General features: G+C 63.2%; 36 protein-coding genes and 1 pseudogene. 16 read left to right on the top strand and 21 right to left on the bottom strand.

Going from position 1 to position 45,870, the window contains the following annotated elements; all coding sequences use genetic code 11:
• Positions 1 to 1,264: FAD-dependent monooxygenase (locus tag E2583_RS17660; RefSeq protein WP_291597518.1), on the bottom strand; the 1,264-nt coding region annotated here is incomplete at its 3' end.
• Positions 1,265 to 1,399: 135 nt separating this feature from the next.
• Here E2583_RS17660 and E2583_RS17665 point away from each other — a divergent pair.
• Positions 1,400 to 1,918 (top strand): MarR family winged helix-turn-helix transcriptional regulator, encoded by a 519-nt coding sequence (locus E2583_RS17665; protein WP_291597519.1) that lies wholly within the window; start codon positions 1,400 to 1,402, stop codon positions 1,916 to 1,918.
• 95 nt (positions 1,919 to 2,013) lie between these two features.
• On the opposite strand, the gene phnX is transcribed toward E2583_RS17665, so the two are convergent.
• From phnX to phnD, 5 genes are all read right to left on the bottom strand, one after another.
• The gene (gene phnX / locus E2583_RS17670; RefSeq protein WP_291597520.1) at positions 2,014 to 2,877 is read right to left on the bottom strand and encodes a phosphonoacetaldehyde hydrolase; all 864 of its coding nucleotides are present in this window, start codon (positions 2,875 to 2,877) and stop codon (positions 2,014 to 2,016) included.
• A gap of 61 nt (positions 2,878 to 2,938) precedes the next feature.
• On the bottom strand, positions 2,939 to 4,027 hold the full coding sequence (gene psrA / locus E2583_RS17675) for an iron-containing alcohol dehydrogenase PsrA (RefSeq protein WP_291597521.1): 1,089 nt from the start codon (positions 4,025 to 4,027) through the stop codon (positions 2,939 to 2,941).
• A 120-nt stretch (positions 4,028 to 4,147) separates the two neighbouring features.
• Complete coding sequence (gene phnE / locus E2583_RS17680; protein ID WP_291597522.1) at positions 4,148 to 4,984, bottom strand: phosphonate ABC transporter, permease protein PhnE; 837 nt, start codon at positions 4,982 to 4,984, stop codon at positions 4,148 to 4,150.
• Positions 4,981 to 5,826 carry a phosphonate ABC transporter ATP-binding protein gene (phnC, locus tag E2583_RS17685; protein ID WP_291597523.1) on the bottom strand — a complete coding sequence of 282 codons (846 nt, stop codon included), beginning with the start codon at positions 5,824 to 5,826 and terminating at the stop codon, positions 4,981 to 4,983. The genes phnE and phnC overlap by 4 nt, the downstream gene beginning before the upstream one ends.
• Complete coding sequence (gene phnD / locus E2583_RS17690; RefSeq protein WP_291597550.1) at positions 5,823 to 6,692, bottom strand: phosphonate ABC transporter substrate-binding protein; 870 nt, start codon at positions 6,690 to 6,692, stop codon at positions 5,823 to 5,825. Before phnD ends, phnC begins: the two co-directional genes overlap by 4 nt.
• A 175-nt stretch (positions 6,693 to 6,867) precedes the next feature.
• Here phnD and E2583_RS17695 point away from each other — a divergent pair, with 175 nt between their 5' ends.
• The 3 genes from E2583_RS17695 to E2583_RS17705 all read left to right on the top strand — a co-directional run bounded on the left by E2583_RS17695 (position 6,868) and on the right by E2583_RS17705 (position 10,048).
• A complete protein-coding gene (locus tag E2583_RS17695; protein ID WP_291597524.1) occupies positions 6,868 to 7,719 on the top strand; it encodes a LysR substrate-binding domain-containing protein in 852 nt (283 codons plus the stop codon).
• 183 nt (positions 7,720 to 7,902) lie between these two features.
• Positions 7,903 to 8,883 carry a tripartite tricarboxylate transporter substrate binding protein gene (locus E2583_RS17700; protein WP_291597525.1) on the top strand — a complete coding sequence of 327 codons (981 nt, stop codon included), beginning with the start codon at positions 7,903 to 7,905 and terminating at the stop codon, positions 8,881 to 8,883.
• A 13-nt stretch (positions 8,884 to 8,896) separates the two neighbouring features.
• Positions 8,897 to 10,048, top strand: coding sequence for an alpha-hydroxy-acid oxidizing protein (locus E2583_RS17705; RefSeq protein ID WP_291597526.1), 1,152 nt, complete (start codon positions 8,897 to 8,899; stop codon positions 10,046 to 10,048).
• Between the two features lie 799 nt (positions 10,049 to 10,847).
• Here the strand turns inward: E2583_RS17705 and E2583_RS17710 are convergent.
• The 4 genes from E2583_RS17710 to E2583_RS17725 all read right to left on the bottom strand — a co-directional run bounded on the left by E2583_RS17710 (position 10,848) and on the right by E2583_RS17725 (position 16,436).
• Positions 10,848 to 12,029, bottom strand: a complete 1,182-nt coding sequence (locus E2583_RS17710) for a hypothetical protein (RefSeq protein ID WP_291597527.1) — start codon at positions 12,027 to 12,029, stop codon at positions 10,848 to 10,850.
• A 49-nt stretch (positions 12,030 to 12,078) separates the two neighbouring features.
• Positions 12,079 to 14,910, bottom strand: coding sequence for a fimbria/pilus outer membrane usher protein (locus E2583_RS17715; RefSeq protein WP_291597528.1), 2,832 nt, complete (start codon positions 14,908 to 14,910; stop codon positions 12,079 to 12,081).
• A 123-nt stretch (positions 14,911 to 15,033) separates the two neighbouring features.
• Positions 15,034 to 15,747: a molecular chaperone gene (locus E2583_RS17720; protein ID WP_291597529.1), complete on the bottom strand. Its 714-nt coding sequence runs from the start codon at positions 15,745 to 15,747 to the stop codon at positions 15,034 to 15,036.
• A gap of 116 nt (positions 15,748 to 15,863) precedes the next feature.
• On the bottom strand, positions 15,864 to 16,436 hold the full coding sequence (locus E2583_RS17725; RefSeq protein ID WP_291597530.1) for a type 1 fimbrial protein: 573 nt from the start codon (positions 16,434 to 16,436) through the stop codon (positions 15,864 to 15,866).
• Positions 16,437 to 17,116: 680 nt separating this feature from the next.
• Between E2583_RS17725 and E2583_RS17730 the strand changes: the two genes are divergently transcribed.
• From E2583_RS17730 to rnk, 5 genes are all read left to right on the top strand, one after another.
• A complete protein-coding gene (locus E2583_RS17730; protein ID WP_291597531.1) occupies positions 17,117 to 19,915 on the top strand; it encodes an ATP-binding protein in 2,799 nt (932 codons plus the stop codon).
• Positions 19,916 to 19,920: 5 nt separating this feature from the next.
• Positions 19,921 to 21,144, top strand: a complete 1,224-nt coding sequence (locus E2583_RS17735; protein WP_291597532.1) for an EAL domain-containing response regulator — start codon at positions 19,921 to 19,923, stop codon at positions 21,142 to 21,144.
• Positions 21,145 to 21,146: 2 nt separating this feature from the next.
• Positions 21,147 to 24,392, top strand: coding sequence for a hybrid sensor histidine kinase/response regulator (locus E2583_RS17740; RefSeq protein WP_291597533.1), 3,246 nt, complete (start codon positions 21,147 to 21,149; stop codon positions 24,390 to 24,392).
• Positions 24,393 to 24,438: 46 nt separating this feature from the next.
• Positions 24,439 to 25,089, top strand: a complete 651-nt coding sequence (locus E2583_RS17745) for a response regulator transcription factor (protein WP_291597551.1) — start codon at positions 24,439 to 24,441, stop codon at positions 25,087 to 25,089.
• 417 nt (positions 25,090 to 25,506) lie between these two features.
• Complete coding sequence (gene rnk / locus E2583_RS17750) at positions 25,507 to 25,914, top strand: nucleoside diphosphate kinase regulator (protein ID WP_291597534.1); 408 nt, start codon at positions 25,507 to 25,509, stop codon at positions 25,912 to 25,914.
• A 60-nt stretch (positions 25,915 to 25,974) separates the two neighbouring features.
• Here rnk and E2583_RS17755 read toward each other — a convergent pair whose 3' ends face one another.
• On the bottom strand, positions 25,975 to 27,147 hold the full coding sequence (locus E2583_RS17755) for an acyltransferase (protein WP_291597535.1): 1,173 nt from the start codon (positions 27,145 to 27,147) through the stop codon (positions 25,975 to 25,977).
• A 249-nt stretch (positions 27,148 to 27,396) separates the two neighbouring features.
• On the opposite strand from E2583_RS17755, the gene E2583_RS17760 reads away from it, so the two are divergent.
• Positions 27,397 to 27,981 carry a GbsR/MarR family transcriptional regulator gene (locus tag E2583_RS17760; protein WP_003053080.1) on the top strand — a complete coding sequence of 195 codons (585 nt, stop codon included), beginning with the start codon at positions 27,397 to 27,399 and terminating at the stop codon, positions 27,979 to 27,981.
• 10 nt (positions 27,982 to 27,991) lie between these two features.
• On the opposite strand, the gene E2583_RS17765 is transcribed toward E2583_RS17760, so the two are convergent.
• Complete coding sequence (locus tag E2583_RS17765) at positions 27,992 to 29,065, bottom strand: LacI family DNA-binding transcriptional regulator (RefSeq protein WP_291597536.1); 1,074 nt, start codon at positions 29,063 to 29,065, stop codon at positions 27,992 to 27,994.
• 182 nt (positions 29,066 to 29,247) lie between these two features.
• Here E2583_RS17765 and E2583_RS17770 point away from each other — a divergent pair, with 182 nt between their 5' ends.
• The 6 genes from E2583_RS17770 to eda all read left to right on the top strand — a co-directional run bounded on the left by E2583_RS17770 (position 29,248) and on the right by eda (position 35,306).
• A complete protein-coding gene (locus tag E2583_RS17770; protein WP_291597537.1) occupies positions 29,248 to 29,784 on the top strand; it encodes a gluconokinase in 537 nt (178 codons plus the stop codon).
• A 19-nt stretch (positions 29,785 to 29,803) separates the two neighbouring features.
• Positions 29,804 to 30,310 (top strand): TRAP transporter small permease, encoded by a 507-nt coding sequence (locus E2583_RS17775; protein WP_003053072.1) that lies wholly within the window; start codon positions 29,804 to 29,806, stop codon positions 30,308 to 30,310.
• Positions 30,311 to 30,316: 6 nt separating this feature from the next.
• Positions 30,317 to 31,597 (top strand): TRAP transporter large permease subunit, encoded by a 1,281-nt coding sequence (locus E2583_RS17780; protein WP_291597538.1) that lies wholly within the window; start codon positions 30,317 to 30,319, stop codon positions 31,595 to 31,597.
• A 124-nt stretch (positions 31,598 to 31,721) separates the two neighbouring features.
• The gene (locus tag E2583_RS17785) at positions 31,722 to 32,729 is read left to right on the top strand and encodes a TRAP transporter substrate-binding protein (RefSeq protein ID WP_291597539.1); all 1,008 of its coding nucleotides are present in this window, start codon (positions 31,722 to 31,724) and stop codon (positions 32,727 to 32,729) included.
• Between the two features lie 97 nt (positions 32,730 to 32,826).
• Positions 32,827 to 34,674 (top strand): phosphogluconate dehydratase, encoded by a 1,848-nt coding sequence (gene edd / locus E2583_RS17790; RefSeq protein WP_291597540.1) that lies wholly within the window; start codon positions 32,827 to 32,829, stop codon positions 34,672 to 34,674.
• On the top strand, positions 34,659 to 35,306 hold the full coding sequence (gene eda / locus E2583_RS17795; protein WP_291597541.1) for a bifunctional 4-hydroxy-2-oxoglutarate aldolase/2-dehydro-3-deoxy-phosphogluconate aldolase: 648 nt from the start codon (positions 34,659 to 34,661) through the stop codon (positions 35,304 to 35,306). Before edd ends, eda begins: the two co-directional genes overlap by 16 nt.
• Before the next feature lie 72 nt (positions 35,307 to 35,378).
• Here eda and cydX read toward each other — a convergent pair whose 3' ends face one another.
• From cydX to E2583_RS17840, 9 genes and pseudogenes are all read right to left on the bottom strand, one after another.
• Positions 35,379 to 35,519 (bottom strand): cytochrome bd-I oxidase subunit CydX, encoded by a 141-nt coding sequence (gene cydX / locus E2583_RS17800; protein WP_291597542.1) that lies wholly within the window; start codon positions 35,517 to 35,519, stop codon positions 35,379 to 35,381.
• 88 nt (positions 35,520 to 35,607) lie between these two features.
• Positions 35,608 to 36,762 (bottom strand): cytochrome d ubiquinol oxidase subunit II, encoded by a 1,155-nt coding sequence (cydB, locus tag E2583_RS17805; protein ID WP_291597543.1) that lies wholly within the window; start codon positions 36,760 to 36,762, stop codon positions 35,608 to 35,610.
• A gap of 13 nt (positions 36,763 to 36,775) precedes the next feature.
• On the bottom strand, positions 36,776 to 38,365 hold the full coding sequence (locus tag E2583_RS17810) for a cytochrome ubiquinol oxidase subunit I (RefSeq protein WP_291597544.1): 1,590 nt from the start codon (positions 38,363 to 38,365) through the stop codon (positions 36,776 to 36,778).
• Positions 38,366 to 38,396: 31 nt separating this feature from the next.
• On the bottom strand, positions 38,397 to 40,121 hold the full coding sequence (locus tag E2583_RS17815; protein WP_291597545.1) for an amino acid ABC transporter ATP-binding/permease protein: 1,725 nt from the start codon (positions 40,119 to 40,121) through the stop codon (positions 38,397 to 38,399).
• On the bottom strand, positions 40,118 to 41,848 hold the full coding sequence (gene cydD / locus E2583_RS17820) for a thiol reductant ABC exporter subunit CydD (protein WP_291597546.1): 1,731 nt from the start codon (positions 41,846 to 41,848) through the stop codon (positions 40,118 to 40,120). Before cydD ends, E2583_RS17815 begins: the two co-directional genes overlap by 4 nt.
• 239 nt (positions 41,849 to 42,087) lie before the next feature.
• A complete protein-coding gene (locus E2583_RS17825) occupies positions 42,088 to 43,044 on the bottom strand; it encodes a nitronate monooxygenase family protein (RefSeq protein WP_291597547.1) in 957 nt (318 codons plus the stop codon).
• Positions 43,045 to 43,324: 280 nt separating this feature from the next.
• Positions 43,325 to 44,455 carry an ABC transporter substrate-binding protein gene (locus E2583_RS17830; RefSeq protein WP_291597548.1) on the bottom strand — a complete coding sequence of 377 codons (1,131 nt, stop codon included), beginning with the start codon at positions 44,453 to 44,455 and terminating at the stop codon, positions 43,325 to 43,327.
• Between the two features lie 139 nt (positions 44,456 to 44,594).
• Positions 44,595 to 45,539, bottom strand: coding sequence for an FAD-binding protein (locus E2583_RS17835; protein WP_291597549.1), 945 nt, complete (start codon positions 45,537 to 45,539; stop codon positions 44,595 to 44,597).
• A gap of 161 nt (positions 45,540 to 45,700) precedes the next feature.
• Positions 45,701 to 45,870 (bottom strand): annotated as a pseudogene (locus E2583_RS17840) (electron transfer flavoprotein subunit beta/FixA family protein); the annotation flags it as partial.

Raw genomic sequence — 45,870 nt, forward strand, 5'->3', positions numbered from 1 at the left:
CGCCTTCCTTGGCCGGGTCGCTGAACATCTTGGCCCATTCGCGGTCGAAGTCGATCAGTTGCTGGGCCACGACCTGGCGCTCGGACGAATAGGTGTGAAGCAGCTCGGGCGCACATTGCTTGCGCAGCACGGCGGCCAGCTTCCAGCCCAGGTTGAAGCTGTCCTGCATGGAGAAATTCATGCCCTGCCCGGCCTTGGGGCTGTGGGTGTGGCAGGCATCGCCAGCGATGAAGACGCGCGGCAGGGGCGAGTCCGGCGTGGCCACGGCATCGGCCACATCGTCGTACTTGGCACAGATGCGCTGGCCGATCTCGTACACCGACCACCAGGGCACACTCTTGACGTCGAGCGTGTAGGGATGAAGCACGCGCTGGGCGGTTGCTATCAGTTGATCCACCGTGATGTTGCGGCTGGCCACGCGCTCGTCGGCATCGAGCTTGTCCATCTCCACATAAAAGCGCACCAGGTGACCGCCTTCGCGCGGAATGATGAGCACATTGCCCTGTTCGGACTGGATGGCCACCTTGTAGCGCACATCGGGAAAGTCCGTCACGGCCAGCACATCCATCACGCCCCAGGCCTGATTGGCCGAATCGCCGACCAGCTGGCGGCCGATGGCCCGGCGTACATTGCTGCGCGCGCCGTCGCAGCCCACCACATAGCGGGCCTGCACGGTTTCGATCTGGCCGGCATGGGCGGCATCGCAGCGCTCCAGCGTCACGGTGACCGGGTAGTCCGCTGCGCCCTGGTCGATCTTCACATCCAGCACGCGGCGGGCGTAGTGCGGCTCCAGACGGCTGGGCGAGTTGCGCATGCGCTCCAGATAATGGTCGTGCACGCGCGCCTGGTTCAGGATCACGTGCGGAAACTCGGACAGGCCGTCTTCCGTATCCTGCACGCGGCCATGGCGCGCGATCCGTCCGGGCTGGCCGGGATCTGGCTTCCAGAAGGTGACGTCGTTGATCCAGCAGGCCTCCTGGAGGATGGAATCGGCGAACTCGAAGGCTTCGAACATCTCCATGGTGCGGCAGGCAATGCCGTCCGCCTGACCCAGCTCCATGGGGCCCTCCTTCTGCTCCACGATGCAGGTATGGAGATCCGGGAAGGCCGCCAGCTGGGCGGCCAGCGTCAGGCCGGCAGGGCCGCAGCCCACGATCAGGACGTCGACCTGCGACGGCACGGCCTCGGTATGGGCAAGGGCCAGCGGCGAAGCCGGAGCGATCAAGGGGTTGCCAGGACGAAAACCGTTCAGATGAAACTGCATGGAGGCCTCAAGTTCTTCAAGTACGCAGACACACGGCCTGCTCAATCAATCCGCACACATATCGTATGTATGCATACCAAATGCATGCATCGTATTATTCGAACCTTGAAATGCCAACCCCACCTAGGGAAAACCATGACTCACCCCGTTCTGTCCAGCGCTGCCTCAGACAGCGCCAGCAGCCCCTCCCGCTTTCCGCGCCTGGAGGTGGAAACCTTTCCGGGCCATGGCATACGCCGCCTGCAACAGGTGGCCGTCGCCGTGTTCACCCAGGCCACCGAAGCCTGGGGCGTGACGCCGCTGCAATTTGCCGTGCTGCAAAAGCTGGTGCACCTGCCGGGCATCGACCAGCGCACGCTGAGCACGGAAGTGGGATTTGACAAATCCACCATCGGCGGCGTGATCGACCGCCTGGAAGCGCGCGGTCTGTTGTTGCGCCAGCACACGGCCAAGGACCGCCGCGTGCGTCTGCTGTCCCTGACGCCCGAGGGCCTGGCCCTTCTGGCCGATGCAGGCCCGTCCGTGCTGCAAGCCCAGCAGCAGATGCTGGACCCGTTGAACGACACCGAACGCGAGCAGTTCACACAGCTGATGCGCAAGGTCATCGAGCATCACGAGCAGCTCGATCCCGAGGCGCAGACACCCGCAGGCTGAGCCCAACTGAAGAAAAAAGCCCCGGGCCGTCAGGCCTGGGGCTTGGCTTTTCAGGGCCGGGCTTGCGACCGGGTCTGCAAGCCCAGAACCGAGTCCTAGAACGGCATTTTTCCGGCACGCATCTCGGCCGCGATCTGCGCCAGCACGTCCGGCAGATCGGCCACGCTGCGCACCACGTAATGGGCTCCGGCCTTTCTGAGCTTGGCTTCGGCCACGGCGACACGGGCCTCGACCTCTTGCTCGGGCGCCCTGGCGAACTCCTCCACGCTATAGCCGACCTCGTTGCCCGACAGGCTCAGGCCCACGGTCCACATGCCTGCGCGCAGACCTTCCTCGATGCCGGGCACGGTGTCGTCCACCTTCACGCAGGCACGCACATCGCCAATGCCCAGCGCCAGCACATTGGCCAGTGCCATGAAGGGCCCGGGGCGGCCACCGGCCTCCAGCTCGTCGCCTGCCACCACATAGTCGGGCTTGAGGCCTGCGCCCTCGGCCTGCGGCAGCAACTGGTTGAGCACCTCGCGCGGGTAGCCCGAGCAGGAGCCGACCTTCAGCCCTTGGGCGCGCAGCCATTGCAGCGTCTGCACCGCGCCTGCAATGGGGGCCGAGAACTCGCCCACCTTGGCAATCTGCAAAGGCATGAAGCGCGCGTAGATGGCGTCCACATCCTCGTTGGTCGGAGCCCGGCCCAAAGCGGTCTGCCACTGCGCGGCAATGCTTTCATCCTGCAGCAACTGGTGGATATGGTCCCATTTGGACAGGCCCATGGGGCCGCGTGCCTGCGCCAGGGTGATGGTGATGCCGAAGCTGGCAAAAGCCTCGACAAAAATCTGCGTGGGCGCGAGCGAACCAAAGTCCACCAGCGTACCGGCCCAGTCGAAGATGACGGCTTGCAGCGGCGACAGATCGGCACAGGGCTGGGACAGCTCCAGAGTTTCAGCTTGAGCGATGGCGTTCATGATTTTTTTCAGTGGTGACTTAAAGAGGATGGAAAGCGGAAACCTGTTCAGGTTCCGGGACTCAGTTCAGAGAGCGAATGAAGTTGCGCCCGCGCGGGCCGCTGGCGGCTTTCTGCACCATGGCGCTCCAGGCCTCGGGCGGCACGCCATAGTGGGCCGGATCGGTGGCAACGCCCAGCCCTTGCAGAACGCTGCGCAGACGCTCGACGGCCGCGGCAGGCGTGCCGGCATCGAAGATGGAGAGCAAGGCGGCATCGGCCACCGCGTCTGCGCCCAGCGCCATCTCCAGCACCTGGGGCAGGCTGAACGAGCAGGCCAGGCCATGCGGCACACCATGCTGCAGCGTGATGTCGTAGGACAGCGAATGCGCGAGTGCGGTCTTGGTGTTGGAAAAAGCCAGGCCGGCCATCAGCGCCGCCTCGGCCATCTCGCTGCGCAGTTGCGCGTTATCCAGATCCTGCATCAGCGCGGGGAGCGTGGCCAGGGTGCGGCGCGCCGACTGCACGGCCAGCGCCATGGAGACCGGGTTGCGGTTCACGTTCCAGATGGATTCCAGCGCATGCGACAGCGCATCCAGCCCCGAGGCCAGCGTGGCACCGGCCGGCAGGCTGATCATCAGCTCGGCATCGATCACCGCGGCCTCGGGCCAGGTGCAGGACTGGTGCAACGAATACTTCTGGCCGGCGGCCTGATCCCAGATCGTGGCCCAGGGCGTGACTTCGCTGCCCGTGCCGGCCGTGGTGGGGATGGCGATCAAGGCCTTGTGCCCTCCCGTCCCCAACTGGCCGCCCTGCTTGAGCAACGCCAGCAGGTCGGCAAACCGGCCTGAAGGCGTATGGCAGATCAAGGCCTTGGCCGAGTCGATGGCGCTGCCCCCCCCCAGGGCCGCGATCACGGGTACCTCGGCATGGTCACGCTGCACCTGCTCGTACAGCGGCGCCAGCCACTGCACATCGGGATTGGGAGCAATGCTGTCGATCACGCCGCGCAGTTGCGCTCCCAGCAGCTGGCGCATGCGCTGCACCAGGCCCAGGCTTTCAGCCTCGGGGAAAGTGACCAGCAGGCAGCTGCGCCTGGCCAGCAAGGCCGGTAGCTGATCGAGACTGTTGCGACCCACGCTGATGTGCACGGGGTTGTGATAGGTCCACACGAGAAAGCCTTTTGACGTTTTTTGAGCGAAATCAGCCCTTGGCGCTTATGTAACAAGCGCTGATAGCTCATATTTTTGATTTATACAAGGACTGCGGCGCACACCGGCACCGCAGCGGAATCAGTGGCGAGCGCCCTGCTGTATGCGGCTGCGCAGCCAGTTCGATGCCATGTCGGCAGCAATCACCATCACCGTGATGACGATGATGCAGGTCGCGGTTTCCTGATAGCGGAACAGCTTGAGGCTGCTGACCAGCTCGAAGCCCAGACCGCCCGCCCCCACCATGCCGAGCACGGTGGCCGAACGCAGATTGACTTCGAAGCGATAGAGCACCACGGCGATCCAGGCGGTGATGACCTGGGGCACCACGCCAAAGGCGATGATCTGCAGCTGGCTGGCACCGGCGCTGCGCAAGGCCTGCAGCGGGCCGTCGTCGATCTCCTCGATCGCTTCGGCAAAAAACTTGGCCAGCATGCCCATGCCGTGCAGGGCCAGGGCCAGCACGCCGGGGAATGGGCCCAGGCCCACGGCCGAGACAAATACCAGCGCCAGAATCAGCTCGTTGATGCTGCGGATCACATTGAGAAACTGGCGCGTGATGCGGCGCAGCCAATGCCAGCCGTGCAGATTGCCGGCCGCCACAAAGGACAGCGGCAGCGCCAGGATCACGCTGAGCAAAGTGCCCCAGATGGCGATCTGTATCGTCTCCAGCGCCGGCGCCCACAGGCGCGGCAGCATGCTCCAGTCGGGCGGCACCGAGCGCGAGAGAAAGTCGCCGATCTGCGGCATGCCGTCCGCCAGCTCGCTCCAGCTCATCTGCGCGCCTGCAGCGCTCCAGTGCAGCACCCAGCCGACGACCAGGGCCAGCGCGGCATAACCGAGCCAGCTGCCCCTGCCTTGCGGGCGTGCGGCCGTCCATTGCCAGCGGTCTGGCTGCTTCAGGATCTCGCTGGTCATGGCAGACCTCCTGCGGCTGCGGCTGGCGACATCGCCCCGGGCAGCCAGTGGCCGGCTGGGGTGCTGCTGACATGCAGCACACCGCCCTGCCCTGGGGCATGTCCGGCGGGCTGCGGCTCGCCGCTGTAGATGGCGTTGAGCGCGGCCTCGTCCAGCATCGCCGGCACGCCGTCGAACACCATGCGCCCTTGCGACAGGCCGACGATGCGATCACCAAACTCCCGGGCGTAATCGACCTGGTGCAGATTGCAGACCACGGCAATGCCCAGCTCGCGCGTGGCATCGCGCAGATACTGCAGCACGCTGCGCGCGGTCTTGGGGTCCAGGCTGGCCACGGGCTCATCGGCCAGAATCACCTGCGGCTGCTGCGCCAGTGCACGGGCAATGCCCACGCGCTGCATCTGCCCGCCCGAGAGTGCCTCGGTGCGCTCATCGGCCTTGTGGGCCAGACCCACGCGCTGCAGGCATGCGTCGGCCAGTGCGATATCGCTTTGCTTGAACAGCTGCAGCACCGAAGCCAACGTGCCGACCTGGCCCAGCCGCCCCGTGAGCACATTCTTGCGTACCGACAAGCGCTGCACCAGGTTGTGGTGCTGGAAGACCATGGCCACATGGCGGGCCAGCTCACGGCGCGAGTGCCTGCGCATCAGGTCGATGCCGCCCACCTGCAGCTGGCCGCTGTCGGGCTGGTTCAGCCCGTTCATGCAGCGCAGCAAGGTGGACTTTCCCGCACCCGACAGGCCCAGCATGACCACGAACTCGCCGGCCTTCACATCCATGTCTATGCCGTGCAGCACATGGTTGCTGCCATAGCTTTTGCGCAGATTGCGGATGCTGATCATTTCATCTTCCCGAGGTCCAGATTCAGCGCCTTGGCGGTCTGGCGCACCACGTCATAGGCCTGATCGTTGGTGGGCGCAAACCCGTTGAGCTCGCCACGGTCGCCCCAGGGCAGGCCCTTGATCTCGGCCAGTGCCGCAGCCACCTTCTTCTTGGTGGCTTCGTCCAGATTCTTGCGCCAGGCCATGGGCGACTCGGGAATGTCCTTGGAGCGCCAGATGACCTGGAAGTCCTCGGCCTTCACATGGCCCTTGGCGACAGCCGTCTGGAAGATGGGGTCGGCCACGGCCGCCGCATCCACCTTGCCGTTGGCCACGGCCATGATGCTGGCGTCGTGCGAGCCCGAGAAGATCACGCGGGAGAAATACCTGTCGGTATCGATGCCCTCGCCCTTGAGGCCGGCCTTGGGAAACAGATGGCCCGATGCCGAGCTGGGATCGACAAAGGCAAAGGTCTTGCCCTGCAGCTGGGGCACGGTGCCCAGGCCCTTGTCCTTTTTGCTGATGATGATGCTGTTGTACGAGCTCTTGCCGGAATTCCTGGCCACGGGAATGGCGAAGGCCTCGGCATTGGCCAGCTGGCTGGCCAGCACATAGGAGAAGGGGCCGAAATAGGCCACGTCGATCTTGCCCGAGCGCATGGCCTCGATCACGCCGTTGTAGTCATTGGCCACAAAGGGCTTGATCTTCAGGCCGGTCTTGGCGGCCAGCTGGTCCATCACCTGCTGGCTGGCGCGCATCATGGCCTGGGCATCCTCGGAAGGAATCAGGCCCACGCGCAACTCGGTGGGCTGCTGCGCCATGACGCCGGTGGTGGCGGCAAGCGTCAGGCTGGCGGCTGCGGCTTTCAGCCAGGTTTTGCGGGTCATCGTCATGGAGTTCATCCTTTGCAAGTGCGTCTGTAGAGTGCGGCTGCAGCGCCGCCGTCGCACCGTCATGGCAGTGCGTTGAAGCAAATGTTAGGGACGACATATGACTGTCATGTGAAGGTTTCAGAATCAGTTTTGACAGCTTCCATAGATCAAACCTTGAGATGAAAAATGCATGAGCACCGCACGCTACCGCGCTTTTATCGCCGTGGCCCAGCAAGGCAGCCTGAGCGCAGCCGCCCGCGCCCTGGGCGTGAGCCAGCCCACCGTCTCCAGCCAGATCGCCACGCTGGAGCGGCAAAGCCAGATCGAACTCTTCCATCGCCAGGGCTATCGCATGACGCTCACCGGCGCCGGCCACAAGCTCATGACGCTGGCGCAGAAACTGCTCGCGCTGGAGGCCGAAACCGAGTTCTTTCTGCGTGACTCGGGCCAGCTCAACCAGGGCGAACTCAAGATCGGCGCCGTGGGCCCCTTCCACGTGATCGCGATGGTGGCGGCCTACAGCGCCCGCCATCCCGGCATGAAGCTGTCGATCCGCATGGGCAACTCGCAGCAGGTGCTGCACGATCTGGAGAACTACACCACCGACGTGGCGGTGCTGGCCGGTCTGTATGACAGGCCCGGGCTGCTGGCACGCGAATATGCGCGCCACGCCATCATCCTGTTTGCCCATGTCGACCATCCGCTGGCCGGGCGCGAGCAGGTCGAGCTGGGCGAGCTGCACGGCCTGCCGCTCTTGCTGCGCGAGCAAGGCTCGACCACGCGTACCGCCATCGAAAAAGCGCTGCAGGCAGCCGGCGTCAAGCCCCGCACCCAGCTGGAGATCGGCAGCCGCGAAGCCATACGCGAGGCCGTGGCGCGCGGCCTGGGCATCGGCGCCGTGTCCGAGGCCGAATTCATTGCCGACCCGCGCTTTCGGCCCGTGCGCATTGCCGGCGACCCGGCCAGCACCACCACCTACGTCTATTGCATGAAAGAGCGCAGCGACAGCCTGCTGGTGAAATCCTTCTGGGACGGGATTTGAATCGCCCGAGCGCACTCCGGCAGCGCCATCCCGGATACCCCATGAAAATCCACCAAGCAAATAATTCAACACCCAACCATCCGCAGAATGCATAACACTTATTAGCCTGCCCCTCTGCCTCGTGCCGGCACCTTTACCTACCATCGTCTGCGGTGGCAGCACACGATAACGAGGAGACCGGCAATGCATTCCCATCCAATGTCGCGGCGAACGTTTGCCGGCATTTCCCTGGCGGCACTGGCATGCGGTGCCAGTGCCCAATCCGGCTACCCCGGCAAACCCCTGCGCTGGGTCGTTGCAACAGCCGCAGGAGGAGGATCGGACGTCATGGCACGCATGATCGCGGCCCAGATGTCCAAACAGCTAGGCCAGCAAATCGTCATCGAAAACCGTCCCGGGGGCGCATCCCTGATCGCTTCCGAATATGTCGCCCGCTCCACCCCGGATGGCTACACCCTCTACAGCGCAGACAACGGAACACTGGTCAACAACACGGCTCTCTTCAAAAAGCTGCCCTACCGTCCCGACACCGACTTTGCGCCACTGGGCCTGACGGCGCGCTTCCCGCTGATTCTGGCCACACATCCCCAATCGGGCCTGCGCACCATGGACCAACTGGTGCAGCAAGCAAAGGCTCACCCGGCCAGCCTGAGTGTGGGGACATCCGGCATCGGCTCCCCTCACCACCTGGCGCTTGAAATGTTCAAGCACACCGCCAGGCTCGATCTTGTCCATGTCCCCTACAAAGGCGGCGCACTGTCGATGCAGGACGCCGTGAGCGGCCAGATCCCGCTCGTGGTGATTGATCGCGCCACGGCCAACCCCATGCTCAGAACAGGCAAGCTGATGCCGCTGGCTTCGTTCTCGGGGCAGCGCAGCGCCGACCTTCCCCAGACTCCGACACTGCTGGAGCTGGGCCTGGCGGCCAAGGAGGTGTTTGCCTGGCAGGGCGTGGTCGTTGCCAGCGGGACGCCGGGCGTGATCACAGACCTGCTGTCCAGGCAATTGCAGACGGCACTCGAAGATCCGTCGGTGCGTCAGAAGATGCAGGAGCTGGGCGTCGTTGCCACCCCCTCCGATGCAGCCGGAATGCGCAAGTACTGGAATGACGAAGCGGGCTACTGGGTGCGCTTCATCAAGGAACAAGGCATCAGCCTCGATTGAAGTGCACAGATCCATGACACTGGAGCATTGCATCAATATCGAAGACCTGCGTGTGGCGGCACGCCGCCGCCTGCCGCGCATGGTGTTCGACTTTGTCGAGGGCGGAGCCGAGGACGAGACCGGCCTTGCACGCAACCGCAACACCTTTGACGATTGGCAGTTCGTGCCGCGCAGGATGGTGAATGTTTCGCACAGAGACCTGCGCACCGGCAGGGACGGCACCATGCGTGCATTGCCTTTTGGCATAGGCCCGACAGGGCTCAACGGCTTGCTCTGGCCACAGGGCGATCTGCACCTGGCCAGAGCCGCGCAGCGCAAGGGCATCGGGTTTGCGCTGTCAACGGCGGCCAACCTCTCGATCGACGAGCTGGCCCAAAAGGTTCCCGGTGGCGACCACTGGTTCCAGCTGTACATCGTGCATCGCGGCCTGGCCGGACAGCTGGTGCAAAAAGCCCTGAACGCAGGCTATCGCACCCTCGTCATGACGGTCGATGTTCCGCTCAATGGCAAGCGCGAGCGCGATGTGCGCAGTGGCTTCGGCCTGCCCTTCCGCTACACGCCGCGGGTCATCCAGGACATTGCCAGACACCCCCGCTGGGCATGGTCGATGCTGCGCCATGGCGCACCCCGGATGGCCAACTTTGCGGGCCTGGATGCACACAACGTGGAGCTGCAAGCCGCGCTGCTGGCGCGGCAGATGGACTCGAGCTTTGACTGGCCGGCCCTGCAATGGATCCGAGACCTGTGGCCGCACCGCCTGCTGGTCAAAGGCATATTGCATGCCGACGATGCCGCAGCCTGCGCGCGCCTGGGCGTCGATGGCCTCATCCTCTCCAACCACGGCGGCCGGCAGATCGACCATTCCATCAGCGCACTCGATGCACTGCCGCACATCAGAGCCGCGCTTCCAGCACTCCCCGTCTGGGTCGATGGCGGCGTCCGCCGAGGTTCAGATGTGGTCAAGGCCATGGCACTGGGTGCCAGTGGCGTGCTGCTGGCACGGGCGACGCTGTACGGCCTGGCCTGTGCGGGACAAGCCGGAGCAGAGCAGGCCATCGAGATTCTTCGGGGCGAAATCGACAATACGCTCGCCAATCTTGGCTGCCCATCCATAGACCAATTGCAGCCAGAGCACTTGCACCGAAGCAGAGCCCGAGAATTTTGAAGCCTGGGCACTTCGTCAGACGCAAGACCACCATCTCGCGGGAAGCCGGGGGGCCCTGCAACCGCCTTCACCGGCGAGCCTCCGGCCCTCTTCGCCATGCACACAGCCAGACGGATGCAAGTCCCGGCTCGCCACTCCCGCAACATTTTCACGCGCCCACGATTGCCGTGCCCGCCGCAGAGCGGGGCCCGGATGGCTGGAAACGGCCGCGCTGCTTCGGAGCCGTATCCGGGCCCGAATTCATGGCCGGGCCTTGCTCAAGGCCCTTGCACGTCGCCGGCAGCCCGGCCCGCACCACCGCCGATATCAGCCGCATGAACGAGCCCGGCGCAAACCTGCTGCTTGCGCTCCCGGCCACTGTCCGTCGGGGGCCATACCGCCTCGGAACTGTCCGTGCTGCAGACCGATCCAGACCCTTGATTGCTGCACCAGCCAAGAAGCCCGCGTAACTCGTCCAACCGGGAGAGCGGGTTCGGCACATCAGGTCGCGCCCCGACATTCCCGTCGATGGTCGGGCCAGGGCCGAGAAAACGCGCTTCGGCATTTCAGGCACCCGCAGGTTGAGGCCGGACTCAGGGACATGGACATCGAATCAGACACGATGCCCACTCGCAAGTGCGGATGAGCGAGCTGCGAAACCCCTCGCTGCCGTGGGTGCGTCAGGCCCGGCGGCGAGCCCGTATCGACAGATACCCCCTCACTTCCCGTAACGGTCAGGAGCGGACGAGCAGGACATGCCGTCAGTCGCGAACCGGCAGAAATGCAGTCTGGGCCTCTGCCTCCCAAGGGCTGCAGACCGTCAGGGATACACCACGGTGAGGACCGCGCTTGCCGACAACGATCCGGGCGAAACCGCACTCGCATCCACGCCAGGTGCCCGTACATACTGCACATAGAAGTCATGCACGTAGCTGGAGTTGGCCGGTGTCCCGCTATTCGTCACACCAGGGGGATTGCCCGGCAGGCTGCTGCCCACGGGTGCTGGACCAAAGCTGACGGGCGTGTTGCTGGCAGCGCTGAACAGCCTGAGATTCACCTTGTTTGCAAGCGCCCCCTGGCTGCTGAGGTAATTCTTGCTCGCCCCGACCGCTCTCGCGTCGGTAAAGTAAATCGCGTAGGCGGTATCGGCCTCACAGTTGAGCGCCCGGATCTGGAACCTCGTTTCGTTCGAAGTCGATGCGCGCGGATCACCATTAGCAGGTACCGAGCTCACGGAAGCAGGGTCGAGCGTAATGGCCTGGTTCAGCGAGTCAAAGGGAAACTGGCAGGTCGGCAGCGAGGGGTTGGGCAGCTCAATGGGCGCGGCCAGAGCCTCTGCAACAGCGGAAATGGGTGGGATACACGCCTGTCTCCTGACCGGGGCAATATTATCGGTGATGATGGGCATGACGTTCATTGCCTGCACCGAAGTATCTAGAGAAAGGTCACCGTGCCCCCCCACAAAGCGCGTTATGTCAGTCACAACAAGCTCAACTTTCCATTTCAGCTTGAACTTCTTGTTGGGTTCATCAGTAGTGAATGCTGATCTCGTCCAGTCAACTAAGGCGCCAGTGATTGCCGTTCCCTCCGGACGAAGCGAGCTGGTATTTACCGCTGCATTCTCAAGGTTCTCGTATCCTGCCCATTTCCAGCGCACGCCCAGACCTGGGAATGAGTTCAGCCGGATGGTCCCGTACGCGCCACCGGCATTCGGCGACTGGATCACGACAGACATGACGTAATTGCGTCGCGTATTGCTGGCTGTGATCGTGTGGCTCAACGTGATCTCTGCAACCGTGGCACCGTTCGTAATGTCGGCCGTATTGCTCTTGACGTTCCAGTTGGTCTCACGCTGCATGGTGGTGTTCATGCATTGCTGTGTGCCTCCGGCAGCGGCATCTGGAACTTTCAGAACACCAGCAAGGACGACACAGGCTGCCAAAACCCTGGCGAGCCAGGCCCGGCGCGAGGTGGCTGAAGAGGAATGAAAAAAAGTCTTCATGGATCGAATTCCTTGAGAGGTGCGATGCGTCAGGCGTTCAGCAGCAGGATCAGGACCCCTGCCGGGACAACTGCGGTTCGGGATCGGTGACCTGGGCCATGCCGGAGCCTTTTTTGGGGGGCAAGGACGGCAAGGGCCTGACCTCGGTGCATGCCAGCGCAATGCGCTGGTAGTTTTCGCCCTGGGCCTTGTCCGGCAGGTCGTAAGAGATACGGCACTCCTGCTCATCCCAGGTGATGCGCAGTTGGCCCTGGGCCTGATCCTGCGACAGCATGGTCAGCACGCGCCCCCGAGGATCGGTAATCCCCAGCCGCGCGCCATCGGGGCCTTCCACGACCGCGCCAAACGGCATGGGCGAGCCGTCAGGCTGTCTGAGCTCGAACTGAACGCGGCGCCCCTGCTCGCTTTTGAAGGTGGCCAGTGCGGCCGCGCCACGGCGCGGCACGACCTGCTCCATGCCGCCCTCGATCTCGACGTCGGCACCCAAGTCCTTGCCATCGATCGCAATCCAGTTGGCGCGATACGGGATGGCGTTTGGCACGATGGCATAGCCATTGCGCCCCGTTTCCACGCCGCTGTAGCTGGACACGCGAACTCCCGGTATCGGCGGATCGACCTGAGCGAGCGCAAAGGTTTCGCCCACGAACTGGCCAAAGTTGACACCGCCCTCATGCGCGACGATGGAGCCATTGGCCTGCAGCGATACGGTGTTCCTGCGGTCGCCATAGGAATAGCCGGCGCTGAGCTGCGCCACCGATGTGGCAGCCCCCACATAGGCGGAGACGGAGCTGGTGCGGTTGGCTTCGCGCTGTGCGATGACTGAGTAGCTGCTATTGCGCTCGCCCGGCAGGCTGCCGGTGATGCCTGTTTGCGCGGTGGTGCCCGATTTACTATGCCCGACACTGGAATACGTGCTGGGAGCATTGCTTCCGCCCCTGCCCAGCGGGAGCGTGACGGACAGGAAGATCCCGTTGTCGCTGTAACGACCGCCCGACAGCTGCGAGCTGGCGACATTGCGCGAATGCGTCAGGCTGAGGCTGAAGGAAGCAGGCCCCCAGGTGCTACCGTAGCCCGCCGAGACGCTGCTGGACCTGGAGCCATCCCAGTTGCGGCCGGCGGACGCGCTCAGGTAGAGACTGCCGTAACGGTTGCCGACACCCAGGTTCTGGCTCAGGTACATGCTCAACTGAGAGCGGGGCGTCGTCGCGCGAAAGCTCTGACGGGCCTCATCACCGCTCCAGGCCTTGGCCTGGACATGGTTGCTCAGATTGCGAAAACCCTCGTTCAGGCTTTCCTGTGCCGAGAAGGCAATATGGGTCGCAGTGCTCTCGATGAATTTGCGGTAGATGAAGCGCATTCGGCTGCCGGAACGCATGTCTGCCTGGATACGGCTGCGGGAATGCGCCAAATCGAGCGAGAATGCGCCGGCCGTGGTGTTCAGACCCGCACCTGCCGAGAAGATCTGGTAGCCCGGGGACGCCTGCGCCCCCCCCGCCACCGTGATGTTGCTGGTCAGGCCATACAGGAAAGAGGCGCTGCCGAGTGCTGGCGAAGCGCCGCCGTTGTAGTTGTCGCGATACTGGCCGACCGTGGCGTCGTACTTCAGGCGGCCTTCACGCACCATCAGCGGCGGACTCGAGAACGCCTGAACGGACACACGCCGTCTTCCGTCGGCCTCGATGACCGTGATTTCCAGGTTCCCGCTCGCGCCTGAAGGTGCCAGGTCGGAGATCTCGAACGGACCCGGTGCCACGTTGGTGCTGTAGATCATGAACCCGTTCTGGCGCACTTCGATGGTCGCGTTGGACTCGGCGTTTCCGCGGATGACGGGCGCATAGCCTTGCATGCTGTCCGGCAGCATGGCGTCGTCGGACGCCACCTGAATGCCGCGAAAGCGCACGCTGTCGAACAGTTGCGACGTGGAGTAGGTCTCGCCCATCCAGAGCTGGCTGCGCCAATCGGTCAGGTCGTGCTGCACATAGGTGTTCTGGCTGCGGAACTGCGTCGATTGCCCAGAGCCGCTGGTGAGGTAGGCGTTGCTGCGGAAATGCCAGCCTCCCAGATTGACACCCAGATTCAGGCCGAGGTTGGCGGAGCTCTGGTCGCCGGAGTTTCCGGAGCCTGTGGCATGGCGTGCGCTGAAGCTGTAATTGGTGAACGCCACGGGAACGCCTTCGCTCCACAGCGAGGGCTCCACATAGCCGCGGCGTGCCCGGCTTATGTAGAGCTGGGGAATGTTCAGGTTCAGGCGCAGGCGGGCCGCATCGAATTGCGCGGTGGCCTGCGCGATCAGTTCGGGCAGGCGCAGGCAGGACGGATCCTGGCTGGAAGACTGCTCCCACTCGATCTTGCTCAGATCCACGCCGAACTGGGCGAGCATGTCCTTGGTAAAGCAGGGCTCCACTTCGCCGGTCCTCGCATTCATCGAGAAGAGCACATCGATACGGCTGGACTGCAGCGTGTTGACATAGACGTCCACACGATAGTTGCCGGCAATGACTTCGCTGCTGGACAGCAGGGTCTTGACGTCCACACTGGAGCCCAGCCCCTGCAGGAATGCCGTGCTGAACCCCTTCATCACGCCCTGGCTCAGGGCAGCATGGTCCAGCGCGGCCACTTGAACGCCTGTGCCAGCCGCACTGGCAGAGGCCGCGCGGCCTTCTGGCCGGCCTGCTTCGGTCGCAAACGCGGGCGCCGCGGCCACGTGGGCGACCGTCGGCGCCGACACCGCAGCCGGGGCAGGTATGACCTGTGCGTCGGCCCAGAAGGGCAGAAACACGCCCAGCGAGCCAAACAGGATCTGGCACAAAGGATTCAGCGGGAAAGAATTGTGACTGCCGCGGGACGGCGCCAAATAAACCTTGGACTGGAGCTTGTTCATGGTCGAGCGCTTTGGGGATAGAGGAATTCGCACACGAGCCTCCCCTCGCCCGGGATCGCCGAGGGCGATCCAGACTCACAAATCCTCGGTGGCGGGGTAGGCGAAAGGCAGGGCGCGAAGCACCTACTTCTGACTGCGCTCGGGGGCTTTTTCCGCCAGAACCGAGCCCGAATCGCCGATACGTGCGCGATACTGTTCGGAGCCACCAAAATCGTTGATGGTCGTGAAGCTCACCGCTGAAGCGGAAGCACTCTTGAGTGCAAAGGTTTTGCTCTCCCCGGGTGCAATCATGACGGCCTCGCTGATGCGCTGCGACTCGGAGCCGGACACCAGCTCGACGCCTGCGGTGGAGACATGGAATGCCGAGGGGTTGTGCACCCGCAGCAGGTTTTTGCCATCTACCGCATCGACGGACCAGCGCAAGGTGGAGGGCGCTTGTTTCGCGGTTCCCGAAAGACCGGCGGGTCGGAAAAACAGCTTGATACGCTGGCGAATCGCAATCTGCAGGGTGTTTTCCGTTTCAGCCTTCTGCGGAATTTCCTGAACATTCAGCCACAGCACCGACTCGCGATCCGAGGGCATGGTATTGGCCCCGCCTGCGTACAGCACTCTGAGCAGTTGCTGCCCATTGGCCTGCATCCGGGCCAGTGGCGGGGTGACCGCAAACGGCAGTTCGCCGCTGTCGCCGGGAGTATTGCTCTCCAGCCAGGACTGGATCAGGACCGGCTCACCGCCGTTACGCACGATCAGGCTGGCCTCTTTGTCCTTGGCGTCAAAAATGACGCGGGTGGTGTTCAACGAAATCTCGGCATGCAACCCGGTAGCACCGGTGATCATCAGGGCCAGCAACAAGCACCGAGCTATAGCATGAATACGGGATACGGTCAATGGAGGCCTCCGTGCACGCCCCTTCCGCGGACCGTACGGCCCGCGGAAGGGGACGGGCTTGGTTTTTAGTTGTAGGACAGCACGTAGGCGACCGAACCATTCGCATCACCTGTCACCACATCGGCGACGTTCTTGGCAGCCTGCAGGGTGTAGTAGGCATTCAGACCGACGCTCGCCTGACCACCGGACAGCGGGGCTTCCAGGGTGACCGGGCCGCCCGCGAAGTCCAGAGCGGTCGAACCTTGCATCAGCATGATCTGCACGTTCTGAGCGCCGCCACTCACACCGATACCCTTGCCCACGGTAACGGTCGGAGTCAGCTTCAGCTCAACCGAAGTGCCGGTGGCACATTCCAACTGAAGGTTCAGAGCGACGGGCAGGGTCGTGGCAACGCCGGAAGCGGCAGTAGCGGGGGCTGCTTCGGTACCCAGTGCATTCACAGACACCGAGCCCATGGGGTAGTTCAGAACGGAACCACCAGCGCTGCTAGCGCCATTGCCGTGCACAACACAGCTGTCGGCGTTGATCGAACCATTGAAGTTGATCATGCCAGTGGCACCGACGGTTGGCGCTGCGTGAGACGCGATAGAGAAGCCCAGAGCCGACAGAGCGACGATGCTGAGAATAGCTTTTTTCATTGACAGAACTCTATAAAGTAGGGGTTAGTGATGGATGGAGCCAGCCACATATCTCGGTTGGCAGCTCTATCGCAGCTATGTGCCAAAGGGTTAGCACATGAAACGAAGTCTAGGAAGTTGTATCCATCATCGGCTTCGGACGATTCCTAAACACACCCTCAAAACGCCAGCGACTGTCAAAGAAAGTCAATCCGGGAAAGCATGGGAGCGAATGGGCAGGAATGGATGTGCGACTGCAGGCAGGCGCTATCCGGCGTCGCTCAGGGGCCGAGCCGGCGAATCCGCGTGCACGCTGCATGGGCAAGCCCGACTCAGACAGCCGTGCCCGCAGCAGCGTGCAGGCAGGCAGGCAGGCAGGCAGGCAGGCAGGCAGGCAGGCAGGCAGGCAGGCAGGCAGGCAGGCAGTGCATGATCCTGCCGTCGCCCAGACAGCAGCGCTGCCCTTTTCAGGCAGGAACGGATTGCACAGGAAGTCCGCCGGCCTGGCATGCCCCCCACGTAGACAGGCCTCGCCCCGTCGGCTGAAACGCCTGCGTCACCTGCCGCCCGCCGGCTGACGGCCTGCGCCAGCCGAACGGGCTGATCCAGATTTAGTTACGCATCAGTTTCAGATTCATCTGAACCGCAGGAAGGCGCTTGCTCCATAGCATTTGCCTATGCATCGACTGCCTCTGAAGCCTATGACAAAGAATGCCGCGACGGCCATGCGCCTGCCTGCGGCTTTGTTGTATGCGCTTGCGGCTTCGGTGTTGCTGTGCGTTTCCACCATGGTTCTGCTGTATTGCTTCTGGTCGCTCAATGAAACGGTGTCGGGATACCGGCGCCACATGAACGCAGCGGCCTACAGAGCACAACTTTTCTTCGATCAGCGCGAGCAGTTGCTGCGCGCAACGGCAGCGTCCGCCATCCGCAAGCCCCATCCACGCCATGCCCCGGGAGCAGCAGGACTGTCCGGCCTGTCCAGGCAGCTCGAGGTGCACCCCCTGCCGGAGGGTGACAACCGCTACGAGTGGGCCCTGGTCATGACTCCACGGGATGTTCATGACTGCAGCCGCGTCCAGACCACGCTTGTCTATACGTCCTTGCGCAGCGGCAGCACCCTGCCGGTGTTCAGCGACCACGACTCCACGACGTCGTTCATTTCGACGGAAACCCAGAAATGGATCGCGGGTGCGCTATCGCGCGAGAACCCCAGGATCGGAATCTCCGGCAATATGCCGCTCGTATGGTTGAACCCTCCCACCGGCGACGGACAAAGACTGTTTCTGTACACCCCCATCGACGGCACCGACACCACCAGCGGCTGGCTGGGCATCACGTTCGAGGACATCGACTCGGCCCTGGCCTTGACCAGCATGGCCAGGGGCAGCTATGTCCTGTACGACGCGAAGGGCAATGCAACACTGCGGGACGCCCAGGCACCCGACACGGGCCGTGATGCGCTGCGCATCACGCCCACCGACAACTTCGGCATCGTCTGGCAAGGCAGCATTCCCAAGTACCTCGCACTCAGCAAATCCGTGGGCCATGCAGGCTGGCACCTGAAGTACTACGTGCCCGTCAGCCAGCTGTCCAGGGACAACGCCACCGAGCTGTACGGGGCACTGGCTCTGTGTGCAGGGCTCGCGGTCATCCTGCTGCTGGCCTCTTTCCTCATCCAACGCAAGCTGCTGGTTCCCGCGAGGTCCAACCTTCAGGCGCTGATCAGCAGCGTGGCCCTGAACCGCAAGCTGCTCAAGACCGCGCCTGTGGGCCTTGCGCTGCTGCGCCCAGGGGACAGCGACCCCCTGCTGTCCAACGAGCTGGCACATGCCTGGCTCAAAACGGAAAGGGACTGGAAGCATATCGTCGCGTCCAACGATCCCGCCGAGGTTGACGAAGACCTGGAACTGGAAGATGGCCGCGTGGTGCAGCGCACCCTCACGCCAATGACCTATTGCGGGGGGCCGGCCATGCTGTGCACCATCAACGACGTCACCAAGCTCAAGCAGGCCGAGATGTCGCTGGTCAACGCCATGCAGGCCGCAGAAGCCGCCAACCAGGCCAAGACGCTGTTCCTGACGACCATGAGCCACGAGATGCGTACACCGCTGTACGGAATTCTCGGCACGCTGGAACTGCTGTCGTTGACGAAGGCCACCGAGCAACAGAGGCAGTATCTGGACACGCTGCACCACTCGTCCCGCGTCCTGCTGTCGACCGTGAACGACACCCTCGATCTTTCGCGCATCGAGGCCGGTCACCTGACACTGGAACAGCGCCCCGTGGCCTTGCTGGAGATGCTGGACAACGTGATCGACACCTTTTGCGTGCGCGCGGAGCGCAAGAACCTCAGGCTGTATTCCACGGCCTCGGTCGATACGCCGTTGCAGGTTCTCGGAGACATCACACGGCTGCGCCAGGTGCTGGACAACCTGGTCAGCAACGCCATCAAGTTCACGCCGAGCGGCCATATCGTGCTGCGACTGCGCTCCATGCCCATCGACGAGCTCCATGTGCAACTGGAGTTCGAGGTCGCCGACACCGGCATCGGCATCGCCTCCGAGCACCTTCCGCAGCTGTTCCAGCCCTATTTCCGCACCGACTCCGACCCGGGCCAGCACATCCAGGGCACGGGCCTGGGCTTGTCCATCTGCTCGCGTGTTTCCCAGATGATGGGCGGAGAGCTGACCGCCACCAGCGAACTGGGTATCGGCACGCGCATCACGTTCAAAGTGACGCTGCCGATTGCCGCGGATTCGACGCCAGCCTATGTGCCCAGTCTGTCTCCCGACAAGATCCTTGTGCGCGGAGCCATACCGGAGGTGGTGAGAAATCTGTGCAACTGGCTGCGGCATTGGGGTGCGATGGCGGTGCCCTACCGCGACCATCCATCATCCTCGGACAGACAGACCTTGCTGATCGAAACATGGCCCTGGGCCATGCCTCTTGCACAAGGGCAGCACCGACGCATCGTCATGCATCCCCCCGGTGCCCGGCCTGGCATCGCGGCGGATCGCAATACCTTGCTGACCTGTGCCCACGGGATCATGAGTCTGGCCCGCTCGATACAGGGAATGCAGGAAGGCAGGCGCCTGGACAAGGCCACCGGAAAGGCGGAGCCGGAGCCGCTCAACATGCACCTCCTCGTCGTGGAAGACAACCCGATCAGCCAGTTGATACTGCGCGAACAGCTGCAGCACCTCGGCTGCACGGTAGCGGTTGCAGCGAACGGGCAGATGGCCCTGAGCCGTCCCGACATTCAGGATTTCGACGCCATCCTGACCGATCTGCACATGCCGGTGCTGAACGGCTACGAGATGGCCTTTGCGCTGCGGGAACACGGCTATGCACGCCCGATCCTCGGTCTGACCGCCAATGCGTTTCCCGAGGAACAGCGGCGCGGCCAGACATCCGGCATCGACGTGTTGCTGATCAAGCCGCTTGCGATTGACCAACTTCGAAAAATCCTGAACTCGATCAAAGCCGAGGGGAGCTAATCATCATGCCATTCAAATACAGAATCCTTGTCCTGGACGACCATGAGTTTTCCTGTGCGCGCATCTGCTCCGTCTTCGCAGATGCCGGATTCATTCACATGGAGGCCGTGCAAACCGGCGCACAGGCCCTGAAGCGGATGCATGCGGAGCACTTTGACATCGTGATCATGGACATCCGAATGCCGGACATGGATGGCGTGCAGTTCATCAGCCGGCTGGCAAGCGAGAACCTGACACCCATGCTGGCGATCTGCAGCTCATGCTCGCGCCGCATCATGAACAGCGTCAGCCTGATGGCCAAGGAGGTCGGACTGTTCGTGCTGGATGCCTTCTCCAAACCGTTTGCCCCCGACGATGCACAGACCATCATCAACAAGCTGCGCCGCAAGGTCGCAACGGATCTGCCCTACCCGGACGTGCGCTTCACGCCCCCCGTGGTGTTCGACAAGTGGGCCATAGAGTCCGCGCTGAACACGCACAAGATCCATGCCTGGTTTCAGCCCAAGAAGGCACTGCGCACCGGCGAGATCGTGGGCGCCGAAGCACTCGCTCGCTGGGATCATCCCGAGCATGGATTCATTCTTCCCGGCTCGTTTCTGGCCGCCATCCACCATTTCAAGCGCGAGTACCAGTTGCTGCTGAGCATGCTCGAGGATGCACTGGAGGCGCATCGGGCCTGGCGCGACCTGGGCTACACCATTCCCGTTTCTGTCAACCTGCCGGCTCCTCTGCTCGAGAACCAGAGCCTGCCCGACGAGCTGGAGCGGATTGCCCATGAATGGGATGTGCCTACCGGCAACATCAACTTTGAGTTGCTGGAAGACGAGACAACCGCAGCACCAGAGCACTACTATATGGGCGCGAGCCGCTTGAGACTGAAAGGCTTTGGCCTCGCCCAGGATGATTTCGGCAAAGGATACAGCTCCATGTACAACCTGATCTCGATGCCGTTCACGGAGCTCAAGATCGATCGCGCATTCGTGACCGGTGCCACCGATGATGCGGCCCGCGGCGCCGCGCTGACCTCTGCCGTCCAGCTGGGCAAGCAGCTTGGCCTGACCGTGACCGCCGAAGGCGTCGAGACCTTCGACGAACTCGAGTTCCTGCGCCGCATCGGTTGCGACTGCGCGCAGGGTTTTCTCATTTCGTCGGCGCTGAAGTCCAGCGACTTCGCCTTGCTGCTTCTCAACGAGCAACGCCGTCAGGCGCTTCCCTCAGAGGTCGCCTAGTCATGCCGGATATGCAGAACGCGCCGATCCATCGAATCAAGCGCACGTCGCTTCGACAGAACTGGTTGCTGTTCGGTATTCTCCCCATCGCGGTCATTCTGGTGTGCGCTTTGCTCTGGGGTGGCCAGCGCATCATCGAGCGGGAGCGCAACCGGCTTCTGCTGGACTTCCGCACGCTGACGGGGTTCCTCAAGGAGCAGGAGCTGTTCCTGCGGCAACTGCGTGCCCAGAGCGAGGATCTGGAGGTGCTCCCTGACTCGCGGATCGACAATTTCCATGAAGTGGACGTGCCGGCCGACTGGAAAACGCATCTGTTCCTCGGCCAGCAATCGGTGGTGGACATACCGTTCTCGATGGCCTGCGCCCTGCCGAACCACTGCTCGGCAGTTTCCGGCATGCTGTTCCAGCAGGGCAGCTATCTGTCCAGGTTCTACTCGATGTTCTGGGCATCGTCCTATTTCCCTGCCGCCGCCATCTTTTTCGTGAATCCGGCCGACAGCACCAGCATCAGCGTTCCGGCCATCAACACCTATGCCGGCAAGGAAACCATCAGCATGGACATGTACCGGGCCATGGTGTCTGCGATCCAGGACAGCCTTGCAACGCAACCACCGGACAAGCAGCCGCCGTCGCGCAATGCAAACGCTGTTCACTGGTTCAAGGCTCCGGCCCTGCCGGACAAGATGATCGGCTGGGTGCCGATCCGGTTTCCGTCGCACCTGTGGGGTCAGCCCTCCGCCGATTTTCCGAACATCTATGCCGCCACGGTGCTAAGCCGCGATCGTATCAACCTGTACGACAGAAGCACCACCATCGGGCTGCCCTACCAGTTCTGGCTGAAGCATCGAGGCATCGCCCTGATGGGTGACGAACAGGAGCCTGCGGTTTCCGGCCTGGGCCTGTCCTACACAGCCGACGGCCTGGTGTGGAAAGCCCTGGACCCCACCGGCGAATGGAGCGGCACTTACCGGATCCGCTACGCCAGCTTTTTCAGAGGCCATGTGGCACTGCTTGCCGGCACCGCCACCTTTGTGCTCCTGAGCTTGCTGGCGGGCCTGGGCTATACGCGTTGGTACAAGCGCCGGGTCATGCTGCCTGCCATGGAGGCACAGCGCAAGATTGACGAGCGCGATGCATTCAATCGCACTCTCATCCAGACGGCCCCCGTCGCGCTGTGCGTGATCAGCAAGTCCACGGGAGACATGCTGTTCGGCAACTCGGTTGCGTGGGACTGGCTGGGCGGCGAACCCAGCCGTCCGCTGGTGCCGACGTCCAGCGCTGCCCAGTTCCTGCGCTCGCTGCGTTCTGCCGAGAGATCCGGCAGCATGAACCATCTTCCAATCGACGGCGAGCGCACGCTGTCCGTGTCCTACACTCCGGCACGCTATATGGATGAGGACGCCGTCCTGTGCGCCTTCTCCGACATCAGCAAGCGCGTCGAGATCGAGCGCGCACTGGAACGCGCACGGCGTGCCGCAGATGAGGCCAGCGAAGCGAAATCCACCTTTCTGTCCACGATGAGCCACGAGATCCGTACGCCGCTGTATGGCGTTCTGGGCACACTGGAGCTCTTGACCGCCACGCGACTGGACACCCAGCAGCGCCAGTATGTCGGCCGGATTGAAAGCTCTTCGCAGATCCTGCTGCAGCTGATCAGCGACATTCTGGATGTCAGCAAGATCGAAGCCGGACAGCTCCCGCTGGAGCGCGTGGCGTTCAATCCACGCGAACTGGTGCAAAGCTGCGCGAGCTCCTATGCAGCCATGGCGCAGCAAAAAGGACTGCTGCTCTTTTCCACGATCGACACCAGGATTCCCGACTCGGTGTTCGGCGACCCCGTGCGTGTGCGCCAGATCCTCAGCAACCTGATCAGCAATGCGATCAAGTTCACCAACTTCGGCAGCGTCATCGTCCGCTGCCGGGTTGAGGATCAGAGCTCCGGCAGCGCGACGCTGCAGATCGAGGTGGCGGACAGCGGCGTCGGCATCGACCGGGCGCAGCAGGATCGTCTTTTCACGCCGTTCTACATCATCGAGGGCAGCCGACACGTGGTGCGTGGCGCAGGCCTCGGATTGTCCATCTGTGCGCGACTGGCCGAGCTCATGGGCAGCGCCATGCAGGTCAAGAGCGAAAGACATGTGGGCAGCGTGTTCTCCGTTGCATTGACTCTGGATGTGGATGGTCTGACCGCCACCGATTTTCCCGACCTTTCCGAGGCAAATATCTCGGTGCGCACACCGCATCCGGAACTGACCGAGAACATTTGCGCCTGGCTGAGCCGCTGGCGCGCGCGAGCCACCCCGCTGGCACAGTCCTCCTCCACCCACACCGCGCACGACCTGCTGCTGGATCTCATGTCCAATGACCCCGCCCAGCCTGCAGACTGGCATGGGCACTACCTGAGCGTCGCTCCTGTGCTGCAGCCTTGCGCCCACCCGGAAATCGACGGACAGAGCGTGCTCAGCATTGGCCAGGGCGTCGAGCGCATGCTGCGCAACAAACCGCAGGTCGTTCCGCCGGTTCCCGTCATACCCCGGTTCTCGCTGCGCATTCTGGTCGCCGAGGACAACCCCATCAACCAGACCACGATCCTGGACCAGCTCGAGCGTCTCGGATGCCAGGTGACTGCGGCCGAAGATGGCGAGGACGCCCTGGCGCTGTGGGACGTGCAGCCTCATGACTTCGTTCTGACCGACGTGAACATGCCCCTCATGAACGGCTATGAACTCGCCCGCACACTCCGCTCGGAGGGCGTGACATGCCCGATCATCGGCATTACCGCCAATGCCATGCTCGATGAGCAGCAGCGCTGCATCAGCGCCGGCATGGATACCTGGCTGGTCAAGCCGATCGCACTCGACACGCTGATACGGATGCTGCGCCTGTACGCGCCCCAATCGGAAATCGGCGCCAGCGAATCAGAAGCCTCCGGCCGGTCCGCGATTGCCCGCGTGCATGCCCCCGAAGGGCCGGTGCAGGTGCCGGACAAGTACCGTGAACTGTTTCTGCGGACCATGCACGAGGACGTCCTCAAGCTGGAACGCTCGAGACAGGACAGACGTGTGGAGGAGATCATGCAGACCCTGCACCGTATCAGCGGCGCATTGGTCGACGTCAATCATTTTTCCTTGGCGCAACGGATGCAGAAACTGGAAAGCCACTTGCACTTCAATAGCTTGAACGACGACACTGAGACCGCATTGAATTTCGTGATTGGAGATCTGAAGAATTTCCTGGCGGAGGTCTAGGACCTCTGGATCCATTGTCAGAATCGACCACTTGAAGATCAATCACATGAAAAAAGTCCGCATCGTGCTGGCTGACGACCACCCTTTGACGCTCGCCGGCATCCAGGATCTGCTGGAACGCGATAGGAACATCGTCGTGACCGCATCCGTTTCGACCTCCACCGCGCTGGTGGAGCAGCTGAATTCGTCCTTGCCCGACATCATCATCACCGACTACACGATGCCCGGCGACAGCGTGTATGGCGACGGCATCCGGTTTGTGGATTATCTGATTCGTACCTATCCGGACACCAAGCTGCTGGTGCTGACGATGATCTCGAATCCGATGATCATCTCTTCGCTCTACGACACAGGCGTCTGGGGGGTGGTGCTCAAGCACGACAAACTGACGGAGATGCTTTCGGCCATCAACTGCCTTCGGCTGGGGAACCGGTATTTCCCGACGAGCTATCAGCAGAACATCAGGAGCGAACGGTGGAGCACGTCGGTCGCCGATCGCATCAAGCTGCTCTCTCCGCGCGAGTTCGAAGTGCTTCGCCATTTCGTGCGCGGCGACAGCGTCATGCAGATCGCGGCGAATCTCAAGCGCAGCGTCAAGACGGTCAGCACGCAAAAGACTTCCGCCATGGAAAAGCTGAGGGTACAGTCCAATCAGGAACTCATTGCCTTCTGTGTCGAGAACGGCCTGTTTGAATAGTCTCTGCAGGCAACGTCAGGGCATGCCGGGCGGCGGCTGCCGGGAAGTGTTCGGGTAGCGTATCTCCTTGCATGCGCAAGCTGGTTGCGGCCCTGCCGTGAGGGTTGTGCGATGCATGAGCACCTTGCGATGCGCGTGCGAGAGCCTGTCGCCTCGGATGCAGATCCCAAGCGCCTCCTGCACCGCCTTCAGTCTCGTAGCACGCACTTGTCAGCAGGGCAAGTGCGAGGTCAATCCGCACTGACGGAGTGCGAGATGGCTTGGAAGTTTGCAGTGCAGCATTGACAATGAGGCCAATGCACCAGATTGGTGCCTTCTTCTTGAATGCCTTGGCCCGGACAACACCGTTGCCCGGGCTTTTGTCCGTTTGCGCGACGCCAAAGCGCCAATCACACCATCTCGCAAGGGAGTTACTACATGGAGCGCAAGCCCAATATCACCCTGTCCTCCTTGGACCTGGATCGCATTGAATCGCTGCTGGAAAAAAGCAACGGCCAGTTTGCCGGCCGCGATGCACTGGAAGCGGAACTGGACCGTGCGGATGTACTCGATCCCGCCGAAATGCCCGCCAATGTGGTGACGATGAACTCCACGGTACGCTTCACCATTCTCGAGCTCGCCAAGAGCAGTACGCTGACGCTGGTCTACCCCAAGGACATGGATGGCAGTGCCGACAAGGTTTCCATCTTCGCGCCGGTGGGCATCGCATTGCTGGGCCTGTCCGTGGGTGACGAGTTCAAGATGCCCAGCCCCACCGGCCAGGTGACCGTACGCGTGGACGCCATCGAGTTTCAGCCCGAGAGCGCAGGCGAATTCCATCGCTGAACCAGCGCAGCCCATAAAAAAAGCAGCTCACCGGAGCTGCTTTTTTTGCGGCGCAACGGGTCAGCGCAAGCCCGCCACCATGGTGGTCAGCAGGCCCGCCCCGATCAGGCCCGCCTGCCAGCGCAGAGCCTGACTCCAGGAGGAGACATGGCGCTCCACCAGCTGATACAGGGCATAGCCCGCAGTCAGTGACAGCACAAAGGCAAACGGAATGCCCACTGCTGCAGCCGTGACCGAGCCATGCCAGAAATGGTTGACCACCGCATTGACCAGCAGGCAGATCGAAAAGTGGATCAGGAACACCGAATAGGAGATCTCGCCCAGGCGACGCAGCGGAGCCAGACCCTGCCAGCGGGCAATGGCCTCGGTACGCATGCACACGATCAGCAGCAGCGCGGTCGCACCGGCGAGGAAAATGCGGTCGCGCCATTCATAGGCCAGGGCACCGATGACCAGTGCCGCAATCAGCATGGCCCAGCTCCAGGCCGTCAGACGATTGTCGGCTGCCACTGCCCAGAAGGCCATCATGCCGACGCCGTAGGCGCCCATGAAATAAATCGCCCAGACATCAAGCTCCGCATCAAGATTGAAGCTCAGCAGCGAAGCTGCTGCCCCCAGCACCACCAGCGCCTGCATGCCGCTCACGGCCCAGGGCCACCAGCGCTTCATGGCCGTATCGCCCCAGCGCTTCAGCGCCCATTGCTGCAGCCAGCGCACACCGGCCAGCAGCAGCACGGTGCCGGCGAACAGCTGAAAATCGATGGACACGTACCAGACGCCAGCCGACAGCGACTCTTCGCCCACGATGCCCTGCAACAGCAGCGCATGGGCCATGAGCTGCCATAGATCGGGGTCGGCAGACACGGATTCGTGATCGAACCACGGACGAATCGCGGCAGACACCACAATCGTCACCACCAGCGCCACGGTATAAGGCACGACCAGCCGCACGAAGCGCTTGCCGATCTTGGACCAGGGCGAATCGAACCGCGCCAGGCCTTGCGGAGCCAGACTGGCGGCCGCCAGAAAGCCGCCGATCACCAGGAAGATCTGCACGGCCATGCGGGCATACTCATAGAGCCAGTCCAGCAGATCGGGCGCGACGGGGTGGGCCACATCGGACATCGGGCCGTAAAAAGCCAGGTGATGCCAGACGATGGCTGCACAAGCCAGCCCCTTGGTGCAGTCGATCAGGGCGCTGCGGGAATGAGAGGAAATAGAACTTTGAGCCATCTGATCACGATCGCATGCAGCCCAAGGGGCTGCTCAGCGACAGGGTGAATGTGCCCGGCAACAGGCAACGTAAAAAATCCGACTTAAAACAGGATGGCGATTTTGCGCTCATTCCCAACAATTTGCTGACAGCATTGCAAGTTTTACGAAACATATCTGCGCGAACCGCTCGCGGCCATGCCTGAAAACCGGGGCCATTGCAGTCCGGCTTGATTCCTCAGCCCCACTGAGAACCCCGGCAAAGGCACAATGGAGGCCATGACGCAAGCCAAACCACTGTCGGAGCTGAGCCGACAATTTGTTTCGCATTTCGGCGAGATGGGCAGCCGCTGGGGCATCAATCGCACCGTGGGGCAGATCTACGCCCTGCTGTTCATTTCGCCCGAACCGCTGAACGCAGACCAGATTGCCGACACGCTGGAATTCTCGCGCTCCAATGTGAGCATGGGGCTCAAGGAGCTGCAGGCCTGGCGTCTGGTTCAGCTGCGTCACCAGCCCGGCGACCGGCGCGAATACTTCCAGGCGCCCGAGGATGTCTGGGAAATCTTCAAGCGGCTGGCCGAGGAACGCCGTCGCCGTGAGATCGAGCCCACGCAGTCCATGCTGCGTGCCGCCATGATGGAAGAAGCCAGCACCGACGAGGAACGCTACGCCCAGCAGCGCATGCGTGACATGCACGAGCTCATCGACAAGCTGATGAGCTGGTTTGACGATGTGCAGCGTCTGTCCCCCGAGACCGCCATGCAGCTCATGGGCATGGGTTCCGCCGTGACGCGGCTGCTGGACCTGAAGGACAAGATCACCGGGCGAGGCAAGTCAGGCTCTGAGGCCTGACGCCAACGACTCAGGTGCTGGCCCTGGGCACCAGCCTGAAGCCCAGATCCACACTGGCCTGCCTGACGCTCTCGCCAGCGAGCAGTTGCAGCAGCATGCCTGCTGCTGTGCTGCCCACTTCATCCCTGGGCGTATGGATGGTGGTCAGCGGCGGCACCATCTGATCACTGCCTGGAAGGTCGTTGAACCCGGCGATCGCCACCTGCTGGGGCACTTTGACTCCCATGCGGTTGGCTTCCAGCAACGCGCCTTGTGCAATGTCGTCATTGCAGAAAAAGATGGCATCGACCGTGGTCTTGGCCTTGAGGAGCGTCTCGAACTGCCTTGCCCCCAGCGCCAGCGAAGAGCGTTCGGGGTTGAGAATTTCCAGGCTCGGATCGTACAGGCCTGCCTGCTGGAGCACCTGGCGGTAGCCCTGCAGGCGTTGCATGACACGCGCATCCAGCTGGGCTCCGCAAAAAGCGATGCGTCTGTATCCCCTGTCCAGAAGATGCCGGGTCATTTCAGCCCCTGCGGCGATCTGGGAGAAACCCACGCTGTAGCAATCGGGTCCCACGCCGGGTTCGCGCAGCTCCATGAGGTGTACGCGTGGAACGGGATTGGCGGCCAGCAGTTTCAGGGCCTCTTCGCTATGGTCGAAGCCGGTCAGCAGCAGACCCGCGGGCCGCATGGGCAGATAGGCCCGCAACAATTGCTCTTCCTCTGCGGAGTCGTAGTGGGTCACGCCGATCAGCATGTGGTAGCCGTGGGCAAACAATACCTTGTGCACCGCTTCCAGGACCTCCACGAACAAGGTGTTGGAGAGCATGGGCACCAGCACCAGCACCTGGGTACTTTTTTGCGAGGCCAGCGCGCGGGCCGCCAGATCGGGCACATAGCCCAGGGAAGTCGCGACCTCGCGCACCTTCTCGACCAGGGCCGGAGCCACCCTGCGCTCTCCGCGCAAAGCCCTGGAGACGGTCATCGGACTCACGCCCGCAGCCTGGGCCACATCGCTGAGCGTGACACGCCCGCTGGCACGAGATCGCCTCGACGAAGCGCTGTCTGCCGGTGTTTCACGCGGGGTACGGGTCTCGGGAGGCAAGGGAATCTCCTAGTCAGATGCCTGAGGTTTTTTGAGTATGATAGCGCTATCCAGACTTGAAATGAAGTCTGCAGAAGCAGCTTGATGGACGCACTGACTTGTCTTTGACCGAGGTCTGAAGCCAAACGCAGAAAGCCCCAGGCTGCTCATTTTTTAACCACTTCGGATAGCGCTATCCAAAAATGATTCAAAGCAAGATCCAGCCTCCGGGCACCATGACGGCACTCGTCGTCATGGGTGTTTCCGGCTGCGGAAAATCGAGCGCAGGAGAGGCCATCGCCCGACAACTGGGGTGGACCCTGGTGGAAGGAGACAGCTACCACTCGCCCCAGAGCGTGGCCAAGATGCAGGCCGGCATCGCCCTGACGGATGCCGACCGTGAAGGCTGGCTGGAGCGGCTGGCGCAGCGGCTGGCACAGGCAGACGCCGAGCACGGCCTGGTGCTGACCTGCTCGGCGCTCAAGCGCAAGTACCGCGACCGGTTGCGCAGCGCCCAGCAACTGGGCTTTGTGTTTCTCGATCTCGATTACGCCACGGCCCTGGAGCGCGTCCAGACCCGCCCCGGGCATTTCTTCTCGCCCGACCTGGTGGCCAATCAGTTCACGACGCTGGAAGACCCGCGTCAGGAGCCTGATGTGCTGACCGTCAGCGCCACCATGAACCTCGACGATATCGCGCTCGCGGCCCGGCAATGGGCAAGGCGCGAATCCCAAGCATAAAAACAGCAGGAGACAGCCAATGTCTGAAGATCGCAAAGAGGCACAGGGCCGCAAGCCATGGCTCAAGCGCCTGGCCGAAGGCCTGATGGTGCTGGCCCTGGCCGGCATGGTGATTGCCGTTTTCGTCAACGTGGTGCTGCGCTACGTTTTCCACACCAGCATCGTCTCCTATGAGGAGATCTCGCGCCTGCTGTTTGTGTGGCTGGTGGCCATCGGCGCCATCGTGGCTGCTTTTGAAGGCGCCCACCTGGGCTTCGACATGGTGACATCGCGGGTCGGCCCGGCCACCCGCAAAGTCCTGTTCTGGGTCTCGCAGCTGCTGATCGGCACCTGCATGGCCTTGCTGCTGTGGGGCTCCTGGGAGCAGGTCGTTGCCGGCTGGAGCAGCTACAGCACCGTGCTGGGCTATCCCCTGGCCCTGGGCGCAGCGGCGACGCTGGTGCTGGCCATAGGCATGTTGCTGGTGGTGGTGCGCGACATGTTGCGCGGCACCCCGACCGAGACTTCTGAAACCAGCGTGGAGTAAGGCGCCATGATCGTCACCCTGATTTTTCTCGCCGTGCTGATCGGCGGCATGGTGATCGGCATGCCGATTGCCCATGCACTGATACTCACCGGCGTCGCCCTGATGTGGCACCTGGACTTTTTCGACACCCAGCTGCTCGCCCAGAATCTGCAGGCCGGGTTCGACAATTTCCCGCTGCTGGCCGTGCCCTTCTTCATCCTCGCGGGTGAGCTGATGAATGCCGGCGGCCTGTCGCGCCGCATCATCGATCTGGCCCGCGCCTTTGTCGGCCATATTCCGGGCGGCCTGGGTTATGTGGCCATCGGTGCAGCCGTGCTGCTGGCCTCGATGAGCGGATCGGCCATTGCCGACACTGCCGCGCTGGCCACCATCCTGCTGCCGATGATGCGCGACCAGAAGTATCCCGACAGCTACAGCGCCGGCCTGCTGGCTTCGGGCGGCATCATCGCCCCCATCATTCCGCCGTCGATGCCGTTCGTGATCTACGGCGTCACCACCAACACCTCCATCAGCAAGCTGTTTCTTTCGGGCGTCGTTCCCGGCCTGTTCATGGGCGGCTTCCTGATTGCCGCCTGGTGGTTCATCGCACGCAAATACCAGCTGACCTCGGGTGAGCGCGTGAGCTGGGGCCTGCGCCTGAAGGCACTGGCCAAGAGTTTCTGGGCCATGATGATGCCGGTCATCATTCTGGGCGGCCTCAAGGGCGGCGTGTTCACGCCGACCGAAGCTGCCGTGGTGGCTGCGGTCTACGCACTGTTTGTCTCGATGGTGGTCTACAGGGAGATGAGCTGGAGCCGGCTCTACGAAGTCTTCCTGGGCGCCTCCAAGACCACCGCGGTGGTGATGTTCCTCTGCGGCGCAGCCACCGTGACCGCCTACATGATCACGCTCGCCGACCTGCCCAATATGCTGGCCGACAGCTTCTCCGGCCTGCTGGACCAGCCCTTGCTCTTCATGGCCGTGATGATGCTCTTCCTGCTCGTGGTCGGCACCGCCATGGACCTGACGCCCACCATCCTGATCTTCGGCCCGGTCTGTGCGCCGCTGGCCGTCAAGGCCGGCATCGACCCCGTGTACTTCGGCTTCATGTTCATTTATGTGGGCTGTATCGGCCTCATCACCCCTCCGGTGGGCACGGTGCAGAACGTGGTGGCCGGCGTGGGCAGGCTGCGCATGGAAACCGTGATCAAGGGCACCAATCCCTTCCTGATGGTCTATGTGCTGCTGGCCATCCTGTTCGTGCTCTTCCCGCAACTGGTCACCGCGCCGCTGAAGTGGATGCATTGAAGGGCCGACCATGACGATCTCGGAAACTCTCACATCAACCGCTGTCAGCGCCCGCGACATGCGCGCTGCAGGCCAAATTCACTTCAACCAAAGGGCCCAGGCCCAATCAAGCAAGGAGACGGGTATGCGTATCAAATTTGCAGTCGCAGGGATTACGGCCATGTTGCTGGCCGCCGGCGCCGTTCAGGCGCAGGACTTCAAACCCCGCCTGGTGCGGTTCGGCTACGGCCTGGTGGAAGACTCCAACCAGGGCCGTGCGGTGCGCATGTTCGCCAAGGAGGTGGAGAAGGCCAGCGGCGGCAAGATGAAGGTGCGCGCCATCGGCAACGCTTCCCTGGGCTCGGACACGCAGATGCAGCAGGCACTGATCGGTGGAGCCCAGGAAATGATGGTCGGCTCGACCGCCACGCTGGTGGGTCTGTCCCCCGAAATGGCGATCTGGGACACCCCTTTCCTGTTTGCCAACACCAAGGAGGCCGATGCCGTGCTGGACGGCCCCGTGGGAGAGAAGGTCAAGGCCACTCTGGAGCCCAAGGGCATGGTGGGCCTGGTCTATTGGGAAAACGGCTTTCGCAATCTGACCAACAACAAGCGCCCCATCACCAAGCTGGAAGACCTGCAGGACGTGAAGCTGCGCGTGATGCAGAACAATGTCTTCCTGGACAGCTTCAAGACCCTGGGTGCGAATGCCGTTCCCCTGCCCTTCTCCGAGCTGTTCACGGCCCTGGAAACCAAGGCCGTGGATGGTCAGGAAAACCCCTTCAACACGGTGCTGTCGAGCAAGTTCTATGAAGTGCAGAAGTACCTGACGGTCTCCAACCATGTCTACAGCCCCTGGATCGTGACGGTCAGCAAGAAGTGGTGGGACACGCTGAGTCCTGCCGAGAAGAAGGTGCTGCAGGACGCTGCGATCAAGAGCCGTGAATTCGAGCGCAAGGACACGCGCGAAGAGGCCGCCAAGGCGCTGGCCGAGATCAAGGCCAAGGGCATGCAGGTCAACGAACTGCCAGCCGCCGAAGCGGGCCGCATGCGCGACAAGCTCGGCGCTGTCAATGCCGGTATTGCCAAGTCCGTGGGCCAAGGCACCTGGGACTCTGTCCAGAGCGCAGTCAAGCAAGCCCGCGCCAAATAAGCCCTAACCACGCAGCCATGCCCCGGGCATGGCTGCACCCCATTCAAGAAGATGCCTGCGTTCGCCGCACAGGCATTGCTGCCCAAGGACTTTCATCATGGCACTTCACCCCGTTCTGGACCAGGTGACGCAGCGCATCCGGGAGCGCAGCCGCGCCAGCCGCTCCGACTATCTGGCACAGGTCGATGCCATGGCCGCGCGCCCGCCGCAGGTACGCACCATGGGCTGCGCCAATGTGGCCCATGCCTTTGCAGCCCTTCCGGGCACGGACAAGATTCGCATCATCGAGGAAAAAGGGCCGAATGTCGGAATCGTCACGGCTTACAACGATGTGCTCTCCGCCCATGCGCCGTTTGCGCACTACCCCGATATTCTGAAGGACGAGGCCCGGCGCAACGGAGCCACGGCCCAGGTGGCCGGCGGCGTGCCCGCCATGTGCGACGGCGTGACCCAGGGCATGCCGGGCATGGAGCTGAGTCTGTTCAGTCGCGACGCGATTGCCATGTCCGCCGCCGTGGCGCTTACGCATGACACTTTCGATGCGGCCCTGATGCTGGGCGTCTGCGACAAGATCGTGCCCGGACTGCTGATCGGAGCCCTGCATTTCGGCCATCTGCCCATGGTGTTCGTGCCTGCCGGCCCCATGACTTCGGGCCTGTCCAACAGCGACAAGGCCAAGGTGCGCGAGCAGGCGGCGCAGGGTCTGGTCGGCCGGCAGGAGCTGCTGGCGGCAGAAAATGCCGCCTACCACGACCAGGGCACCTGCACCTTCTATGGCACGGCCAACAGCAATCAGATGCTGCTGGAAGCCATGGGTCTGCATGTCCCCGGAACGGCCTTCATCAACCCCGCCGATGCAGAGCGCGAACTGCTGACACGAGAAGCCATGCGCACCGTGCTGTCCATCACCCGGGGCCGGCGCTTTGCCCCCATCGGGCATGTCGTGGACGAGCGCTGCATCGTCAATGCCATGGTGGCCCTTCTGGCCACCGGCGGCTCCACCAACCACCTGATCCACTGGGTCGCGGTGGCCCGAGCAGCCGGCATCGTCATCGACTGGAATGATTTCGAGCAATTGTCGGCAGTGGTGCCCCTGCTGGCCCGCGTCTACCCCAACGGCAGTGCGGACGTGAATCAGTTCCAGGCCGCAGGCGGTCCCGGCTACGTGATCGCCCAGCTGCTGCGGGCCGGGCTCATGCATGGCGATGTGCTCACGGTGAGGCCCGAGGGGCTGGCCGCCTTCGGGCGCATCCCCCATGTCGAGAACCGTCAGTTGCAGTGGCGGGATGCCGACACGTCCGGCGACGAGACCGTGCTGCGCCCTGCCAGCCGCCCCTTCAGTCCCACCGGCGGCTTGAGGCTGCTCCAAGGCAACCTCGGCCGCAGCGTCATCAAGATCAGCGCCGTACCGGAAGATCGCCATGCACTGCGCGCGCCCGCATGGGTCTTTGATTCGCAGGACGAACTCCAGGCAGCCTTCAAGTCCGGCGCGCTGGAACAGGCCTGCCAGACCAACGGCTTCCACGGCATCGTCTGCGTGGTGCGCTGGCAGGGCCCCCAGGCCAATGGCATGCCCGAGCTGCACAAGCTGACCCCTCCGCTGGCCGTTCTGCAAGGCAAGGGCTATCTCGTGGCCCTGGTCACCGACGGCCGCATGAGCGGCGCATCGGGCAAGGTTCCGGCCGCCATCCATGTCAGCCCCGAAGCGCTGGCCGGTGGCCCGCTGGCCAAGGTGCGAAGCGGCGACATCATCGTGCTCGATGCCCCCGCCGGTCTGCTGCAGGCCGAGCTGACCGATGCCGAATGGGAAGCCAGACCGCTGGCCACCATGCCGACCGAGCTGCAGCAAGCCAATCACCGCGGCCTGGGTCGTGAACTGTTTGCCGGATTCCGGCGCAATGCGCTGAGCGCAGAAGAAGGAGCTTGCACATGGCTGCTCAAATGACCGCCCTGTCCATCATGCAGGATGCACCGGTGATTCCGGTCATCGTGCTGCACCGCACGGAACATGCTGTGCCCATGGCCAGGGCGCTGCTGGCCGGCGGGATCCGGGTTCTGGAAGTCACGCTGCGCACGCCTCAGGGCCTGGCCTGCATCGAAGCCATCGCCAAACAGCTGCCCGAGGCCATCGTCGGTGCGGGCACCGTGCGCAATGCGGCCGATGCTGCGGCGGCCACCCGGGCCGGCGCAAGGTTTGCCGTCAGCCCCGGCTACACCAGCAAGCTGGGCCAGGCCTGCCGCGATCTGGACCTGCCGCTGCTGCCCGGCGTCGCAACCAGCAGCGAAATCATGATGGCTCAGGAAGACGGTTTTACCGAGCTCAAGTTTTTCCCCGCCGTGCAGTCGGGCGGTATCCAGATGCTGAAGGCCTGGCAAGGGCCGTTCGCAGAGCTGCGCTTCTGCCCCACGGGCGGCATCTCGCCCGCCAATGCGGCGGAGTTTCTGGCGTTGTCCAATGTGGTCTGCGTGGGCGGCTCCTGGCTGGTCCCGGCCAGCGCCCTGGAGGCCGGCAACTGGTCGCTCATCACCGAGCTGGCCCAGGCCACGCAGGCGTTGAGAAGCTCCCGCACGGCCTGACCAGAACAAGGCCTGATCCATGAAAAAGCCCGGTCAGCGCAAGCCGACCGGGCTTTTCCACATCTTGGCGGCTCAGGCGTCCGGCAGCGACTTGGTCCTGGCCAGCAGCCTGCGACGTGTCGCCTCGTCATCCATCAGCTCGAACCACATCGCATTGAGCACGGCAAAGGCGGCTGCCAGCGGCAGTCCCAGCAACCAGGCGAAATACCACATAAGTTTCCTTTCATTCGGCCCATGCAGGGCATGGGCCGGCAATCTTCAGATCCCCCGGCCGCGCCACGGCGGCCGGGGAGCGTTCACCTCAATACGAGTGGCCCTGGCCGGTCACGATGGCCTTGACGTCGACCTTGCCGCGCAGCACCGAGTACACCCAGCTGGTATAGGCCAGGATCAAGGGCAGGAAGATCAGCACGCAGACCAGCATGATGAAGAGCACCACATGGCTGGAGGAGGAGTCCCAGACCGTCAGGCTGAAGCGCGGATCGATGCTGGAGGGCAGGATCATGGGGAACATGGCCGCACCCACGGTCAGGATGATGCCGGCAATCGCCAGGCCGCTGGCCAGCAACGCCAGCCATTCGCGGCGGCTGCGCAGGCCGAGGGCCACGATCAGCGGCATGAGCAGGCCGATGCCGGGCACCAGCCAGAGCACGGGATAGGACTTGAAGTTGGCCATCCATGCTCCGGCAGCCACGGCGGCCGTCTTGGTCATGGGGTTGGAGGGGCCTGCAGGGTTGATCTCGCTGGTGATCACATAGCCGTTGATGCCCGAAGCCAGCCACAGGCCCGCACCCGCAAACAGCAAGGTCGTCAGCACGGCAAACAGGCTGCCGTACCTGGCCGCGCGATTGGCGACATCGCCATCGGTCTTGAACATCAGCCAGGCCGCGCCGTGCATGAGCAGCATGGACAGCGAGACCAGACCGCACAGCAAGGCGAACGGCGTCAACAGGCCGAAGAACGTGCCGTCGTAGTAAATGCGCATATCGTCGCCCAGGCGGAATGGCACGCCGAGAATCACATTGCCCACGGCCACGCCGAACAGCAGTGCAGGCACCAGGCCCGTGATGCACAGTACCCAGTCCCAGCGGTTGCGCCAGGCTGCATCTTCATGTTTGCTGCGGAACTTGAACGCCACGGGACGCAGGATCAGCGGCACCAGCACGGCAAACATGGCCAGGTAAAAGCCCGAGAAGGACACGGCGTACAGCTGGGGCCAGGCCGCAAAGATGGCGCCGCCGCCCAGAATCAGCCACACCTGATTGCCTTCCCACACGGGGCCGACGGAGTTGATGGCCGTGCGGCGCTCGACATCGGTCTTGGCCGTGGCACGCAACAGGCCCATGGCGCCGAGGTCAAAGCCGTCGGTGACGGCAAAGCCCACCAGCAGCACGCCGAGCAGCAGCCACCAGATGAGGCGCAGCACGTCATATGAAATCAGTTCATGCAAGATCATTTGGTTGCTCCTCTCAGCTTTGGCCGCGCGCCAGCTTCTTGATCATGGGTTCGTAGAGGCTGAGGTGAGGTTCGCTCTCATGCTCGGGGCCCTTCTTGATGGCCTTGACCATCAGCTTGAGCTCGATCACCAGCAGCACGGTATAGATCAGCACAAAGCCGGCAATGGTCAGCAGCAGCGTCTTCGCGCCCAGATTGGATACCGCCATGGCCGTGGGCAGCACGCCTTCGATGATCCAGGGCTGGCGACCCAGCTCGGCCACCACCCAGCCGCATTCGGCGGCAATCCAGGGCAGCGGGATCGACAGCACGGCGACCTTGAGCAGCCAGGGGTAGGCATCCAGCCTGTGGCGGGCAGCCAGCCAGAAGAAGGTACCGGTCAGCACGATGAAGAACATGCCCAGGGCCACCATGATGCGGAAGGTCCAGAACAGCGGCCCCACGGGCGGCACGGTATCCATGGCCGCCTGATGGATCTGCGCATCGCTCGCCTTGCGGGGGTCATCCACATAGCGCATCAGCAGCAGGGCGTAGCCCAGGTTCGCGCCATTGTTCTCGAAGCGCAGGCGTGCCTCCGCAGGAATCTCGGCATCGGTCTTGGCCTTGCGGATGGTCTGCAGCGCGTCGTAGGCATCGATACCGTTGCGGATATTGCCTTCGGCGTTCTTGACCAATTCGTTGATGCCGGGAATCGGGGTGTCCAGAGAACGCGTGCCGATCAGACCCATGACCCATGGAATGTGCACGGCAAAATGGGTCTCGCGCGCCTCGCGGTCGGGGAAACCAAAGGCCGTGAAGGAAGCCGGTGCCGGTTCGGTCTCCCACATGGCTTCGATCGACGCCAGCTTCATCTTCTGGTGTTCCGACGACAGATAGCCCGATTCGTCACCCAGCACCACCACCGACAGCGACGCGGCCAGGCCAAAGGATGCAGCCACCGTCATCGAGCGCTTGGCCAGATGGATGTGACGGCCCTTGAGGAGATACCAGGCCGAAATGCCCAGCACGAACAGCGAGGCCATGACATAGCCGGCCGACACCGTGTGCACGAACTTGGCCTGCGCCACGGGATTGGTGAGCACCGCAAAGAAGTCATTCACCTCCATGCGCATGGTCTGAGGGTTGAAGCTCGCCCCCACGGGGTTCTGCATCCATCCATTGGCGACCAGAATCCACAGCGCCGAGAAGTTGGTGCCGATGGCCATCAGGCAGGTGACGATCAGGTGCTTGACCTTGGAGAGTCGATCCCAGCCAAAGAAGAACAGGCCGACAAAGGTTGCCTCCAGGAAGAAGGCCATCAAACCCTCGATCGCCAGTGGCGCACCGAAGATGTCACCCACATAGTGGCTGTAGTAGCTCCAGTTCATGCCGAACTGAAACTCCATCACCACACCGGTGGCCACCCCCATGGCGAAGTTGATGCCGAACAATACGCCCCAGAACTTGGTCATGTCGCGCCAGATGGCACGGCCGGTCATCACATACACCGTCTCCATAATGGCGACGAGTATGGACAGGCCCAGTGTCAGCGGCACGAACAGAAAGTGGTAGAGCGCCGTTATCGCAAACTGCAGTCGCGATAAATCGACGATATCGAGGTCCATGGTCAGGTCCTTTCTCTCGGTACTTCAAAAATCAATCGGAAAAACACACGCCCTGTGGTGCGGCAGTACCCAAGACATCGGGTCTCAGCCTCGCCATCAGGCGCTCGAACTCAGGTGTGCCGCGCAGGGCCTGCGCTTTCACCTGCCCTGCCTGCAAATACACGATGCGGTCGGCGAGGCGTGCCTCGCGCTGCCAATGCGTGGCAAAAATCAGCGTTCGCGCGCCGCTATCGGCAGCCTGTGCCAGGCGGCGCAACACGTCGGCGGCCGTGGCGGCATCCAGTCCCTCGCTGACTTCGTCGAGCAGCCAGCACGAATCCGGGCTCAGCATCAGCCTAGCCAGTGCCAGCCTGCGCGACTGCCCACCGGACAGTCCCAGGCCACCCTCACCCAGCATGGTGTCCAGCCCCTGTGGCAGGGCCATGACGTCGCTTGCGAGACCTGCAGCCTGCAGGGCATCCCACAGTTGCGCATCGTCGGCCTCGGCATCGGCAAGCCTCAGGTTGTCGCGCAGACTGTCCTGGAAAAGCTCGGTTCTCTGCGTCATCCAGCTGCAACTGCGGGCCTGAACCACGCCTTCGTCCGGCAACTGCTCACCCGCCATCAGATGCAGCAGACTGGTCTTGCCGGCACCGCTGCTGCCAATCAGCGCCACGCGCTCGCCCTGGCGCACATCCAGATCGACAGGACCCGTTTGACGAAGCCGTACAGACCGCAGGCTGACGGCCCAGCTCGACAGGGACGGCTGCGAGCTCTGTGCCGCTTCGGCCTGGTCCATGAGTGCGGGAATCAGCCTGCGCAGCGCCAGCCAGGTCCGCCCGGCCTGCTCTGCCCCTCTGCGCAGGGCGGCAAAGGGCTCCATCGCGGACAGCGCGAGCAAGATCCCCAGCGCGGCCACCGGTGCATTGATGCGGCCCTGCTCCATCAGCCAGGCCATCAGCAGCACGGATGCGCTCAAGGTCACGGCAGACACCGCACCGTAGGCCTTGGCGGCAGCCGCCTCACATCGATACAGCCGCTCATCGGCCCGGGCACAGCGCACATCGCTGTGCAGCACCTGCTGTACCTGCGCCGGCAATCGGCCAGCCATCAGCAGCTCGGTCTGACCGGCCACCAGATCCACGGTCTGCGCACGCATGGCCTCCAGTGCCATGGCACGGCGCACGGCAGCCTTGCGGCTGCGCAAACCATGCCACAGGGCAATGCCCCAGCCAGCCAGCAGCAGCCACGCCAAGGTCAACAGGCCCAGCCACCATCGCATCATTCCGTAGGCCAGAGCGGCCAGCAAGGCCGCGCCCAGCGCCGCGACAGCAGGCACCAGCAGGCGCAGATAAAGATTGTCCAGCGCATCCACATCGGACGTCAGACGCTGCAACAGCCGAGCGGGGCGCTGCAGCAGCAGACGGGCGGCCTGAGGACGGGCCCAGGCCACAAACAGTCTCTGGCGCAGCGCAGCCAGCACGGCCAGCGTGGCATCGTGCGTCACCAGGCGCTCGGCATAGCGGGCACCGGTGCGGCCCACGGCCAGAAGGCGGATGCCGGCCGAGGGCATGAACACATCGAACACCAGAGCCGTGGCCGGCACCAGACCGGCCAGCGCCGTTGCCGTGATGAACCAGCCGGACAGGCCCAGCAAGGCCATGCCCATCAGCACCGTGAGTGCCGCCAGGGCGGCACCGCCCAGCCAGAGCTTGCGCGGCGCCATGCGGCCCAGCAGCTGCAGCATTTCGCGCATTGAAATGGCCCGCATCTTCATGACTGCGGCTCCTGCGCCCGTTGCAGCTGCGGCAGCTCGATCACGCGGTCCATGGCGGCGGCCAGTTGCGCGTCGTGCGTGGCGACCAGCATGGTGCGCCCCCTGGCCAGATGCCGCAGCGACTGCGTGATCTGGGCTGCTGTCTCGGGGTCCAGGTGCGCAGTAGGCTCGTCCACCAGCAGCAGGCCGGCCTCCGTCTGAGCGGCCATGCGCGCCAGGGCCAGCCGCACCACCTCGCCTCCGGAAAGACCTGCGCCCCCCTCACCCAGGCTCGTGCCGGGGCGGTGCGCCAGGGCTTCACCCAGTGCCGCCCGCTGCGTGGCCAGGGCAATCTGTTCGGGCCCTACGGAGTTGCGCCCCAGCGCGATATTGCGCACGACCGAACCGGCAAAGACATGAGGCAGTTGACCCAGCCAGGCCATGCGCCGTCGCAGCTGCGTTGCGCTGCGGGCATCGAGTACCTGTCGATCGAGTTCGATGCGGCCTTGCTGTACCGGCAAAAGGCCGGCAATCTGCGCCAGCAATACGGACTTGCCGCTGCCGCTGGGACTCCACAGCGCCACATGTTCGCCAGCCTGTATGTGCAAAGTCAGCGGTGCGAGGCTGGAGTCGCTGCCTGGTGCCTGAACCTCGAGCCCGCAGACGCTTACGGATACAGGATTTCCATGCGATAGCCGCTGATTGACCGAAGATGCTTCGGCAGCATGCTGCGCGCCGACGATCTGCACCGACTGAGCCTGCATGGCTTGCAAGGTCTGCAGCGACGCCTGGCCTGCGGCTCTGTCATGCCAGACAGCCGAAAGGTCGCGCAAAGGTTCGAAAAAAGCCGGCGCCAGCAGCAGCACGAACATGGCCTGACCCAGGCCGAGCTTGTCGCCCCAGGCACCGAAGTTCAGCGTACCCAGCAGATGAAAGCCGATGTAGACGGCCACCATGGCCACGCCCAGCGCCGAGAAAAGCTCCAGCACCGCAGAAGACAGGAACGCAATGCGCAGCACGCGCATGGTGCGGGCGCGCAGATCTTCGGCATGGTCACGCAGACGCTGGGCTGTCAGATCCACGGCATGCAGGGCGCGCAGCGTGCTCAGACCGCGCAGACGGTCCAGCAGGAAGGCATTCATGTGACCCAGCTGCAGCATCTGCTCTTCTGCGGCCGCTTTGGCACGCCAGCCCACGATCGCCATGAAGAGCGGAATCAGCGGTGCGGCCGCGGTCAGGATCAGAGCCGCCACCCATGACTGCCAGGCCACGGCCGCCAGAATCACCAAAGGCAGCAGCCGCACACGCCACATTGCGCTCTGATAGCGCGCCAGCCAGGGAACGATGGCCTCGGCCTGCTCGACCATGGCACTGGCGGCCTGGCCCGAGGCAGGGCGGCTCTTGTCCAGCGGCGATGTGCGGGCCAGCGACTGCACCACCAGGGCACGCAGGCGGCTCAGCTGCATACGCGCGGCCCGGTTGGCCAGCAGGCCGCCATGACCTTCTGCCCAGGCCCGCAACAGACCCAGCAACAGCATGCCCGCCGCCATGGGCCAGACAGCCGCCACGCCCTGCCCGTTGGCCATGAGCTGCACCGCCCAGGCCAGCAAGGCAGCCTGTGGCAGCCAGAGCAATCCGGCCAAGACCTGCCACACCGCGCCCGCACCGGGACGACGGACGACGTTCGCCAGCACCGCATGCATCGCATCGGTCTGATGGTCGGTGGAGGAAGAGGGTGCTTGCTGCATTTCTTAATTTTCAGTATTTACTGAAATTAACGGAATACTACTCTTCTTTTGACAATCATCATGACTTGATCTGCAAAAGCCAATTGCAGGACCAGGCCTACATTGACCTCCATCAACTCCGCAGCGATTTCCAAAGGGTTTACCCTTGATTCAGTCGCACTTGAGCAACATCAAACAAGCAGATCCATGAAAAACGGCGTCCGAAGACGCCGTTGGAACGGGGAAATTGCGAATCCGCCTCAGGCAGCCAGCAAGCTGGCCCGGGCTTGGGCATATTCACGCTTGAGCCTGGCCACCAACTCGGCCGTGGGCAGCACCTTGTCGATGGCGCCGATGCCCTGGCCGCAGCCCCAGATGTCCTTCCAGGCTTTTTGCGCACCGCCGCCAAAATTCATCTTGCTGGGGTCGGACTCGGGCAGGTTGTCCGGATCCAGACCGGCCGCACGAATCGAGGGCGCCAGATAATTTCCGTGCACTCCGGTGAACAGATTGCTGTAGACCACATCGTCGGAGTTGCCCTCCACGATCGCCTGCTTGTAGGCTTGCACGGCACGCGCCTCGTCCGTGGCGATGAAGGCCGAGCCGATGTAGGCAAAGTCCGCCCCCATCGCCTGGGCTGCGAGAACCGCCCCCCCTGTGGCAATCGAGCCCGACAGCGCCAGCGGGCCGTCAAACCATTGGCGAATTTCCTGCACCAGGGCAAACGGGCTCTTCACACCCGCATGGCCGCCTGCGCCAGCGGCCACGGCAATCAGGCCATCCGCACCTTTTTCAATGGCCTTGCGCGCGAACTTGTTGTTGATGATGTCGTGCAGCACCACGCCCCCCCAGCCATGCACCGCCTGGTTCACGTCCTCGCGTGCCCCCAGGCTGGTGATGATGATGGGCACCTTGTACTTGGCGCAGACCTGCATGTCGTGCTCGAGCCGGTCGTTGCTCTTGTGCACGATCTGGTTGATGGCAAATGGTGCCGAAGGGCGGTCGGGATGGGCCTTGTCCCAGGCGGCCAAAGTCTCGGTGATCTCGGCCAGCCAGTCCTCCAGCTGCTCGGCGGGACGGGCGTTGAGCGAAGGCATGGAGCCGACGATGCCGGCCTTGCACTGCTCGATGACAAGCTTGGGATTGCTGATGATGAAAAGCGGCGAGCCGATGACAGGCAAAGCCAGCTTTTTAAGAACGGGTGGCAGCTTGGACATAGTTGTCTCCTTCTTCGTTTTGTATGTAAAAGGGCTGTAGCGCTTGCTCTATATACGTTGACAGCTCTTATTTCAGAAGCAGCTCGATGAACGATCCACTATTTGCACTCCTGTGCCGACAGCGGCCTCGTCCGACTGGCCGATGGCCAGTTTCGCCTGCCATTACGCCACCTCCTGTCCCCTGGGCAACAGTTTCTGCATCTGTTTTGCACGGCGGATCATCGTGATGGAAGTGGCTGCAAAAAAGGCCTGAACGCGATGCGTGTCAGGCCTTGGTTTCTTACTGCGTCACTCGTCCTGCGGCGTTGACGATGGACAGGTCCACATATTTGGAACCCACTTGCCCGGGCTTGAAGTTCACCCAGTAGCCGCCCAGGTCAAAAGACTCCAGTCCGCGCAGGGCGGCGCTCATCTTTTCAGGCGTTACCGGCTGGCTGCGGCGCATGGCCTCCACGATGACCTTGGCATTCACATAGCCTTCCATCATGGCAAAGCTCACCGGCACGTCCAGCGACTTGCCGGCAGCAATCGTCGCATCGCGGAACTCCTTGTTGAGCTTGCCCGAGACCTTGTAAGGGCTGGGTACCACCTGGGCGATCGACAGGCCACTCATGTACTCCACAGGCAGGCGCTTGGCCAGCTGTTCGATGTCCGCCTCGGCCGTGGCATAGATCTGGGCCGTGCCGCCCTCCATGCGATAGGCTTCGACAAATGCCGCCGTGGCCGGACTGGAAGCCACCAGCAAGATGGCCTGGGGCGAAGCCTTGGACGCCTGCAGCTCCTGCACCGCCTTGTCCGACCCGCTTCGGCTCTTGACCATGGCCGACGTCACCAGCTTGGCTCCACTGGGGTTCACGGCCTTGGTGACCAGGGCCGTCAGCTCCTGGGCATCGGGGCGCTCCTCAAACACCAGGGCCAGGCGCGTGATGCCGACAGTGGCCAGGTGGGTGGAAATCTTTGCAACCTGTTCGACAAGTCCTGCGCGCGTGGAGAACATCAGGGGCGACGCCAGAACGCGGGTGTCGGTGCTCTGGTAGCCCACCAGCGGAATCTGCGAACCATCCAGAGACTTGCTCTCCAGCAAGGCCGAGAGATTGCGGTTGCCGAAATAGCCGGCCAGCACCACGGGCTTGGACTCGCTCAGCAACTTGCGCGTCTTGGCCACGGTCTCTTCGGGATGTCCCAGATCATCAAGCGCGGCCAGTTCCACAGGCTGGCCCTGCACGCCACCGGCCTTGTTGACCTGGTCGAAGTACAGACGCATGCCTTGCGCATAGGCCCGCCCCTGGCTGGCTTCAGCTCCCGACATCGGGGCCACCTGCCCCACCGTCCAGGCCTGCGCCACCAAAGCGCCCCCCGCACACAACGCGGCCAAACCGGCGCGCGCCAACACCCAATGCTTGCGATTCATCAGAGTCTCCCTCTCCATCAATGCAGTGGGTCTGAAATGCCCATGCAGCTGCCGAATTATTGTTGATGACCCGGTCTGGGCGAGCCAGACGCTCATGGAAAAAGAGGGGCTTGAAGCCCCTCTTTTGATGTGCGCCAAATTACAGCGCCTTGACCAGCTCGGGCACGGCGGTGAACAGATCGGCTTCCAGACCGTAGTCGGCCACCGAGAAGATCGGCGCCTCGGGGTCCTTGTTGATCGCCACGATCACCTTCGAGTCCTTCATGCCCGCCAGATGCTGGATCGCTCCCGAGATGCCGCAGGCAATATACAGCTGCGGCGCCACGATCTTGCCCGTCTGGCCCACCTGCAGGTCGTTGGGGGCGTAGCCCGCATCGACAGCAGCGCGCGAGGCACCGATGGCCGCTCCCAGCTTGTCGGCCAGCGGCGACATGACTTCCTGGAACTTCTCGGCCGAGCCCAGCGCGCGACCGCCGGAGACGATGATCTTGGCCGCCGTCAGCTCGGGACGTTCGCTCTTGGTCACTTCGCGACCCACAAAGCGGCTCTTGCCACTGTCGGCCACCGCCGCCACGGTTTCCACCGCCGCCGAGCCGCCTGTGGCAGCCGCTGCGTCAAAGCCCGTGGTACGCACGGTGATGACCTTGACGGCATCGGCGGACTGCACGGTGGCGATGGCGTTGCCCGCGTAGATCGGACGCTCGAAGGTGTCGGCGGAGTCGACCTTGGTGATGTCGCTGATCTGGGCCACGTCCAGCTTGGCGGCCACGCGGGGTGCCACGTTCTTGCCCGACGCGGTCGAGGGGAACAGGATGTGGCTGTAGTGGCCGGCACCACTGCCCACAATCGCCAGCACCTGGGCCGCCACGTTCTCGGCCAGGCCGTCCTTGAGGCTGGCACCATCGGCGTGGATGACCTTGGAGACACCGGCAATCTGGGCCGCAGCGGCGGCCGCAGCAGCTGCGCCTTCGCCGGCCACCAGCACATGCACATCACCGCCGCAGGCCTTGGCGGCCGTCACGGTGTTCAGGGTCGCGGTCTTGATCGACGCGTTGTCGTGTTCTGCAATAACGAGAGAAGTCATATTCAACCTCTAAATTTCTTTACGTTCTGGCGAAGTCCCAGAGAGGACATCAGCCCTTGGCAGCAGCGCAGCCTGGCGAGGGACGGCCAGCAAGGGCCGCCCCGCAGCCAAGGCCGTCGTCCCCCTTTGGGGGGAAGGCGCCGCAGGCGACTCAGGGGGCCTTAGATAACCTTCGCTTCGTTCTTCAGCTTGTCGACCAGCGCAGCCACGTCGGCCACCTTGACGCCAGCGCCGCGCTTGGCAGGCTCGGAGACCTTCACGGTCTTCAGGCGAGGCGTCACGTCCACGCCCAGGTCTTCGGGCTTGAAGGTGTCCAGCTGCTTTTTCTTGG

The organism is Comamonas sp. (assembly GCF_009360615.1).
Classification (GTDB): domain Bacteria; phylum Pseudomonadota; class Gammaproteobacteria; order Burkholderiales; family Burkholderiaceae_C; genus Comamonas.

Bases quoted from the DNA above. Each gene is read 5' to 3' on its own strand.
- E2583_RS17665 (WP_291597519.1), top strand. From the start codon at position 1,400: ATGACTCACCCCGTTCTGTCCAGCGCTGCCTCAGACAGCGCCAGCAGC.
- phnX (WP_291597520.1), bottom strand. From the start codon at position 2,877: ATGAACGCCATCGCTCAAGCTGAAACTCTGGAGCTGTCCCAGCCCTGT.
- phnE (WP_291597522.1), bottom strand. From the start codon at position 4,984: ATGACCAGCGAGATCCTGAAGCAGCCAGACCGCTGGCAATGGACGGCC.
- phnC (WP_291597523.1), bottom strand. From the start codon at position 5,826: ATGATCAGCATCCGCAATCTGCGCAAAAGCTATGGCAGCAACCATGTG.
- phnD (WP_291597550.1), bottom strand. From the start codon at position 6,692: ATGACCCGCAAAACCTGGCTGAAAGCCGCAGCCGCCAGCCTGACGCTT.
- E2583_RS17695 (WP_291597524.1), top strand. From the start codon at position 6,868: ATGAGCACCGCACGCTACCGCGCTTTTATCGCCGTGGCCCAGCAAGGC.
- E2583_RS17700 (WP_291597525.1), top strand. From the start codon at position 7,903: ATGCATTCCCATCCAATGTCGCGGCGAACGTTTGCCGGCATTTCCCTG.
- E2583_RS17705 (WP_291597526.1), top strand. From the start codon at position 8,897: ATGACACTGGAGCATTGCATCAATATCGAAGACCTGCGTGTGGCGGCA.
- E2583_RS17710 (WP_291597527.1), bottom strand. From the start codon at position 12,029: ATGAAGACTTTTTTTCATTCCTCTTCAGCCACCTCGCGCCGGGCCTGG.
- E2583_RS17715 (WP_291597528.1), bottom strand. From the start codon at position 14,910: ATGAACAAGCTCCAGTCCAAGGTTTATTTGGCGCCGTCCCGCGGCAGT.
- E2583_RS17720 (WP_291597529.1), bottom strand. From the start codon at position 15,747: ATGATCACCGGTGCTACCGGGTTGCATGCCGAGATTTCGTTGAACACC.
- E2583_RS17725 (WP_291597530.1), bottom strand. From the start codon at position 16,436: ATGAAAAAAGCTATTCTCAGCATCGTCGCTCTGTCGGCTCTGGGCTTC.
- E2583_RS17730 (WP_291597531.1), top strand. From the start codon at position 17,117: ATGACAAAGAATGCCGCGACGGCCATGCGCCTGCCTGCGGCTTTGTTG.
- E2583_RS17735 (WP_291597532.1), top strand. From the start codon at position 19,921: ATGCCATTCAAATACAGAATCCTTGTCCTGGACGACCATGAGTTTTCC.
- E2583_RS17740 (WP_291597533.1), top strand. From the start codon at position 21,147: ATGCCGGATATGCAGAACGCGCCGATCCATCGAATCAAGCGCACGTCG.
- E2583_RS17745 (WP_291597551.1), top strand. From the start codon at position 24,439: ATGAAAAAAGTCCGCATCGTGCTGGCTGACGACCACCCTTTGACGCTC.
- rnk (WP_291597534.1), top strand. From the start codon at position 25,507: ATGGAGCGCAAGCCCAATATCACCCTGTCCTCCTTGGACCTGGATCGC.
- E2583_RS17755 (WP_291597535.1), bottom strand. From the start codon at position 27,147: ATGGCTCAAAGTTCTATTTCCTCTCATTCCCGCAGCGCCCTGATCGAC.
- E2583_RS17760 (WP_003053080.1), top strand. From the start codon at position 27,397: ATGGAGGCCATGACGCAAGCCAAACCACTGTCGGAGCTGAGCCGACAA.
- E2583_RS17770 (WP_291597537.1), top strand. From the start codon at position 29,248: ATGATTCAAAGCAAGATCCAGCCTCCGGGCACCATGACGGCACTCGTC.
- E2583_RS17775 (WP_003053072.1), top strand. From the start codon at position 29,804: ATGTCTGAAGATCGCAAAGAGGCACAGGGCCGCAAGCCATGGCTCAAG.
- E2583_RS17780 (WP_291597538.1), top strand. From the start codon at position 30,317: ATGATCGTCACCCTGATTTTTCTCGCCGTGCTGATCGGCGGCATGGTG.
- E2583_RS17785 (WP_291597539.1), top strand. From the start codon at position 31,722: ATGCGTATCAAATTTGCAGTCGCAGGGATTACGGCCATGTTGCTGGCC.
- edd (WP_291597540.1), top strand. From the start codon at position 32,827: ATGGCACTTCACCCCGTTCTGGACCAGGTGACGCAGCGCATCCGGGAG.
- eda (WP_291597541.1), top strand. From the start codon at position 34,659: ATGGCTGCTCAAATGACCGCCCTGTCCATCATGCAGGATGCACCGGTG.
- cydX (WP_291597542.1), bottom strand. From the start codon at position 35,519: ATGTGGTATTTCGCCTGGTTGCTGGGACTGCCGCTGGCAGCCGCCTTT.
- cydB (WP_291597543.1), bottom strand. From the start codon at position 36,762: ATGATCTTGCATGAACTGATTTCATATGACGTGCTGCGCCTCATCTGG.
- E2583_RS17810 (WP_291597544.1), bottom strand. From the start codon at position 38,365: ATGGACCTCGATATCGTCGATTTATCGCGACTGCAGTTTGCGATAACG.
- E2583_RS17815 (WP_291597545.1), bottom strand. From the start codon at position 40,121: ATGAAGATGCGGGCCATTTCAATGCGCGAAATGCTGCAGCTGCTGGGC.
- cydD (WP_291597546.1), bottom strand. From the start codon at position 41,848: ATGCAGCAAGCACCCTCTTCCTCCACCGACCATCAGACCGATGCGATG.
- E2583_RS17825 (WP_291597547.1), bottom strand. From the start codon at position 43,044: ATGTCCAAGCTGCCACCCGTTCTTAAAAAGCTGGCTTTGCCTGTCATC.
- E2583_RS17830 (WP_291597548.1), bottom strand. From the start codon at position 44,455: ATGAATCGCAAGCATTGGGTGTTGGCGCGCGCCGGTTTGGCCGCGTTG.
- E2583_RS17835 (WP_291597549.1), bottom strand. From the start codon at position 45,539: ATGACTTCTCTCGTTATTGCAGAACACGACAACGCGTCGATCAAGACC.